Source organism: Streptomyces sp. NPDC049837, assembly GCF_040674455.1.
In the GTDB taxonomy this organism is placed as follows: domain Bacteria; phylum Actinomycetota; class Actinomycetes; order Streptomycetales; family Streptomycetaceae; genus Streptomyces.
Window position 1 is genome coordinate 1 of record NZ_JBFAMP010000018.1, and the last position, 57,671, is coordinate 57,671.

Annotated in this window: 22 protein-coding genes (1 of these 22 running past the window's edge); 12 read left to right on the forward strand and 10 right to left on the reverse strand. The window is 74.6% G+C overall.

From position 1 onward, the window contains the following. The first annotated feature begins 251 nt into the window (after nt 1-251). The 3 genes from AB0J57_RS33155 to abc-f all read left to right on the forward strand — a co-directional run bounded on the left by AB0J57_RS33155 (nt 252) and on the right by abc-f (nt 3,446). Nucleotides 252-1,415, forward strand: coding sequence for an acyltransferase domain-containing protein (locus tag AB0J57_RS33155; protein WP_366132107.1), 1,164 nt, complete (start codon nt 252-254; stop codon nt 1,413-1,415). Further along, nucleotides 1,412-1,666, forward strand: coding sequence for a phosphopantetheine-binding protein (locus AB0J57_RS33160; protein WP_366132108.1), 255 nt, complete (start codon nt 1,412-1,414; stop codon nt 1,664-1,666). Before AB0J57_RS33155 ends, AB0J57_RS33160 begins: the two co-directional genes overlap by 4 nt. Nucleotides 1,667-1,811: 145 nt before the next feature. After that, a complete protein-coding gene (gene abc-f / locus AB0J57_RS33165) occupies nt 1,812-3,446 on the forward strand; it encodes a ribosomal protection-like ABC-F family protein (RefSeq protein ID WP_366132109.1) in 1,635 nt (544 codons plus the stop codon). On the opposite strand, the gene AB0J57_RS33170 is transcribed toward abc-f, so the two are convergent. The 10 genes from AB0J57_RS33170 to AB0J57_RS33215 form a co-directional block, all read right to left on the reverse strand. Then, entirely contained in the window at nt 3,436-4,407 is a 972-nt protein-coding gene (locus AB0J57_RS33170) for a Gfo/Idh/MocA family oxidoreductase (RefSeq protein ID WP_366132110.1), read from the reverse strand. The two genes, abc-f and AB0J57_RS33170, sit on opposite strands and share 11 nt — an antisense overlap. Further along, the gene (locus AB0J57_RS33175; protein ID WP_366132111.1) at nt 4,407-5,861 is read right to left on the reverse strand and encodes an NDP-hexose 2,3-dehydratase family protein; all 1,455 of its coding nucleotides are present in this window, start codon (nt 5,859-5,861) and stop codon (nt 4,407-4,409) included. Before AB0J57_RS33175 ends, AB0J57_RS33170 begins: the two co-directional genes overlap by 1 nt. After that, on the reverse strand, nt 5,851-6,636 hold the full coding sequence (locus tag AB0J57_RS33180) for an alpha/beta fold hydrolase (RefSeq protein ID WP_366132112.1): 786 nt from the start codon (nt 6,634-6,636) through the stop codon (nt 5,851-5,853). The genes AB0J57_RS33175 and AB0J57_RS33180 overlap by 11 nt, the downstream gene beginning before the upstream one ends. A gap of 7 nt (nt 6,637-6,643) precedes the next feature. Continuing rightward, nucleotides 6,644-7,243 (reverse strand): dTDP-4-dehydrorhamnose 3,5-epimerase family protein, encoded by a 600-nt coding sequence (locus tag AB0J57_RS33185; protein ID WP_366132114.1) that lies wholly within the window; start codon nt 7,241-7,243, stop codon nt 6,644-6,646. Next, nucleotides 7,230-8,222 carry a dTDP-glucose 4,6-dehydratase gene (gene rfbB / locus AB0J57_RS33190; protein ID WP_366132115.1) on the reverse strand — a complete coding sequence of 331 codons (993 nt, stop codon included), beginning with the start codon at nt 8,220-8,222 and terminating at the stop codon, nt 7,230-7,232. The genes AB0J57_RS33185 and rfbB overlap by 14 nt, the downstream gene beginning before the upstream one ends. A gap of 34 nt (nt 8,223-8,256) precedes the next feature. Continuing rightward, nucleotides 8,257-9,150, reverse strand: a complete 894-nt coding sequence (gene rfbA / locus AB0J57_RS33195; protein WP_366132147.1) for a glucose-1-phosphate thymidylyltransferase RfbA — start codon at nt 9,148-9,150, stop codon at nt 8,257-8,259. 44 nt (nt 9,151-9,194) lie between these two features. Beyond that, complete coding sequence (locus AB0J57_RS33200) at nt 9,195-10,346, reverse strand: DegT/DnrJ/EryC1/StrS family aminotransferase (protein WP_366132116.1); 1,152 nt, start codon at nt 10,344-10,346, stop codon at nt 9,195-9,197. Continuing rightward, complete coding sequence (locus tag AB0J57_RS33205; RefSeq protein ID WP_366132117.1) at nt 10,343-10,798, reverse strand: FdtA/QdtA family cupin domain-containing protein; 456 nt, start codon at nt 10,796-10,798, stop codon at nt 10,343-10,345. Before AB0J57_RS33205 ends, AB0J57_RS33200 begins: the two co-directional genes overlap by 4 nt. A 9-nt stretch (nt 10,799-10,807) precedes the next feature. Continuing rightward, nucleotides 10,808-12,073 (reverse strand): cytochrome P450, encoded by a 1,266-nt coding sequence (locus AB0J57_RS33210; protein ID WP_366132118.1) that lies wholly within the window; start codon nt 12,071-12,073, stop codon nt 10,808-10,810. A gap of 417 nt (nt 12,074-12,490) precedes the next feature. After that, entirely contained in the window at nt 12,491-13,711 is a 1,221-nt protein-coding gene (locus AB0J57_RS33215) for a macrolide family glycosyltransferase (RefSeq protein ID WP_366132119.1), read from the reverse strand. A 219-nt stretch (nt 13,712-13,930) separates the two neighbouring features. Between AB0J57_RS33215 and AB0J57_RS33220 the strand changes: the two genes are divergently transcribed. From AB0J57_RS33220 to AB0J57_RS33260, 9 genes are all read left to right on the forward strand, one after another. Next, nucleotides 13,931-15,136, forward strand: coding sequence for a cytochrome P450 (locus AB0J57_RS33220; RefSeq protein ID WP_366132120.1), 1,206 nt, complete (start codon nt 13,931-13,933; stop codon nt 15,134-15,136). Between the two features lie 71 nt (nt 15,137-15,207). Further along, nucleotides 15,208-27,918 carry an SDR family NAD(P)-dependent oxidoreductase gene (locus tag AB0J57_RS33225; protein WP_366132121.1) on the forward strand — a complete coding sequence of 4,237 codons (12,711 nt, stop codon included), beginning with the start codon at nt 15,208-15,210 and terminating at the stop codon, nt 27,916-27,918. Beyond that, on the forward strand, nt 27,915-33,305 hold the full coding sequence (locus AB0J57_RS33230; protein ID WP_366132122.1) for a type I polyketide synthase: 5,391 nt from the start codon (nt 27,915-27,917) through the stop codon (nt 33,303-33,305). The genes AB0J57_RS33225 and AB0J57_RS33230 overlap by 4 nt, the downstream gene beginning before the upstream one ends. 37 nt (nt 33,306-33,342) lie before the next feature. After that, nucleotides 33,343-44,481, forward strand: coding sequence for an SDR family NAD(P)-dependent oxidoreductase (locus AB0J57_RS33235; RefSeq protein ID WP_366132123.1), 11,139 nt, complete (start codon nt 33,343-33,345; stop codon nt 44,479-44,481). 1 nt (nt 44,482) lies between these two features. Next, on the forward strand, nt 44,483-49,144 hold the full coding sequence (locus AB0J57_RS33240) for a type I polyketide synthase (protein WP_366132124.1): 4,662 nt from the start codon (nt 44,483-44,485) through the stop codon (nt 49,142-49,144). Nucleotides 49,145-49,179: 35 nt separating this feature from the next. Then, a complete protein-coding gene (locus AB0J57_RS33245; RefSeq protein ID WP_366132148.1) occupies nt 49,180-54,843 on the forward strand; it encodes a type I polyketide synthase in 5,664 nt (1,887 codons plus the stop codon). 20 nt (nt 54,844-54,863) lie between these two features. Next, nucleotides 54,864-56,066, forward strand: coding sequence for a cytochrome P450 (locus AB0J57_RS33250; RefSeq protein WP_366132125.1), 1,203 nt, complete (start codon nt 54,864-54,866; stop codon nt 56,064-56,066). Further along, on the forward strand, nt 56,054-57,367 hold the full coding sequence (locus AB0J57_RS33255) for an activator-dependent family glycosyltransferase (protein WP_366132126.1): 1,314 nt from the start codon (nt 56,054-56,056) through the stop codon (nt 57,365-57,367). The genes AB0J57_RS33250 and AB0J57_RS33255 overlap by 13 nt, the downstream gene beginning before the upstream one ends. Further along, a protein-coding gene (locus AB0J57_RS33260; protein ID WP_366132127.1) for a class I SAM-dependent methyltransferase crosses the window boundary here: on the forward strand, nt 57,364-57,671 show its beginning. 439 nt of this gene lie beyond the right edge of the window; only the first 308 of its 747 coding nucleotides appear in the window; the start codon lies at nt 57,364-57,366; its stop codon lies beyond the right edge, outside the window. The genes AB0J57_RS33255 and AB0J57_RS33260 overlap by 4 nt, the downstream gene beginning before the upstream one ends.

Sequence of the window (57,671 nt, forward strand, 5' to 3'; positions counted from 1 at the left end):
GAAAACATCACACGCATCCTCGGCCAGGACGCCACCCTCGAACACGCCCGCCGCTACATACGCCAAGCACTCGGCCGCAACTCCACCACCACCCTGGAACTGGCCAAACGCCACGCCGAGTCGGCGATCCGCATGCTGTGACCCGGGGCGGCCGCCAGGGCTCCGGCACCGCTCCGCCACGGCTCCAGGGGTGGCCGTCAGCCTGGGCGGACGACGCCCCTGTGCGGCCGGCCGAGATTGCGAGGAGCGGCATGAGCGCGACGACCATCACCGCCCGGGACAGCGGGACAGCGGGGCTCGGCGCCTCCGGGCCGGTCCTGTGGCACCTGAGCCTGTTCGAGGCGGGCGACCGCCCGTCCGCCGAAGCCCGGATGGCGGCCCTGACGACGCACTTGACCGGCGCCTTCGGCCAGGAGGACGTCCCCGTGCGCATCCGCGCCCTCGGTGCGGATGGCCGGTACCGGGGAGCCGTGGTGGCCGGCGGCGGCCGCGCGAGAGGACTCGCTGTCGCCCGTGTGCCCGCCGGTGGCCCGGTGCCGGTCGCCTTCTTCTTCCCCGGCCCCGGCGGCCACCACCCCGACATGGGCCGCGACCTGTACCGCGACTTCCCGGTCTTCCGCGCCGCGCTCGACCGGTGTGCGCGGCTGCTCGCACCCGAACTGGGCCTGGACATCAGGGAGGTCGTCTTCCCCGACCCGGAGCCCGGGCGGCGCGGGCGCGGCGAGCGCCCGCTCGGCACCACCGGGCTCGCCCACCCGGCGCTGTTCGTCGTCGAGTACGCCCTGGCCCGGCTCTGGCAGTCGTGGGGGGCCCGGCCCTCCGCCATGACCGGACACGGCACCGGCGAGTACGTCGCGGCCACCCTCGCCGGGGTGCTGTCCCTGCCGGACGCCCTGGCCCTGGTCGCCCGTGGCGCCCCGCCGCGCGGCGCCACGCCCGCCGTCCCCGACCCGGCGCACCTGCTGCTGGAGGCCGGCCCCGGCCGGGCCCCGGGCGGCGCGGCCGGCACCGTCGTCGCCACCATGCGCCCGCCGCACCGGAGCGGCTCCGACTCGGCCGCGGCCCTGGAGGCGCTGGGCCGGCTGTGGCTCGCGGGCGCCGACATCGACTGGGCCCGCTTCCCCGCCGCCGCACCGGACCCCGGCCCCCGGGGCGCCGGCGAGCCCGCCACCCCCACCGAACGCGCGCTGCACGTCCTGTGGGCGGAGCTGCTGAGGATCGAGCGGCTGCCCCGCGACGCCGGCTTCTTCGGCGCCGGCGGCGACTCGCTGCTCGCCACCCGGCTGATCCGGCGGGTGGAGGAGACCTTCGGCGTCGGGATGACACTGCGCCAGGTGTACGAGTGGCCCACCATCGCGCGCATGGCGGAGGCCATCGACACCCGCCGGGCCGCCGGGGACGGAGCGACCCGGTGAACCCGCAGACCAGGGCGAGGACCGCGGCGTACCTGTCCCGCTTCTTCCCGGTGACGGACCTGAAGGACGACGACGACCTCTTCGCGCTCGGGTTCGTCAGCTCGATGTTCGCGATGCAGCTCGTCTCCTTCGTGGAGCACGAGTTCGGCGTCACCGTCGAGGAGGAGGACCTGGAACTCGATCACTTCCAGTCCATCGCGGCCATCGACGCCTTCGTCGCGCGCAAGCTCTCCGCGCCCGCCGCGCGCTAGCGGCGCGGCGGTCCAGGGACGCTCGAAAACCGGTCGAGGACAACTCACGGGCGTCCGCGCGGACTTGCCTTTCGCCGCCGGGCGACGTGAAGGTGCGTACACAGATGCGTACACAGACTGTGCCGTGCCACATCCAGGAGGCTCCATGACCACCCCCCACTCCCAGCTCGCCCTGGACGAGGTCACCAAGCACTACGGCGAGCACATGGTCCTGGAACGGGTGTCCTTCACCGTCCGGCCGGGGGAGAAGGCGGGGGTGATCGGCGACAACGGCTCCGGCAAGTCGACACTGCTGCGGCTCATCGCCGGTCTGGAGAAGCCCGACAACGGCGAGCTGACGGTGCGCGCGCCCGGCGGCACCGGCTACCTCGCCCAGCGGCTGGACCTGCCGTCGGACGGCACCGTGCGCGACGTGCTCGACCGGGCCTTCGCGGACCTGCGGGACCTGGAGCGGCGGATGAGGGCCGCGGAGGCCGCCCTGACCGACGCGTCCGGCGCCGGGGAGCTCGGCGAGTACGGTGACCTGCTGGCCGAGTTCGAGGAGCGCGGCGGCTACCAGGCCGACGCGCGCACCGACGCCTCCCTGCACGGTCTGGGCCTGCCCGGCCTGGACCGCGACCGGCGCCTGGACACCCTCTCCGGCGGCGAACTGTCCCGGCTGGCGCTCGCCGCGACCCTCGCCGCGTCGCCGGAGCTGCTGCTGCTGGACGAGCCGACGAACGACCTGGACGACGCGGCCGTGGACTGGCTGGAGAAGCGGCTGCGCGACCACCGGGGCACCGTCGTCGTCATCACCCACGACCGGGCCTTCCTGGAGGCGGTGACCTCGACGATCCTGGAGGTCGACCCCGACCGCCGCACCGTCAACCGGTACGGCAACGGCTACCAGGGCTACCTCGACGCCAAGGCCGCCGCCCGGGCCCGCTGGGAGCGCGAGTACGAGGAGCACCTCGCCGAGATCGCCCGCCAGGAGAAGCTCGCCGAGAACGCCGGGCGCATGCTCGACACCATCTCCCGCAAGGGCCCCTGGGCCTTCAGCGGCAACGGCCACCACCGGGCGCGCTCCTCGTCCACCGCCACCTCCGGCCGGGCCCGCAACGCCAACGAGCGGCTGCGCAGGCTCCGCGAGAACCCGGTGCCGAGGCCCCCCGAGCCGCTGCGCTTCACCGCCTCCATCGAGGCCGGCACCGCACCCGGGGGCGAGCCCCTGACCGAGCTGCGCGGCGTCCGCGTCGGCACCCGCCTGCACCTGGACGCCCTGCGCATCGCCCCAGGCGAGCGCCTCCTGGTCACCGGCCCCAACGGGGCGGGGAAGTCGACCCTGCTGCGGGTCCTCGCCGGCGAGCTGGCACCCGACGACGGAACCGTCCGGCGCGCCGAGCGCATCGGGTTCCTCCGCCAGGACGAGACCGTGGAGCACCCCCGGCGCACCGTACTCGCCGAGTTCGCCGCCGGGCGGCCCGGCCACCCCGACGAGTACGCCGAGCAGCTCCTGGCGCTCGGGCTGTTCCGGGAGAACCAGCTCCACCTGCCCGTCGGCGAGCTGTCCGTCGGGCAGCGCCGCCGCATCGAACTGGCGCGCCTGGTGACCCGCCCCGCCGACCTGCTGCTGCTCGACGAACCGACGAACCACCTCTCCCCGCTGCTCGTCGAGGAGCTGGAGGCGGCGCTCGACGGGTACGCGGGCGCCGTGGCGATCGTCACCCACGACCGGCGCATCCGCCGCGCCTTCGAGGGCTCCCGGCTGCACCTGGAAGCAGGCGCCCCGGTCAGCGCGTGACCGTGACGGCCCGGGCGCGGATCTCGTCGAGGAGCCGCGCCTGGGCCAGTGACTCCCGCTCCAGCACGGGCAGATCGGCGCCCAGGACACCGTCCCGGAAGGAGCCGAGGGCCGCGACGAAGTGGTCCTCGGCCGGGACACGGATCTCCGAGTCGTCCTGCCCCACCGACAGCCTCAGCAGCGGCTCGTGCCCGGGGGCCGTCGTGAAGACGTGGTCGGTGGCGAGCGTCCCCGCACTGCCCTGGATCTCGTACCACGACCGGTAGTGGTGCTCCATGCCGAAGCGGAGCTGCGCGCTCGTCCCGTCCGGCGTCATGAGCAGGACCGCTCCCGACACGTCGACGCCGTACCGCTCGTCGGTGCGCAGCACGGCGCCGGCGACGGTCAGGTCGGTGCCGAGGAACCGCAGGGCCGCGCGCAGCGGGTAGACGCCGTTGTCGAACAGGGCCCCGCCGCCGAGGGCGGGGTCGTAGCGGTTGTCCCCGTCGGGCCGGGGCGGGATGGTGAAGGCGGCGGACAGGGCCCGCACCCGGCCCAGTACGCCGGACCCGAGCAGACCGGCCTCGCGCCGGTGCCGGGCGTGGTGCAGGAACATGAAGTTCTCCCGCAGCACCAGCCCCCGTTCCCGTGCGAGCGCGAACAGCCGCCGCGCGTCGTCCTCGCACGTCGCCAGCGGCTTCTCGACCAGGACGTGCAGCCCCGCCCGCAGCGCCTTTCCGGCCCAGTGGGCGTGCAGCAGCGTCGGCAGGCACACATAGACCGCGTCCACGTCGGTGCGCGCCAGCAGCTCGTCGTACGAGCCGAGGGGCACCCCGCCGAAGCGGGCCGCGAAGTCCTCCGCCCGCTCCCGGCTGCGGCTGGCCACACAGGCGAGCCGCAGGCCGGGAGTGCGGGCCAGCGCGGGCAGGGTGCGGCGCGCCGCGATGTCGCCGCAGCCGAGGACGCCGATGCGCACGTCCATCAGTACAGCGTGTGGGCGCACACCAGGAGCGTGCGCAGCTCGACGTTGACGTAGTTGCTGTGCGCCAGGAGGTCGGTGAGCTGGGCCAGCGTCAGCCACATGTAGTCCTCGGGGGTCTGCTCGGGGAAGCCGTCGGGGACGCGGACGATGGTGTACCGGTTCTGCGCGTGGTAGAAGCGGCCTCCCTCCTCCGACTGCATCGCGTCGTACAGCACCCGCCCGGCGGGCGCGTCGAGCGCGTCGGCGAAGTACGGCGGCGCGGGCTCGGCCTCCGGCCCGATGTGGTCGGCGGGGCGGCAGTGCACCGTCGGCGCGAGCTCGGCGACGTTGAGCGTCCCGACGTCGACCCGCGCCTGGACCAGGGCGTGCAGCGTGCCGCCGATCCGCTTGACCAGCAGGGCCATCAGGCCGGGCACCTGCGGCTGGATCAGCGGCTGGGACCAGGAGGCCACCTCGCGGTTGCTGGCGGTGATGTCGGCGCCCATGACCCGGAAGCGGCGGCCGCTGCCGTGCGCGATCTCCTCGTCCGTGCGCCGCCAGCCGTCGGCGGCGACCTCGTCCAGCGGCACCCGGCGCCGCACCAGCTCGCGCAGCGCCCGCACTCCGGTGAACCAGCTCCCGAACTCGGAGGGGGAGTGCAGCGGCAGCGCGTGCGGATCGTAGAAGGAACGCATCACGTCACCGGCGAGCGGCCCGGGCTCCGCGCCCGCCGTCGGCAGGCAGGCGAGGATCGAACGCGAGTCCATGTTCACGACGTTGTCCTGCGACAGCAGGGCCCGGAGCTGGCCGAAGGTGAGCCACCGGAAGTCCTCGCCGGTCTCGATGTCGTCGTCCGGGTCGATCTCCACGATCATGTTGCGGTTGCGCTTGGACAGGAACCAGTCGGCCTGCTCGGACTGGAGCACGTCCACGAGCACCCGGGAGCGGCCGCGGTCCAGGAACAGGTCGAGGTACGGTATCGGGCGCCCGCGGTGCACGCCGGTGAAGTTGGAGCGGGTGGCCTGCACGGTGGGCGAGAGCTGCATCGTGTTGATGTTGCCGGGCTCCATCTTGGCCTGCATCAGGAAGTGCAGTACGCCGTCGATCTCCCGGGCCACGATGCCGAGCAGCCCGATCTCCGGCTGCACGATGATCGGCTGGCGCCAGCCGTCGCCGCCGGTGTGGTCGGTCCGTACGTGCAGCCCCTCCACGGAGAAGAACCGGCCCGACTCGTGGCGCAGGTTGCCGTCCTCGCGGTCGAAGTACCAGCCGCGCAGGTCCGCGAACGGCACCGGACGCACCTGGAAGCGTCCCACGCGGGCGCGTTCGGCGAGCCAGGGCACGACCCGGTCCAGCGGCATCGCCGTGCTGTCGGGGGTCCGGGCGGAGGCGAGCAGCCGGCGGGCGGTCGGGACGCGGTCGGCCGCGGGCCGCGCCCCGGTCCCGGCGGCCGGTGCGACGGTGTCAACGAGCATGGCCGAGCGCCTCCTCCACGATGCGGCACACGGCGTCCTGCTGGTCGTTGAGGTAGAAGTGGCCGCCGGGCAGGACGTGCAGCGCGGTGGGGCCGTGGGCGACCGCCTGCCAGGCGTGCGCGTCGCCGACCGGCACGTTCGGGTCGCTGTCACCGGTGATCACGGTCAGCGGGACGGTGAGCGCGGGCCCGGCCAGGTGCCGGTAGCGCCCGGCCACCCGGTAGTCGTTGCGCAGCGGCGGCAGGACCATGCGCAGCAGCTCCTCGTCCTGGAGCAGGCCGGCGTCGGTGCCCTGGAGCCGCGCGACCTCGGCGAGCAGCCCGGCGTCGTCGAGGAGGTGGACCGTGTCCCGGCGCGGGACGGTCGGGGAGCGGCGGCCGGAGACGAACAGGTGCGCCGGCGGCTCGGTGCCCTCCGCGACCAGCCGGCGGGCCGTCTCGTAGGCGAGGGTGGCGCCCATGCTGTGCCCGAACAGCGCGTAGGGCCGGCCGGTCCACTCGCGCAACACCGGCACCACCGCGTCGACCAGCTCCTCGACGGACTCCAGGAACGGCTCGTGGCGGCGGTCCTGGCGGCCCGGGTACTGCACCGCGACCACCTCCACCGAGGGGCCGAACCGGCGGGCGAAGGGCAGGTACGCGGTGGCCGAGCCGCCCGCGTGCGGGAAGCAGAACAGGCGGACGGCGGCGCTGTCGTCGGGCCGGTAGCGGCGCAGCCAGGCGGCTGCTTCGGCCTCGGCCGTATCGGGTGCGCGCGTCTGGGTGGAGGCGGTCACGGTCGGTTCAGCTCCTTGCGAGGTGAGGAACGGCGGGCACCGCGGGGTGGCGGGGCAGACGGCCCGAGGCGAGGGCCTCGGCGAGGGACGGTGCGGCCTCGTCCTTCGCGGAGCGCAGCACCGGTCCGGCCGGCTCCCACGGCAGCGCCAGGTCCGGGTCGAACGCGTCGACGTCGACCATCGCGCCGGGTACGTACTCGGCGGACAGCAGGTAGTTGACGCAGGTCCCGTCCTCCAGGGCCAGGAACGCGTGGCCGATGCTGCCCGGCATGTACAGCGCGATGCCCGAGGAGGCGTCCAGCCGGGTCATGGCGTACCGGCCGAACGTCGGCGAGCCCACCCGCAGGTCGACCATGAAGTCGAGGATCGAGCCGCGCACGCACGTCACCAGCTTGCTGCCGTCGCCGGGGACGTCGTTGCAGTGCACACCGCGCAGGGTGCCCCGCCGGGAGACGGAGTTGTTGACCTGGCGGACGGTGAACTCCAGGCCGGTGGCCGCGGTCAGCTCGGAGTACCTGGCGGCCTCGTAGAAGTGGCCCCGGTCGTCGGCCAGTTTGTCGGGCACCACGCGGAAGGTGCCGGGCAGGTTCGTCTCATCGACGCGCATCGGCGCCCACCGCCTTCAGCGGCTCCCACCACGCGCGGTTGTCGCGGTACCACCGCACGGTCTCGGCGAGCCCCTCCTCGAAGGGGACGAGCGGCTCGTAGCCGAGTTCGGCACGGATCTTGCCGATGTCCACCGAGTAGCGCCGGTCGTGGGCGGCACGGTCGGCCGCCGGCCGCACCCAGCCGGCGTCCCGGCCGGTCAGCTCCAGCAGCCTGTCGGTCAGCTCCCGGTTGGTCAGCTCGGTGCCGCCGCCGATGTTGTACACCTCGCCGGCCCGGCCCTTGACGGCGACCAGCGCGATGCCCCGGCAGTGGTCGTCCACGTGCAGCCAGTCGCGGCTGTTGCCGCCGTCCCCGTACAGGGGTACCGGTATCCCGTCGATCAGGTTCGTGGTGAAGAGCGGGATCACCTTCTCCGGGTACTGGTAGGGGCCGTAGTTGTTGGAGCAGCGCGTCACCCGCACGTCCAGGCCGTGGGTGCGGTGGAAGGCCAGCGCCAGCAGGTCGGAGGACGCCTTGGACGCCGAGTACGGCGAGTTGGGCCGAAGCGGGTGGTCCTCCGGCCAGGAGCCCTCCTCGATCGACCCGTACACCTCGTCTGTCGACACGTGCACGAAGCGGTCCACGCCGGCCGCCGCCGCCGCGTGCAGCAGCGTCTGCGTACCGAGCACATTGGTGCGTACGAAGGCGGAGGCGTCCTCGATGGAACGGTCGACGTGCGACTCCGCGGCGAAGTGGACGACCAGGTCCGCGCCCCGCGTCAGGCGCGCCACCAGCGGCGCGTCGCAGATGTCGCCGTGCACGAACTCGAGCCGTGGATCGTGCGCCACGGGCGCCAGGTTGGCCCGGTTGCCCGCGTAGGTGAGCTTGTCCAGCACCACCGTGCGGGCACCGGCCAGATCGGGGTACGCACCGGTCAGCAACTGTCGGACGAAGTGGGAGCCGATGAAGCCCGCACCTCCGGTCACCAGCACGCGCATTGTGACGAGGCCCTTCTTCGAGAGGTGGGGGTGGCTAGGCGGCGGGGGAGGCGAGGGCCGGCGCGCGCCGGGCCATGTCCATCACGTACTGGCCGTAGCTGGACGAGCCGAGCTCGGCACCGAGCGCGTACGCCTGGTCGGGCGTGATGAACCCCATGCGCAGCGCGATCTCCTCCACGCACGCGATCCGCTCGCCCTGGCGCTGCTCCAGGAGCTGGACGTACTGCCCGGCCTGGAGGAGCGAGTCGTGGGTGCCCATGTCCAGCCAGGCGAAGCCGCGGCCCAGCTCGTTGAGCCTGGCCCGGCCCTGGGCCAGGTAGGCGTTGTTGATGTCGGTGATCTCCAGCTCGCCGCGCGCCGACGGGGTCAGGCCGCGGGCGATCTCCACCACGTCGCTGTCGTACATGTACAGGCCCGTGACGGCGAGGTTGGAACGCGGCCGGCGGGGCTTCTCCGCCAGCGACACCAGACGGCCGGACGCGTCGATCTCGGCCACCCCGTAGCGCTGCGGGTCCTGCACCGGGTAGCCGAACAGCTCGCAGCCGTCCAGCCGGTCCATGGCCGTGGCGAGGAGGGTGGAGAAGCCGGGGCCGTGGAAGACGTTGTCGCCGAGGATCAGGGTCACCGGGCCGTCGCCGATGTGCTCCTCGCCGATCAGGAACGCCTCCGCGATGCCGCGGGGTTCGTCCTGCTCGGCGTAGTCCAGGCTGATGCCGAGCCGTGAACCGTCGCCCAGCAGGGAACGGAACATCTCCAGGTGGTCCTTGGCGGCGATGAGCTGGATATCCCGGATGCCCGCCAGCATCAGCACCGACAGCGGGTAGTAGATCATGGGCTTGTCGTAGACGGGCAGGATCTGCTTGGACAGCGTGCCCGTCAGCGGACGCAGCCGGGTGCCGCTGCCGCCCGCCAGGACGATGCCCTTCATCGGCCGCCGCGGGGGCCTGGCCGGCGCGAGGGGCGTGGGCTGGTTCATCGGGTGGCCTCCAAAGCGTCACGGACCGCGGCGATGACACTCGCCACGTCGTCGTCGGACAACTGCGGCCCCATCGGCAGGCTCAGGACCTCCGCCGCCAGCCGCTCGCACTGCGGCAGGGCCCCGTCGTGGGTGCCCGCGTACGCGGGGGAGCGGTGCACCGGGACCGGGTAGTGCACCAGGGTCTCGACCCCGGCGGCGGCCAGCGCCCGCTGGAGCGCGTCCCGGTCGCCGGCCCGGACCACGTACTGGTGCCACACCGGCCGCGCCCACGTCTCGACGGCCGGCAGGGTCAGGCCGGGCAGCCCGGCCAGCTCCTCGGTGTAGCGGCGGGCGACCCGCGCGCGGCGGGCGTTCCAGGCGTCGAGCAGCGGCAGCTTGACGGCGAGGACCGCGGCCTGCATCTCGGCGAGCCGGGAGTTGGTGCCCAGCTCCTCGTGCTCGTACTTCCGGCGTGAGCCGTAGTTGCCCAGCAGCCGGATACGGGCGGCGAGTTCGGGGTCGTTGGTGACGACGGCGCCGCCGTCGCCGAGCGCCCCGAGGTTCTTGCCCGGGTAGAAGCTGAACGCCGCCGCGTACCCGGATCCGATCCTCCGGCCCCGGTAGCGGGCGCCGTGCGCCTGCGCCGCGTCCTCCACGACGTACAGGCCCCGCCGGGCGGCGACCTCCGTCACGGCGTCCAGGTCGACCGGGTGGCCGTAGGTGTGCACCGGCATGATCGCCCTGGTGCGCGGGGTGCAGGCCGCGTCGATCCGGTCCGGGTCGATCAGGAACGTCCCGGGGGCCGGCTCCACCGGCACGGGCCGGGCGCCGACCGCGGAGACGGCCAGCCACGTCGCGATGAACGTGTGGCCGGGCACCACGACCTCGTCGCCCGGGCCGACCCCGAGCGCCCGCAGCGTCAGCTCCAGGGCGGCCAGCCCGGTGCCGGTGCCCACGCAGTGCGAGGCGCCGCAGTAGGCGGCGAACGCCGCCTCGAACGCTTCGAGTTCGGGTCCCAGCAGGTAGCGGCCGGAGGCGGCGACCCGCAGCAGCGCGGCCTCGACGTCGTGGCGCACCTCGTCCGCCGCGTGCAGGTCGCGCAGGTCGTGGAAGGCGACGCGGGAGGGGACGCGGGGCGCGGCGTGGGGGGCCGTGGCGGTGCTCACAGCAGGCCCTCCGCGTCACGCAGGAACGAGTCGTAGTCGCGGTAGTAGTCGCTCTCGTCGTAGTGGCAGGACGCCAGGACCAGTCCGACCGCGCCGGCGGAGAAGTCGCTCAGGTTCCGCCAGACCATCGGCCCCACGTACAGCCCGGTGCCCGGACGGTCCAGCCGGATGGCCTGACGCGTCCGGCCGTCGTCGATCGTCAGCGTGAAGCTGCCGTGCACGGCGATGATGAGCTGCTCCAGCTCGCGGTGGGCGTGCGCGCCGCGCGAGGAGCCGACGTCGAGGTCGTGCAGGTAGTAGACGCGCTCGATCTTGAATCCGGCGGTCCACTCCGACTCGACGACGGACAGGCTCCCCCGCTCGTCCTTGTGCTGTTCCAGATCGATCAGGCGGCAGGGCTTGATCCGGCCCACTGCCGTCGCGGTCGTCCCGGTGGTGGTCGCTGTTGACATGACGGTCCTTCAGCTACGCACGACGCGCACGGGCAGGTGGCGGGCCGTGAGCTGGTCGGCCTCGTAGAACTCCACCTTGTCGTGGTGGATCTCGTACGACGCGAAGCGGTCCAGGGCGAGGTTCAGGAAGACCTTCGCCTCCATCCGGGCCAGGAACGCGCCGAGGCAGTGGTGGATGCCGTGGCCGAACGCCATGTGCTTGTTCGCCTCGCGCCGGATGTCGAAGACGTCCGGGTCGGGGAACTGCTCGGCGTCGCGGTTGGCCGACTGGCTCCAGGCGATGACCATCTGGCCGGCCTTCATGGGGTGGCCGAGGATCTCCGTGTCCTCCTTGACCAGCCGGAAGATGTTGTTGAACGGGCTGCGGTAGCGCAGCGTCTCCTCGATCGCGCCCGGGATCAGCGAACGGTCCGCCCGCAGGTCCGCGAGGGCCCGCGGGTTCTCGTCCAGGACGAGGAAGAGGTTGCTCAGCAGGGTGGCGCTGGAGATGTGGCCCGCCGTCAGCAGCAGCGCGACGATGTTGACGATCTCCTCGTCGGTGAGCCTGCGGCCCTCCACCTCCGACTCGATCAGGCCGCTCATCAGGTCGTCGGCCGGCTTCTCGCGCTTCTCGGCGATCTTCGCGTACAGGTAGGCCGCCCACTCCTTGATGGCCGGGCCCATCGTCTCCGCGAAGTCGTCGGGGAGGTTCGGGTACTCCATGCCCTCGTTGTTGAGGATCACGTCGACCCACTCGCGGAACAGGTCCTGGTCCTCGGCCGGCACTCCGAGCAGCTCGGCGATCATCGTCACCGGCAGCGGGTACGCCAGGTCCTTGACGACGTCGATCTCGGTCCGGTCGCCCAGGGCGTCCAGCAGGTCGCGGGTGATCTCCTCGATGCGCGGCTCCAGCTTCTGCATGCGGCGCGGCGTGAACGCCTGGCTGACCAGCTTGCGCAGCGGGCCGTGCCGGGGCGGGTCGATCCCGCCGAAGGTGCCCGGCCCCATCAGCAGCTTCAGCTCCTCCGGAACCGGGAAGACCGGCGAGAAGTCGGAGGAGAAGAGCTGGGGGTTGGTGGAGACGGTCAGGTAGTCCTCGTAGCGGAACACCTGCCAGGCGAACCGCGTCGAGTCGTAGAACACCGGAGCTTCGGCGCGCGCCCGGGCGAACCACTCCAGCAGCTCCCGGGCACCGGCGCCCTCGGGCTGCGCCAGCGGGTGCGGCGGCGTCTCGTCCTGGACGGGCTCGGCGGCGGCTTCGGCGGCCTCGGCGGCTTCGACGGTCTGTGTCGTCATCTCGGCTTCCTTCGGGAGCGGGAGGAGGAGGGCTGGTGGCTGGTGCGTGGGGCCGGGGTGTCGCCTCGGGGCGCCCCGGGGGCGCCGTGCCGGGACGCGGCGGGTGCCGCGCCGGCGGCCCGGGGCCGAGGAGCGCGAGGTCCGCGGGGCGTTACGGCCCGAGAGCCGCGACGCCTCTGGACGCGAGGGCCGTTGCCGCCCCCGGGTGGCTCCGGGTGGTGCCCGGTGGCCCCGGGTGGCCCCGGGCGGCCCCGGGTGGTGCCCGGTGGCTCCGGGTGGTGCCCGGTGGCCTTGGGCGCCCCGGTGGTCCGGAGACCTGGGTGGCCCTGGCTCCGGTGGCCCCCGGCGGCCTGGCTGCCCCGGAGGCCCGAGGCCCCCGAACGCCTCGGAGCGTGCCGGGCGCGATGGGCGTCCTTGCTACGGGGCGACGGGCGTGAGCAGGGCCTCGACCGCATCCGCGGCGGCCGCCGGACCGCCCGCGGCCTCGATCTCACGGCGCAGTCGCGCCACACCGGCCCGGATCGCGTCGTCGGCGACGACCGACAGGGCGGTCTCGCGGATCAGCTCGGGCGAGATGTCCTTGCGCAGGATCTTGGCGCCCACGCCCAGCTCGACCGCCCGGTTGGCGGTGGCGTGCAGCTCCGCCATCTGCGGCACACAGATCACCGGCACGTTCTCGGAGACGCACTGGAGGACCGTGCTCGTACCACCGTGGTTGATCATCAGCGCGGCGTGCGGCAGCACCGCGCCCTGCGGGACGAACCTGTGCACCTGGATGTGCGGCGGGACCTCGCCGAGCTCGCCCTCGGTGACACCGCCCGCGTGCGCGATCACCACGTCCCACTCGACGTCCGCGAACGCCTCGACACAGGCACGGAAGAACTCCGGCTGCTTGTTGTAGAGCGTGCCCAGGGTGATCAGCACCAGGGGACGGCCGCTCGCCGGCGCCTCCCAGTCACCGTGGAAGCTGTTCGCGCTCGTGCACGGCCCGACGAAGTTGACCTCCTCGCCGAACGTGTCCCCCGCGTACTGGAACGCCCTCGGCAGGTACACCAGCGCCGGGCCCGAGTGCACCTCGGCCGCGAAGTCGCCGATGCTCTTGTCCACGCCCTGCGCCGCCATCAGCTCGGAGATCCGTCCGAACAGGGCCCCCGTCTCCGGGTCCTCGGCCTGCTCCTCGGCCGGGTCGACCGGCGGGTGCAGCGACCAGTGCTCGTTGGCGACGTACGTCGGAGTTGAACGGATGACCGGTATGCCCCACTTCGCCGCCAGGATGTGCCCGCTCCAGAACGACGACGGGTCGCACACGAACACGTCCGGGCGGTGCTCGTCGAAGTGCCGCTCGAATTCCGGCAGCGTCTGCTCGGTGAGATCGAGCATCCACTTCATCATGTTCACGAACTCGTCCTGGTCCGTGTACGCGTCGGAATCCTGCTGCGGCACCATGGTGGCCAGGAACCGGTCCTCGTCCAGCGGATACGGAAGCAGCTCCGCACCCGTCGCGAGCACCCGCTCGGCATAATTGTCCGACAGCGCGTAGGTCACCCGGTGCCCGCGCGCGACGAGCTCCCGCGCCACGGACAGCGTCGGATTCACATGCCCTGCCGCGGGAAGAATGAAGAAGGCGATATGCGCCATCGAGGCAGCCTTTCGGGGCGAGCTTTTCGGGGCGGACAAACGGAAATTACGAGCCACCGACAGGTCGGCGCAAGGGGCGACCTGACATAGTCTCCGCGGCCGCATCGCACACCAATTCCCGGGCACCGCCGCGACTTGACACACTCACCGGAAATTTCGGGGCAGGGTGCCGGACCCTCGTGTTGGCTGGCAAGGTCCGCGCACAGAGGAGATTCAGCCATGCCCTGCCCCCATGGTGAGGAACCGCGCACCTTCCCGTTCAGCGACCGGATCGACCTCGGGATCGACCCCGAATTCGCCGCCCTGCGCGCCCACGAGCCGGTCGTGCGCGTCACCATGCCGTACGGCGGCCAGGCCTGGCTCCTCACCCGGCACGCCGACGTCAAGAAGGCGTCCACCGACCCCCGCCTGAGCATGCACGCCGCCGCCGACTGGGACGTGCCGCGCGCCGCCCCCCGGGCCCTCGACTCCGTCGGCCTCATGGGCATGCCGCCCGAAGCCCACGCCAGGCTGCGCCGCATGGTGTCGCGCGCCTTCACCGCCCGCCGCGTCGCCGCCCTGCGCCCCCGCATCGCCGAGATCACCCACGGCCTGATCGACGAACTCGTCGCCCACGGCGGCCCCGCAGACCTCGTCGACAAGCTCGCCCTGCCCCTGCCGACCGCCGTCATCTGCGAGATGCTCGGCATCCCGCACTCCGACCGGCACGTCTTCCGGGCCTTCACCGAAGCCCTGATGTCCGCCACCCGCTACACCGAGGAGCAGGTGGCCCAGGCGTGCGAGGAGTACGCCGACTACCTGCGGGGCTACGTCGCCAAGCGCCGCGAGCAGCCGGAGGACGACCTGCTCAGCGCCCTCGTCCAGGCCCACGACGACGGCGAGCGGCTCAGCGAGAACGAACTGCTGATGCTCACCGGCGGCATGCTCATCGGCGGCCACGAGACCACCGCCAGCCAGCTCGCCGGCCACGTCACCGTCCTCCTGTCCGAGCGCAGCCGCTACGAGCTGCTCGTCGCCCGGCCCGAACTCATTCCCGCGGCGGTGGAGGAACTGCTGCGTTACGTGCCCCTGTGGGCCAGCGTCGGGCCCAGCCGGGTCGCCACCGAGGACATCGAGATCGGCGGCGTCACCATCCGCGCGGGAGAGGCCGTCGTCTATTCACTCGCCTCCGCCAACCGCGACGAGACCGTATTCGAGCGCGCCGACGAGGTGGTGCTCGACCGGGCCACCAACCCGCACATCGCCTTCGGTCAAGGACCGCATTTCTGCCTCGGCGCACCACTCGCTCGAGCGGAACTCCAGTGCGCACTCGAGGCACTGACGAGCAGACTGCCCGGACTGCGCCTTGCCGTACCCGAGGAGAAACTCACCTGGCACGGCGAGATGCTCGTCCGCGGACTCGTCGAACTTCCCGTTGAGTGGTGAATCACTGAGCCGCCACAGGCGGCGCTTTCCCCTTCTGTCTTCCCGCTCGTTCTCTTGGTAATGGAGATTCCATGATCGACAACGGCAATGGCATCGGTTCCGACAATGACATCGCCGTCGTCGGAATGTCGTGCCGACTCCCCGGAGCCGCCACGGTCGAGGAATTCTGGCAACTCCTGCGCCACGGCCGGAACACCGTTTCCCGGCAGGAGAACGGACACTGGAGGGCGGCCCTCACCGACCACGGCTCGTTCGACGCCGAATTCTTCGGCATGACCGCCCGGCAGGCCGCCGCGACCGACCCCCAGCAGCGCCTCGTCCTCGAACTCGGCTGGGAGGCCCTCGAACACGCCGCCATCGTCCCCGCCCGGCTGGCCGGCACCCGCACCGGCGTCTTCGTCGGCGTCGCCTCCGACGACTGGGCCGCCCTCACCGGCGCCGCCTCCACCGAGCCCGACGGCCACACCGCCGCCGGCCGCCACCGGGCCATGACCGCCAACCGGCTCTCCCACCACCTCGGGCTGCGCGGCCCCAGCATCGCCGTCGACAGCGCCCAGTCGTCCTCCCTCGTCGCCGTCCACCTGGCCTGCGAAAGCCTGCGGCGCGGCGAGAGCGACCTGGCCCTCGCCGCCGGCGTCAACCTGATCCTCAGCGACGACAGCACCATCGTCATGGACCGCATGGGCGCCCTCTCGCCCGACGGCCGCTGCTACACCTTCGACGCCCGCGCCAACGGATACGTCCGCGGCGAGGGCGCCGCCGTCGTCGTCCTCAAACCGCTGCGCCGCGCCCTCGCCGACGGCGACCGCGTGCACGCCGTCATCAAGGGCTCCGCCGTCAACAACGACGGCGGCGGCCCCAGCCTCACCACCCCGGACCGCGACGCCCAGGAGGCCGTGCTCCGCCAGGCGCACGAAGCCGCCGGGCTGACGCCCGACCACATCGGGTACGTCGAACTCCACGGCACCGGCACGCGCGCCGGCGACCCCGTCGAGGCCGCCGCGCTCGGCGCCGCCCTGGCCACCCGCCGCACCCCCGGCACCCCGCCCCTCAGCGTCGGCTCCGCCAAGACCAACGTCGGTCACCTCGAAGCGGCCGCGGGCATCGTCGGCCTGCTGAAGACCGTGCTCTCCGTACGCGAAGGGGAACTGCCCCCGACCCTGAACCACCGCTCGGCCCACCCCGGCATACCGCTCGACGAGCTGAACCTGAAGGTCCAGACGCAGCTCGCCCCGTGGACCGAACCCGAGGGCCGCCGGCGCGCCGCCGGCGTCTCGTCGTTCGGCATGGGCGGCACGAACGCACACGTGGTGGTCGAGCAGGCGCCGGCGGTGGAGGACGTCCCGGCGGGGGATGTGGTGCTTCCGGTGGTGCCGTTGGTGGTGTCGGCGAAGTCGTCGGTGGCGTTGCGTGAGCAGGCTGAGCGGGTGCGTGCTGTGCGTGGGCCTCGGCCGTTGGATGTGGGGTTCAGTCTGGCGGCGGGGCGTTCGGTGTTCGAGCACCGGAAGGTGTTCGTGGGGGACGTCGAGGTCGAGGGTGTCGCGTCCCCGGTCGGCCGGACGGTGTTGGTGTTTCCGGGTCAGGGGACGCAGTGGGTGGGTATGGGTGCCCGGCTGCTGGTGGAGTCTCCGGTGTTCGCTGCTCGGTTGGAGGAGTGTGGGCGGGCTTTGGCGCCGTTCGTGGACTTCGACCTGGTGGAGCTGGTGCGTGAGGGCGGTGCCCTGGACCGGGTGGATGTCATCCAGCCCGTCACCTGGGCTGTGATGGTGTCCCTCGCGGAGTTGTGGCGGTCGTTGGGGGTCGTTCCCGATGCGGTGATCGGTCACTCGCAGGGTGAGATCGCCGCGGCGGCTGTCGCTGGGGCGCTTTCGTTGGAGGACGCGGCTCGGGTGGTGGCTCTGCGGGCGCAGGTCATTGGGCGTGAGCTGGCGGGGCTTGGGGGTATGGCGTCGATTCCGCTGCCGCGTACGGAGGTGGAAGCGCGCCTGGGCGCGTGGGCCGGTCGGCTGGACGTCGCGGCCGTCAACGGCCCGAAGTCCACGGTGGTCTCCGGTGACGCGGACGCGATTGTCGAGTTTGTCGCCGCGTGCCAGGCGGAGGACATCCGGGCCCGCCAGGTCCCCGTCGACTACGCCTCGCACTCCGCGCACGTGGAGCGCATTGAGGCGGAACTGCTGGACGTCCTGGCCCCGATCACGCCCCGGTCTTCTGATGTCCCGTTCTATTCGACGGTCGAGGGCGGCCTGATCGACACGGCCACGGTCGACGCCTCGTACTGGTACCGCAACCTCCGTCAGACGGTCCGCTTCGAGGACACCGTCCGCGTCCTGCTGAACGAGGGCTTCTCGACCTTCGTCGAATCCAGCGCCCATCCCGTGCTGACCATCGGTATCCAGGAGACCGCCGATGTGGTGGCCGTGGGCTCCCTCAAGCGCGAAGACGGGGGTCTGGACCGGTTCCTGACCTCGGCGGCCGAGCTGTTCGTGGCCGGGGTGGGCGTCGACTGGGCCGCGCTGTTCACCGGTACCGGTGCCCGGCACGTGGACCTGCCCACGTATGCCTTCCAGCGCTCCCACTACTGGCTCGACACCGTCACGGACGCGCCGAGTGCCGCCACGGGGCCGACCGTGAGCGCCGAGCTGCGCGACGAGGGCCACGTCCTCGATCTCGTACGGCAGCACACCGCCGCGCTCGTGGGCCTGACGGCCGGCAGCGTGGACGTGGACGCCACCTACAAGTCCCTGGGCTACGAGTCGGTCACGGGCGTCGAGCTGCGCAACCGGCTCCGGGCGGCCACCGGGCTCCCGGTCCCGACCACGCTCATCTACGACTGCCCGACGCCCCGCGCCGTCGCGCGCCTCGTCCTCGACCTCGCCCAGGAGAACACGGGCGCCCAGCCGCAGCCCGCCGCCGCTCCGGCCGCCGTTCCCGTCGCCCCGGCGGCCGACGAGGACGACGCCGTGGCGATCGTCGGCATGGCGTGCCGCTTCCCCGGCGGGGTGGACTCGCCCGAGGCGCTGTGGGAGCTGGTCTCGTCCGGCACGGACGCGGTGTCGCCGTTCCCCGCCGACCGGGGCTGGGACATCGAGGGGCTGTACGACGAGGACCCGGACGCCCCGGGCCGCACCTACGTACGCGAGGGCGGTTTCCTGCACGACGCGGCCGAGTTCGACGCCGAGTTCTTCGGCATCTCGCCGCGCGAGGCGCTCGCGATGGACCCGCAGCAGCGGCTGCTGCTGGAGACCAGTTGGGAGGCGCTGGAGCGGGCCGGCATCGACCCGCGCACCCTGCACGGGACACAGGCCGGCGTCTTCGTCGGCGCGATGACCCAGGAGTACGGCCCACGCCTGTACGAGCACGCCCAGGGCTCCGAGGGCTACCTGCTCACCGGCCAGACGGCCAGCGTCATGTCCGGACGCATCGCCTACACCCTCGGAATCGAGGGCCCGGCCGTCACCGTCGACACCGCGTGCTCGTCGTCGCTGGTCGCCCTGCACCTGGCCGCCCAGTCGCTGCGCGCGGGCGAGTGCGACCTCGCGCTCGCCGGCGGGGCGGCCGTGATGGCGAGCCCCGGCATGTTCGTGGAGTTCTCGCGGCAGCGCGGACTGGCGACCGACGGGCGCAGCAAGGCGTTCGCGGACGGTGCCGACGGCACCAGTTGGGCGGAGGGCGTCGGCATGCTCCTGGTGGAGCGGCTTTCCGACGCACGGCGCCGAGGCCACAAGGTCCTCGCCGTGCTGCGCGGCTCGGCCGTCAACCAGGACGGTGCGAGCAACGGCCTCACCGCCCCCAACGGTCCCTCCCAGCAGCGGGTCATCCGGTCGGCCCTCACCGGCGCCGGGCTCACCCCGGCAGACGTGGACGCGGTCGAGGCGCACGGCACCGGCACCCGGCTCGGCGACCCCATCGAGGCGCAGGCGCTGCTCGCCACCTACGGCAAGGGACGTGACGCCGAGCGGCCGTTGTGGCTGGGCTCGCTGAAGTCGAACATCGGGCACGCGCAGGCGGCGGCCGGTGTCGGCGGTGTCATCAAGATGGTCAAGGCCATGGAGCACGGGGTGCTCCCGCAGACCCTGCACGTCGATGCCCCCTCGTCCCGTGTCGACTGGGACGCGGGTGCCGTGTCGCTGCTCACGGAGCGCCGGGACTGGCCCGAGGTGGGCCGGCCGAGGCGGGCGGCGGTGTCGTCGTTCGGTGTGAGCGGTACCAACGCGCACGTGATCCTGGAACAGGCGCCGGCGGTGGAGGACGTCCCGGCCGGGGATGTGGTGCTTCCGGTCGTTCCGTTGGTGGTTTCCGGGCGTTCCGATGCCGCTCTGCGGGCGCAGACGGCCCGGCTGCGGGCACACCTGGAGGCGGCTCCGGGCCTGCGGACGCTGGACGTGGGGTTCAGCCTGGTGGCCGGGCGTTCGGTGTTCGAGCACCGGAAGGTGTTCGTGGGGGACGTCGAGGTCGAGGGTGTCGCGTCCCCGGTCGGCCGGACGGTGTTGGTGTTTCCGGGTCAGGGGACGCAGTGGGTGGGTATGGGTGCCCGGCTGCTGGTGGAGGCTCCGGTGTTCGCGGCTCGGTTGGAGGAGTGCGGGCGGGCTTTGGCGCCGTTGGTGGACTTCGACCTGGTGGAGCTGGTGCGTGAGGGCGGTGCTCTGGACCGGGTGGATGTGATCCAGCCGGTGACGTGGGCTGTGATGGTGTCCCTTGCCGAACTGTGGCGGTCGCTGGGGGTGGTGCCGGATGCGGTGATCGGTCACTCGCAGGGTGAGATCGCCGCGGCGGCTGTCGCTGGCGCGCTGTCGTTGGAGGATGCCGCTCGGGTGGTGGCTCTGCGGGCTCAGGTCATTGGGCGTGAGCTGGCGGGGCTGGGTGGGATGGCGTCGATTCCGCTGCCGCGTACGGAGGTGAAAGCGCGCCTGGGCGCGTGGGCCGGTCGGCTGGACGTCGCGGCCGTCAACGGCCCGAAGTCCACGGTGGTTTCCGGTGACGCGGACGCGATCGTGGAGTTTGTCGCCGCGTGCCAGGCGGAGGACATCCGGGCTCGTCAGGTCCCGGTCGACTACGCCTCGCACTCCGCGCACGTGGAGCGGATCGAGGCGGAACTCCTCGACGTCCTCGCCCCGATCACGCCCCGAAGCGCCGCCATCCCGTTCTACTCGACGGTCGAGGGCGGCCTGATCGACACCTCCGCTGTCGACGCCTCGTACTGGTACCGCAACCTCCGTCAGACGGTCCGTTTCGAGGACACCGTCCGAACTCTCCTCGACCAGGGCTTCACCACCTTCGTCGAGTCCAGCGCCCATCCCGTGCTGACCATCGGCATCCAGGAAACCGCCGATGTCGTTGCCGTGGGCTCCCTCAAGCGCGAAGACGGCGGCCTGGAGCGGTTCCTGACCTCGGCGGCCGAGCTGTTCGTGGCCGGGGTGAACGTCGACTGGGCCGCGCTGTTCACCGGTACCGGCGCCCGGCACGTGGACCTGCCCACGTATGCCTTCCAGCGTTCCCACTACTGGCTGGAGCCCTCCGCACCCGCGCCCGCCACCGCCCCTGGTGACAGCGCCTCCATCGACTCCTGGCGTTACCGCGTCACGTGGAAGAACCTGGGCCGGGCCGACGCGCCCGTGCTCACCGGCCGCTGGCTGGTCGTCGCCCCCGAGGGTGCGGCAACGGACGACGTGCAGGCCGCCCTCGTCCGTCACGGAGCCGGGGTGGACGTCCTGGGCGTCGACCCCGCCTCCGTACGGCGCGAGGAGCTTGCCGCCCACCTCGCGGGCGGGACGTGGGACGGCATCCTGTCGCTCCTCGGCCTGGCGCCCGGGCCCCGGGCGCTCACGTCCTCGCTCGCCCTGGTGCAGGCGGTGGCCGACTCCGGGGGCGAGGCGCGGCTGTGGTCCGTCACCCGAGGTGCCGTGGCCGTCGCGCCGGGCGAGGTGCCCGAGGACACGGGCGCCCAGCTCTGGGCGTTCGGCCGGGTCGCCGCACTCGAACTGCCCTCCCTGTGGGGCGGGTCGGTCGACCTGCCCGCCGAGGCCGGTGCCGCCGCCCTCGACCGGCTCGTGGCGGCCCTCGCCGGTACCGAGGACCAGGTCGCGGTGCGGGCATCGGGGACGTACGGCCGGAGGGTCGTGCGCGCCGACGGTGGCCGGGCCCGGCGCGCGTACACCCCGCGCGGCACCGTCCTGGTCACCGGCGGCACCGGCGCCCTCGGCGCCCACGTCGCCCGCTGGCTCGTGGACAACGGGGCCGAGCACGTCGTGCTGACGAGCCGCCGAGGTGCCGAGGCGCCCGGCGCGCGGGAACTCGCCGACGAACTGCGCCGGTCCGGCGCCGAGGTCACCCTCGCGGCCTGTGACGTCTCCGACCGGGACGCGCTGGCCGCCCTCGTCGAGGCCCACCCGCCGACCGCCGTGTTCCACACCGCCGGCGTCCTCGCCGATGGACTCCTCGCCACCCTGGACGCCGGCTCCTTCGCCACCGTACGCGGACCCAAGGCCGACGCCGCACGGCACCTCGACGAGTTGACCCGTGGCCTGGACCTGGACGCGTTCGTGCTCTTCTCGTCCGTCACCGGCACCTGGGGCAACGGCGGACAGGCCGCCTACGCGGCCGCGAACGCCTCGCTGGACGTCCTCGCGGAGCAGCGCCGTGCCGACGGTCTGCCCGCCACCTCCGTGGCCTGGGGCCTGTGGGGCGGCGGCGGTATGGCCGAGGGCGCGGGCGAGGAGAGCCTCGGCCGGCGCGGTATCGGCGCGATGGAGCCCGACGACGGCATCGAGGCGCTGCGCCGTGCCCTCGACCGGGACGACACGTGCGTCACGGTGGTGGACGTCGACTGGGCGCAGTTCGCGCCGCGCACGGCCGCCCTGCGCACCGTCTCGCTCTTCGACACGGTTCCGGAGGCCAGGCGGGCGCTGGAGGCCGGGCAGCGGGCGGTGTCCCCGTCCGGGAGCAGCGAGCTGCGCGACCGCGTCGAGTCGCTGCCCGAGGCCGAGCGCACCCGGGTGCTCCTGGAGCTGGTCCGCTCGGAGGCGGCCGCCGTCCTGCGGCACCCCACCACCGACGCCCTGCGGCCCGAACGTGCCTTCAAGGACGCCGGCTTCGACTCGCTGACCTCGCTCGAACTGCGCAACCGCCTCAACGCCGCGACGGGGCTCAAGATGCCCGCGACCGTCGTCTTCGACCACCCGAACCCGGCCGCGCTGGCCGCCTTCGTCCGCGACGGCCTCTTCCGCGACAGCGCCGTCGGCGCCGCACCCGCCACCGCCCGGGCCGTGGCCGAGGCGGGGTCCGCCGACGCCGACGACCCGGTCGTGATCGTCGGCATGGCGTGCCGCTTCCCCGGCGGTGCCGACACCCCCGAGGCGCTGTGGGACCTGCTGGTCGCGGAGCGCGACGTCATCGGCGAACCACCCACCGACCGGGGCTGGGACTTCGACGAGATCTACGACGACGACCCCGAGTCGGGCCGGCGCGGCACCACCTACGTACGGCAGGGCGGCTTCCTGCACGAGGCGGCCGAGTTCGACGCGGAGTTCTTCGGGATCTCGCCGCGCGAGGCCGTCGTCATGGACCCGCAGCAGCGGCTCCTGCTGGAGACGAGCTGGGAGGCGCTGGAACGGGCGGGCATCGACCCCCTCACACTGCGGGGCAGCCGCACCGGCGTCTACGCCGGGCTGACCCACCAGGAGTACGCGTCCCGGCTGCACGAGGCCCCCGAGGAGCACGAGGGCTACCTGCTCACCGGCAAGTCCGCGAGCGTCGTCTCCGGCCGTATCTCGTACGTGCTCGGCCTGGAAGGCCCCTCCGTCTCCGTCGACACGGCGTGCTCGTCGTCGCTGGTCGCCCTGCACCTGGCCGCACAGGCGGTACGTGCGGGGGAGTGCGACCTGGCGCTCGCCGGCGGGGTCACGGTCATGGCGGCGCCCGGCCTGTTCGTGGAGTTCTCGCGGCAGCGCGGACTGGCGGCCGACGGGCGCAGCAAGGCCTTCGCCGACTCCGCCGACGGCACGAGCTGGGCCGAGGGCGCGGGCATGGTGCTGGTCGAGCGGCTTTCCGACGCACGGCGCCGGGGCCACAAGGTGCTCGCCGTCATCCGTGGCGACGCGGTCAACCAGGACGGTGCGAGCAACGGCCTGACCGCGCCGAACGGGCCCTCGCAGGAACGCGTCATCGCCCAGGCCCTCGCCAACGCCGGGCTCGGCGTCGAGGACGTGGACGTGGTCGAGGCGCACGGCACCGGCACCACGCTCGGCGATCCGATCGAGGCGCAGGCGCTGCTCGCCACCTACGGGCAGCGCACCGGTGCGGCGGAACCGCTGTGGCTGGGCTCGCTGAAGTCGAACATCGGCCATCCGCAGGCGGCGGCCGGTGTTGGCGGTGTCATCAAGATGGTCAAGGCCATGGAGCACGGGGTGCTCCCCAAGACCCTGCACGTCGATGCCCCGTCGTCCCGTGTCGACTGGTCGACGGGTTCGGTGGAACTGCTCACCGAGCGCCGCGACTGGCCCGAGGCGGGCCGTGTGCGCCGCGCGGGTGTCTCGGCCTTCGGCGTGAGCGGCACCAACGCGCACGTGATCCTGGAGGAGCCCCCGGCGGCGCCCGCACCGGACGCCCCCGAACGGCGGCTGCCCGTGGTGCCGGTCGTCGTGTCCGGCAAGTCGGGAGCCGCCCTGCACAAGCAGGCCGAAAGGCTCAGTGCCCACGTTGAGCACACCCCCGGGCTCGACCTGCTCGACATCGGCTTCACCCTCGCCGCGTCGCGCTCGGTGTTCGACCACCGTGCCGTCGTCCTGGCCTCCGGTACGGACGAGATGCTCGCCCGGCTGGAGCGGTCCGCCGTGCACGGCGCCGCGTCCCCGCTCGGCCGGACGGTGCTGGTCTTCCCGGGTCAGGGGACGCAGTGGGTGGGCATGGGTGCCCGGCTGTTGGAAGAGTCCCCGGTGTTCGCGGCTCGGTTGGAGGAGTGTGGGCGGGCTTTGGCGCCGTTCGTGGACTTCGACCTGGTGGAGCTGGTCCGTGAGGGCGGTGCCCTGGACCGGGTGGACGTGATCCAGCCCGTCACCTGGGCGGTGATGGTGTCCCTTGCCGAACTGTGGCGGTCGCTGGGGGTCGTTCCCGATGCGGTGGTCGGTCACTCGCAGGGTGAGATCGCCGCGGCGGCTGTCGCTGGCGCGCTGTCGTTGGAGGACGCCGCTCGGGTCGTCGCCCTGCGGGCTCAGGTCATCGGGCGTGAGCTGGCCGGGCTGGGCGGTATGGCGTCGATTCCGCTGCCTCTCGTCGAGGTGGCGTCCCGGCTCACGGAGTGGGCCGGCCGCCTGGACATCGCGGCGGTCAACGGCCCGAACAGCACGGTCATCTCCGGTGACGCGGACGCGATCGTCGAGTTCGTGACGCTGTGCCAGGCCGAGGACGTCCGGGCCCGCCAGGTGCCGGTGGACTACGCCTCGCACTCGGCGCATGTGGAGCGGATCGAGGCCGAACTCCTGGACGTCCTGGCCCCCATTAATCCCCGAAGCGCCGCCATCCCGTTCTTCTCGACGGTCGACGGTGGCCTGATCGACACGGCCACGGTCGACGCCTCGTACTGGTACCGCAACCTCCGCCAGACCGTCCGCTTCGAGGACACCGTCCGCACTCTCCTCGACCAGGGCTTCACCACCTTCGTCGAGTCCAGCGCCCACCCGGTCCTGACCATCGGTATCCAGGAGACCGCCGATGTGGTGGCCGTGGGCTCGCTCAAGCGCGAAGACGGCGGCCTGGAGCGGTTCCTGACGTCGGCCGCCGAGCTGTTCGTGTCCGGGGTGGACGTCGACTGGGCCGCGCTCTTCGAGGGCACCGGTGCCCGGCACGTCGACCTGCCCACGTACGCCTTCCAGCGCTCCCACTACTGGGCACCCACCTCGCCCGCCGGGACCGGCGACGCCGCGGCCGCCCGGTTCGGCATGGTGTGGGAGGACCACCCGCTGCTCGGCGGGGCGCTGCCGCTCGCCGCGTCGGGCGAGACGGTGCTGGCCGGGCGCATCTCGCTCTCCGCCCATCCGTGGATCGCCGACCACGCCCTGTCCGGCCGCACGCTGCTGCCCGGCACGGCGTTCGTCGAACTCGCCCTGCACGCGGCGTCGATCACCGGCTGCTCCGGAATCGACGAACTCGGCATCGAAGCGCCCCTCACCCTGCCCGAGCGCGGCTGGGCCCAGATCCAGATCCGCGTCGGGGAACCGGACGCCGACGGGCGGCGCACGCTGGACCTGTACGCCCGGGAGGACCGTACCGGGACCGCCGAGTGGGTCCGCCACTGCACGGCCGTGCTGGCCCCCGCCGGCTCGGGCCGCCCGGCCGCCCCGGCGCCCTGGGCCACGGGCGCGGCCTGGCCGCCCGCCGAGGCGGAACGCGTCGCCGCGGACGAGGTGTACGCGAGGTTCGCCGAACTCGGCTACGAGTACGGGCACACGTTCGCCGGGGTGGAGGCCGTGTGGCGGCGCGACGGCGAGGTGTTCGCCGACGTACGGCTGCCCGCCGCGGCCCGGCCCGGTGCCGCCTCCTACGGCATCCACCCGGCGCTCCTGGACGCGGCACTCCAGCCGTGGCTGGCCGGTGGCCTGCTTGACGTGCCCGACGAGTCGGTACTGCTGCCGTTCGCCTGGCAGGGCATCACGCTCCACGCCTCCGGCGCGACCACGCTGCGCGTCCGGCTCGCCCGCACCGGCGACGACGCGTTCTCCCTCCGGGCCGCCGACCCGGCCGGCAACGAGGTGCTGAGCCTCGACGCCCTCCTCATGCGGCCGCTGACCCGCGCCGGGCTCGACACCCTGCTGGGCGCGCCGAACACCGCTCTGCCGCTGTACCGGGTCGAGTGGACGCGCCACGACTCCGAGGACTGCGCCCCGACCGGGCACATCGCCGTCATCGGCCGTCCCGTACCCGGCACCGACTGGGACCGTCACCCCGGCCTCGCCGCCCTGGGCGACGCCGTCGACGCCGGTGCTCCCGTGCCGGACGTCGTCATCGCCCTCGTCCAGGAACCGTCGCCGGAAACGGGGGAACCGGCGCGAGAGCCGTCCACCGCACCGGCGCCCGAGCGGGTACGGCGGACCACCGCACGGGTGCTGACCCTGATGCGGGAGTGGCTCGCCGACGAGCGGTTCGCCGGTTCCCGGCTGGCGCTGGTGACCGAGGCCGCCGTCGACGCCGGGCCGGGCGAGGGCGTCGAGGGTCTCGACGGCGCCGCCGTGTGGGGCCTGGTGCGGTCCGCGCAGAGCGAGCACCCCGGCCGCTTCGTGCTGGTCGACGTCGACGCCGACGCGGTCTCCTTCGCCGCCCTGCCCGCCGCCCTCGACACGGGCGAGCCGCAGTTGGCCGTGCGCCACGGCGAGCTGCGCACCCCCGCGCTCGCCCGCCGCACCGACGGCGGCCGCACCGACGGCGGCGCCCACTTCGGCGACGGCACCGTCCTGGTCACCGGCGCCACCGGCACCCTCGGCGGGCTGGTCGCCCGCCACCTGGTCGCCGCGCACGGGGTCCGCGACCTGCTGCTCGTCAGCCGCAGCGGCCCCGCCGCGCCCGGCGCCGGCGCACTCGTACGCGACCTGGAGGAGGCGGGCGCCCAGGTGGTGCTGGCCGCCTGCGACACCGCCGACCGGGACGCGCTCGCCGAACTGCTCGCGCGGCACCGGCTGTCGGCCGTCGTGCACGCGGCCGGCGTACTCGACGACGGGGCGCTGACCGCCCTGGACGCCGAGCGCCTGGCCGCCGTGCTGCGGCCCAAGGCCGACGCGGCCTGGAACCTGCACGAACTGACCCGCGAGGCCGACCTGTCCGCGTTCGTGCTGTTCTCCGGCGCCGCCGGGCTGCTCGGCCGCCCCGGCCAGGCCAACTACGCCGCCGCCAACACCTATGTGGACGCGCTCGCCGCGCACCGCCGCGCCCTCGGGCTGCCCGCGCTGTCGCTGGCCTGGGGCCTGTGGGGCGAGGCGACCGGCATGACCGGCCACCTCTCCGAGACGGACCTGCGCCGGATGCGGCGCTCCGGCATCGCCCCCATGAGCAACGAGCAGGGCCTGGCGCTGTTCGACCGGGCCGTCGCCGTCGCCGGACAGGGCGCCGACCCGCTGCTCGTACCCCTGCGGCTCGACACGGCCGCGCTCGGCCGTGAGCGCTCCGCACGCGGCGTCGAGGCGGTGCCCGCCCTGCTCCGCCCGCTGGCACCGGCCGCACCGGCCGCCGCGCCGCGCGCCGCCGCCGAGGCCACACCGCCGCAGGACACGGGCACCGGCCTGCGGGACCGGCTGGCCGCGCTGGAAGGCCCGGCCCGCGGCCGTGAACTGCTGACGCTCGTACGGACCGAGGTCGCCCACGTCCTCGGCCACAGCGGACCCGACGCGGTCGAGGCCACCCGCCCCTTCCGGGAGGCCGGCTTCGACTCGCTCACCGCGGTCGAACTGCGCAACCGGCTCAACGCGGCCACCGGACTGCGCCTGTCCGCCGCCGTCGTCTTCGACCACCCCACGCCGCAGGCCCTCGCCGACCACGTGGGCGCCGAACTGGGTGCCGGGGCGACGGATCCCGAGGCCGCCGTACAGGCCGTGCTCGACGGCCTCGACGCCCTGGAGGACGCGGTCGCCGCCCTGGCCGACGACGCCCGCCGCGAGGCCGTGCACCGCAGGCTGACGGCGCTGCTCGCCGCCGTGGGCCCGGCGGAACGCATCCCGGCCGGGCTCGACGAGCGGTTCGACGAGCGGTTCGACTCGGCAGACGACGACGACCTTTTCGCCTTCATCGAGGAGCAGTTGTGACGGACGCGGACACCGGGAAGCTCCGGGACTACCTCAAGCGGGTCACCGCCGAGCTCGTCGCCCTGCGCGGCCGGCTGAACGAACCCATCGCCATCGTCGCCATGAGCTGCCGGCTGCCCGGCGGCGTCACCGGCCCCGAGGCCCTGTGGGACCTGGTGGCCTCCGGCACCGACGCCGTCTCCGGCCTGCCCGAGGACCGGGGCTGGGACCTGGATGCCCTCTACGACCCGGACCCCGGCGCGCAGGGCACCAGCTACGCCCGCGAAGGCGGGTTCCTCTACGACGCCGCCGACTTCGACCCCGAGTTCTTCGGCATCTCGCCCCGCGAGGCGCTCGCCATGGACCCGCAGCAGCGGCTGCTGCTGGAAACGACCTGGGAGGCGTTCGAGCGGGCCGGACTGGACCCGTCGGAACTCCGCGACAGCCGCACCGGCGTCTACACCGGCGTGATGTACGGGGACTACGGCGCCCGCGTCCCGCACACCCCGGGCCGTCCGGTGCCCGAGGGCCTGGAGGGCTACCTCGTCAACGGCAGCGCCGGCAGCGTCGCCTCCGGCCGCATCTCGTACACCTTCGGCCTGCGCGGACCCGCCATCACCGTCGACACCGCGTGCTCCTCCTCGCTCGTCGCCGTCCACCTCGCGGTCCAGGCGCTGCGCGCCGGTGAATGCGACCTGGCCGTCGCCGGGGGAGCCACCGTCCTCGCGACCCCCACCATGTTCATCGACTTCTCCCGCCAGCGCGGCCTCGCACCCGACGGCCGCTGCAAGGCGTTCGCGGACGGTGCCGACGGCACCGGCTTCGGCGAGGGCGTCGGAATGCTGCTGCTCCAGCGGCTGTCCGACGCCAAGCGCGACGGCCGCCGCGTCCTGGCGGTCATCCGTGGCTCCGCCGTCAACCAGGACGGCACCGGGGCGGGGCTCACCGCGCCCAACGGGCCCGCCCAGCAGCGCGTCATCCGGGCGGCCCTCACCGCCGCGGGGCTCACCCCCGGCCAGGTCGACGCCGTCGAGGCGCACGGCACCGGCACCCGGCTCGGCGACCCCATCGAGGCGGAGGCCCTCCTCGCCGTCTACGGCAAGGACCGGCCCGCCGACCGGCCCCTGTGGCTGGGCTCGCTGAAGTCGAACATCGGCCACGCCCAGGCCGCCGCCGGAGTCGCCGGCGTCATCAAGACCGTCCAGGCCATGCGCAACGGCCTGCTGCCCAGGACGCTGCACGTGGACGCCCCCTCCAGCCGGATCGACTGGTCGGCGGGCGCGGTCTGCCTGCTCACCGAGGCGACGCCGTGGCCCGAGCGGGACGGTGAGCCGCGCCGCGCCGGCGTCTCCGCGTTCGGCGCCAGCGGCACCAACGCCCACGTCGTCCTGGAGTACGACCCGGACGTGTACGCCCCGGACGCCGACGCCCCCCGCCGGGACGGGCCCGAGACCACCCCCGACGTCCGGGCCGGCGGACCGGTCCTGTGGAGCGTGACCGCCCGCGACCCGGGCGCGCTCGCCGACCGGGCCCGGCAGTTGCACGACCACCTGGCCGCCCGGCCCGGCACGGACCCCGCCGCCGTCGCCGCCGCCCTCGCCCACCGGCGCACCGCCTTCGCCGAGCGCGCCGTCGTCAGCGGCACCGACACCGGCACCCTGCTGGCCGGGCTGCGCGCCCTGGCCGCGGGCGAGCCCGGCCCGGTCACCGGCCGTGCCTCCGCCGACCGCCGCGTCGCGGTCCTCTTCACCGGCCAGGGCAGCCAGCGCCCCGGCACGGGCAGGGAACTGTACGCGTCCTACCCCGCGTTCGCCGCCGCCCTCGACGAGGTGTGCGACGCCTTCGGGCCGTACCTGCCCAAGCCGCTGAAGAGCGTCATGTTCGCCGACGCGGGCACCGACGACGCCGCCCTGCTGGACGACACCCGCTGGACCCAGCCCGCCCTGTTCGCCCTGGAGACGGCGCTGTACCGGCTGGTGACCGGCTGGGGCGTCGAACCGGAGGCCCTCATGGGGCACTCCGTGGGCGAACTCGTCGCCGCGCACGTCTCCGGAGCCCTCCGCCTCGACGACGCGGCACGCCTGGTCGCCGAACGCGGCCGCCTCATGGCGCGGCTCCCCGAGGGCGGTGCGATGGCGGCCCTCCAGGCGAGCGAGGAAGAAGTGCGGGAGCGGCTCGCGGGCCGCGAGCACGCAGTGGGCATCGCCGCCGTCAACGGGCCGCAGTCCGTCGTCGTCGCGGGCGACGAGGACGCCGTCATGGACCTGGTGGCGGCGCTGCGGAAGGACGGCCGCGTCACCAAGCGGCTGAAGGTGAGCCACGCCTTCCACTCGCACCGCATGGACGGCATGTTGACACAGTTCGCGGAGGTTGCTCGCGGCCTGGACGTCCGCGAGCCCAGGATTCCTGTCATGTCGAACCTGACCGGAGAGTTCGCCACGGGCGGCGTCCTGTGCACCCCAGAGCACTGGGTCGGGCACGCGCGCGGCACGGTGCGGTTCGCCGACGGGATACGCGCCCTGCGCGCCGCGGGTTTCGACACCTTCCTGGAGGTCGGCCCCGACGGCGTCCTCACCGCCATGACGCGCACCTGCCTGGACGCCGAGGAGCGGCCGGACGGACAGCAGCGGCCGGACGGACGGGAACGCGACGTACTCACCGTGCCCGTGCTGCGCCGGGGCAGGAGCGAGGTGACGGCACTCACCCACGCCATGGCCACGCTCCACGCGGGCGGCGCGGCGGTCGCACCGGCCGCACCGCGCGCCGACGACACGGCCCTCGCCGCCGACCTGCCGACCTACCCCTTCCAGCGCTCCCGTTACTGGCTCGACGCACCCGGCCCCGGGCACCCGGGCGACGACCTTCCCGGCACCGCCGGCGACGGCACCGTCCACACGGTGACCCTGTCCACCGCCACCGCCCCCTGGCTCGCCGACCACACCATCGGCGGTGCCGTGGTGGTGCCCGGCACCGTGCTGCTCGACGCGGCGCTCGCCGCCGCCGGTGGCGACCGGATCGCCGAACTGACCTTCTCCGCCCCCCTGGTGCTCGACGGTGACCGGCCGGTCCGGCTGCGCGTACACGTCGGTGCCGCCGACGCCACGGACGGCACCCGCGGCCTGGAGATCCAGTCCGACTCGGGCGCCGGGGGGCGCTGGACCACGCACGCCACCGGCAGCGTCGCCCCCGCCGACTCCCCGGCGGCCTGCCCGGCCACCGAACCCCCCGCGGGCGCCGAACCCCTTTCCCTGGACGGCCAGTACGAGCGGTTCGCGGCGGCCGGTGTCGGATACGGGCCCGCCTTCCGCGGCCTCACGGCCGCCTGGCGGCACGGCGACGACCTGTACGCCGAGGTGGCACTGCCCGAGGGCCTCACCGCCCACGGCTCCGCCGTGCACCCCGCGCTCCTGGACGCCGCCCTGCACGTCATCGCCGTCGGCCGCGACGGCTCCCACGGCCTGCTGCCCTTCTCGTGGACCGACACCGTGCCGCACGGGCGGCGCGCGGCCGGTGCCCTGCGGGTGCGGATCGGCCCCGCCGGCGGCGACGCCGTCACCGTCACCGTCACGGACACCGAAGGACGCCCCGTCCTCACCGCCGGCGCGCTCGCGCTGCGCCCCGCCGCCGCCCCCGCCGGCACGGCCGGGCTCCCGCTGCTCCACCTGGCGTGGACACCGGTCACCGGCCACCCGGGCGGGCCGGACGACGACGCCATCGTCATCGACGTACGGGGTGAGGACGATCCGCACGCGGTCGGCCACCGTGTCCTCGGCCTCGCCCAGGACCTGCTGTCCGGCAGCAGCGGCGGCACGGGCGACGACCGGCGCCTGACCGTCGTCACCCACGGCGCACAGGACACCGGCACCGGCGTCACCGACCCGGCCGCCGCCGTCGCCTGGGGCCTGCTGCGCAGCGCGGCCACCGAGCACCCCGGCCGCTTCGCGCTCATCGACACCGACGACACGCCCGCATCGGCCGCCGCCCTGGCCACAGCGGTGCGCATGGGCGGCCAACTCGCCCTCCGCGACGGCCGTATCCTCGCGCCCACCCTCACCCGGACGGCACCGGAGACCGGGCAGGCCACCACCACCCCATGGACGCCCGCCTCCCGCGTGCTCGTCACCGGCGGCACCGGAAGCCTGGGCGCCGCCGTCGCCCGCCACCTCGCCCACCACCACAAGGTGCGCAAACTGGTCCTGGTCAGCAGGCGCGGAACCCAGGCCCCCGGGGCCGCCGGGCTCGTCGCCGAACTGGAAGGCGCGGGCACCGAGGTGGTCGTCGCCGCCTGCGACGCCGCCGACCGGGCGGCGATCACCGCCCTCGTCGCCGAGCACCCCGTCGACGCCGTCGTGCACACCGCCGGGATCGTGGACGACGGTGTCCTCACCGCCCAGGACCCCGCCCGCCTCGACGCCGTGCTGCGCCCCAAGACGGACGCCGCGCTCGCGCTGCACGAGGCCACCCGCCACCTCGCACTCGACGCGTTCGTGCTGTTCTCCTCCGCGGCCGGAATCCTCGGCAGCGCCGGACAGTCCGCGTACGCGGCCGCCAACGCCCACCTCGACGCGTTCGCCGCCTGGCGCCGCGCCCAGGGCCTGCCCGCCCACGCGCTCGCCTTCGGCCCCTGGGCCGGCGGCGGCATGGCCGCCCACCTCGACGGGGCCGACGCCGCCCGGCTCGGCCGCACCGGCATCGCCGCCCTGCGCCCCGAGGAGGCCCTCGAACTCCTCGACCGGGCAGTGGCCGGCGAACACCCCGCCGTGGCCCTGATGCGCACGGTGCCCGCCACCGAACCCGGCACCGTGCCCGGCGTGCTGCGCCCGCTCGTCACCACCCGTGGCGAGGAGGCCCCGGCGACCACGGCCGCGACGGCCACCGAGACGGCCGCGCGGCCCACGCTCGCAGAGCGGGTGCGGGACCTGCCCCGCACCGAACGGTTCGCCGCCGTCCTCGAAGCCGTACGCACCGAGGTCGCAGCCGTCCTCGGCCACGGCGCACCCTCCGCCGTCGCCCCGGGCCGCAGCTTCAAGGAAGCGGGCTTCGACTCCCTCACCGCCGTCGAACTGCGCAACCGCCTCACCGCCGAGACGGGACTGCGCCTGACCGCCACCCTGGTCTTCGACCACCCGACCCCGATCGCCCTCGCCGAGCACCTGGAGGGCGAACTGCCGGGAGCCGAGGAGGCCGTGCACGGCCTGGTGGACCGGCTCCGCGAGGCGGCCGGGGCGGACGAGCTGCGCGACACCGTCGTCGACACGATCCGCGAGCTGCTCGCCGAACTCACCGGCCGGGAGACAGACACAGCGACAGAGACCGAGAACGCCGGCGGCACCGTCAACGACCGCCTTCAGTCAGCCTCCGACGAGGAGCTCTTCGAGCTGCTCGACAGCGGGTTCCGCACCGCCTGAGGCACCTTCAGTACCGACACCGCCAGGGGGAAAAGCCGTGCCCGCCAACGACGCCACCGTCACCAGCAACGAGGAGAAACTCCGCGACTACCTCCGCCGCGCGATGGCGGAGCTCCAGGAGACCCGCGAACAGCTCAGCGCGGCCACGTCGCGGGCGCACGAGCCCGTGGCGATCGTCGGCATGGCGTGCCGCTTCCCCGGCGGGGTCGACTCGCCGGAGGCACTGTGGGAGCTGGTGTCCTCCGGCACGGACGCGGTGTCCCCGTTCCCCACCGACCGGGGCTGGGACCTGGAGCGGCTGTACGACCCCGACCCGGACGCGGTCGGCCACTCGTACGTCCGCGAGGGCGGCTTCCTGCACGACGCGGCCGAGTTCGACGCCGGGTTCTTCGGCATCTCGCCGCGCGAGGCCGTCGCCATGGACCCGCAGCAGCGGCTCCTGCTGGAGACCGGCTGGGAGGCCCTGGAGCGGGCCGGCATAGCGCCGTCCGCCCTGCGCGGCAGCCGCACCGGCGTCTTCGCGGGCGTCATGTACCACGACTACGGCACCGGCCGCTCCGGTGGCGACGACGAGGCCGGCGGCTACCTCGGCACCGGCACCTCCGGCAGCGTCGTCTCCGGCCGCGTCTCCTTCGCCCTCGGCCTGGAGGGCCCGGCGGTCACGATCGACACGGCGTGCTCCTCGTCGCTGGTCGCCCTGCACCTGGCCGCCCAGTCGCTGCGCGCGGGCGAGTGCGACCTCGCGCTCGCCGGCGGCGTCACCGTCATGGCGAACCCGACGGCGTTCGTGGAGTTCTCCCGCCAGCGCGGCCTCGCCACCGACGGCCGCTGCAAGGCGTACGCGGACGGTGCCGACGGCACGGGCTGGGCCGAAGGCGCGGGCATGCTCCTGGTGGAGCGGCTCTCCGATGCCGTACGCAACGGACACCGCGTCCTCGCCGTGCTGCGCGGCTCGGCCGTCAACCAGGACGGCGCGAGCAACGGCCTCACCGCCCCCAACGGCCCCTCCCAGCAGAGGGTCATCCGCGACGCGCTCGCCGCCGCGGGTCTGGGCGTCACCGACGTCGACGCGGTCGAGGGCCACGGCACCGGCACCCGGCTCGGCGACCCCATCGAGGCGCAGGCGCTGCTCGCCACCTACGGGCAGCGCACCGGTGCGGCGGAACCGCTGTGGCTGGGCTCGCTGAAGTCGAACATCGGGCACGCGCAGGCGGCGGCCGGTGTCGGCGGTGTCATCAAGATGGTCAAGGCCATGGAGCACGGGGTGCTCCCGCAGACCCTGCACGTCGACGCCCCGTCGAGCGAGGTCGACTGGGAGTCGGGCAAGGTCTCCCTGCTGAGCGAGCGCCGGAACTGGCCCGAGGTGGGCCGCCCGAGGCGGGCGGCGGTGTCCGCGTTCGGTGTGAGCGGTACCAACGCGCACGTGGTCCTGGAGCAGGCTCCGGCGGTGGAGGACCGGGCGGCCGGTGACGCGGTGCTCCCCGTGGTTCCGGTCGTGGTCTCCGCGCGTTCCGACGCGGCTCTGCGTGCCCAGACGACCCGACTGCGGGCCCGGCTGGAGGCGGCTCCCGAGCTGGACACGCACGACGTGGCGTGGACGCTAGCGACGGGGCGTTCGGCGCACGAGCACCGGTCCGTCGTCCTGGCCGGTGGGCGCGAGGAACTGCTGCACCGGCTCGGCGGCGAGGCCGTGGCCGGAGTCGTCGAGGGCGTCGCCTCCGACGACACGGGCCGGACGGTGCTGGTGTTTCCGGGTCAGGGGACGCAGTGGGTGGGTATGGGTGCCCGGCTGCTGGTGGAGTCTCCGGTGTTCGCTGCTCGGTTGGAGGAGTGTGGGCGGGCTTTGGCGCCGTTCGTGGACTTCGACCTGGTGGAGCTGGTGCGTGAGGGCGGTGCCCTGGACCGGGTGGACGTCATCCAGCCCGTCACCTGGGCGGTGATGGTGTCCCTCGCGGAGCTGTGGCGGTCGCTGGGGGTGGTGCCGGATGCGGTGATCGGTCACTCGCAGGGTGAGATCGCCGCGGCGGCTGTCGCTGGCGCGCTGTCGTTGGAGGATGCCGCTCGGGTGGTGGCTCTGCGGGCTCAGGTCATTGGGCGTGAGCTGGCGGGGCTTGGGGGTATGGCGTCGATTCCGCTGCCGCGTACGGAGGTGGAAGCGCGCCTGGGCGCGTGGGCCGGTCGGCTGGACGTCGCGGCCGTCAACGGCCCGAAGTCCACGGTGGTTTCCGGTGACGCGGACGCGATCGTGGAGTTTGTCGCCGCGTGCCAGGCGGAGGACATCCGGGCCCGCCAGGTCCCGGTCGACTACGCCTCGCACTCCGCGCACGTGGAGCGGATCGAGGCGGAACTCCTCGACGTCCTGGCCCCGATCACGCCCCGGTCTTCTGATGTCCCGTTCTACTCGACGGTCGAGGGCGGCCTGATCGACACGGCCACGGTCGACGCCTCGTACTGGTACCGCAACCTCCGCCAGACGGTCCGCTTCGAGGACACCGTCCGTACCCTCCTCGACCAGGGCTTCACCACCTTCGTCGAGTCCAGCGCCCACCCCGTGCTGACCATCGGTATCCAGGAGACCGCCGATGTGGTGGCCGTGGGCTCGCTCAAGCGCGAAGACGGCGGCCTGGAGCGGTTCCTGACCTCGGCCGCCGAGCTGTTCGTGGCCGGGGTGGACGTCGACTGGGCCGCGCTGTTCACCGGTACCGGCGCCCGGCACGTCGATCTGCCCACGTATGCCTTCCAGCGCTCCCACTACTGGCTCGACACCGTCACCGACACGCCCGTTGCCGCCGCCCGCGACGGCCTCTCCTACCGCGTCACCTGGAAGAACCTGACCGCCGCCTCCCGCGACGACGAGCGGCTCACCGGCCGCTGGCTGGTCGTCGCCCCCGAGGACGCGCCCGACGCGGCCGCCGCGATCCGCGAGGCCCTGGCCGCGCGCGGCGCGACGACGGAGACCCTGCTCGTCGACCCGGCCACGGTCGACCGTTCACGGCTCGGGGCCGCCCTCGCCGGGGCCGCCGAGCGGGACGGCGCCGCGCCCCTCGAAGGCGTCCTGTCGCTGCTCTCCCTCGCCCGGGGCGCGCACGCCGACCACCCGGAACTGCCGCTGTCCCTCGCCGCGACCCTGGCCCTCGTCCAGGCGGCCGGGGACACGGGCACCGAGGCCAGGCTGTGGGCCGTCACCTCGGGTGCCGTGGCCGTGGCGCCCGGCGAGACGCCTTCCCCCGCCCAGGCCCAGATCTGGGGCTTCGGCCGGGTCGCGGGCCTGGAACTGCCCCGCTGCTGGGGCGGGTTGGTCGACCTCCCGGCCGGCACCGCCGGTACCGCCGATGCCCGGGTCCTGGCCCGGCTCACGGCGCACCTCGCCGCGCCCGGTGCGGAGGACCAGGTCGCCGTGCGGCTCTCGGGCACGTACGGGCGCAGGCTCGTCCCGGCCGACGGCGCCGCCCCCGCACGCACGTACACCCCGCGCGGCACGGTCCTCGTGCTCGGTGAACTCGGCACCGTCGCCGCCCCGCTGGCGCGGCGGCTGCTCGACGGCGGCGCCGACCGGGTCGTCCTCGCCGGGAACGTCGACGCGCGGGCGGTGCACGACGCCCTCGGCGGGCTCGCCGGCCGGGTCACCGTCGCCGACTGCGACCCGGCTGACACGGGCCGGCTGCGTGACCTGATCGCCACGCACGGCCCCACCGCCGTGCACGTCGCCCCGCCGACCGCGCCGCTCGCCACCGTCGCCGAGACGACCGTGGAGTCCCTGGCCACGGCGCTGGCCGTCAAGACCGGCCTCACCACCCGGATCGAGGGCCTTCTCGACGGGCTTCTCCAAGACGCCGATCTGGTGGTGTTCTCGTCGGTCTCCGGCACCTGGGGCGGCGCGGGGCAGGCCGGGTACGCCGCCGGTACCGCGCACCTGGACGCTCTCGTGGAGTGCCGCCGCGCCCGGGGCCTCGCCGCCACCTCCGTCGCCTGGACCCCCTGGCAGGGCCCGGCGGCCGGACCGGCGGCCGGGGAACAGTTGCGGCGCACCGGACTGACGCCCCTCGATCCGGAACGGGCCCTCGACGCCCTGGAGCGGGCGCTCGCCGACCGCAGCGGCACCGTCGCCGTCGCCGACGTCGACTGGCAGAGGTTCGCCGCCGCGTACACCGCTGTCCGCCCCACCGCGTTCCTCGACGAACTGCCGCAGGTCAAGGCCGCCCGCGCGGCCGAGGCCGAGGACCGGTCCCAGGCACCGGGAACGGGCCTGGCCGCGTCCCTCGCCGGGCTCTCCGACCAGGAGCGCACCCGCCACCTGCTGCGCCTGGTCCGGTCGCACGTCGCCGCCGTCCTCGGCCACGAGTCGCCCGACGGCATCGCGCCCGACCGGGCGTTCCGTGACCTCGGGTTCAACTCGGTGACGGCGGTGGAACTGCGCAACCGGCTGGCCCGCGCCACCGGGCTCACCCTCGCCGCCTCCCTGGTGTTCGACCACCCCAGCACCGAGGCCGTCGCCCGCCACCTCCAGGAACTTGTCGCGGGTGACGACGAGACCGCCCCGGACGCCTTCGCCGCCCCGCCGCAGCAGCCGGCCTCCGAGGACGACGCCGTGGCCGTCGTGGGCATGGCGTGCCGTTTCCCCGGCGGCGTCACCACGCCCGAGGAGCTGTGGCAACTGCTGGTCGCCGGCGGCGACGCCATCACCGGCCTGCCCCGCGACCGTGGCTGGAACCTGAGCGAGCTGTTCGACGACGACCCGGACGCCAAGGGCCGCACGTACGTCCGCGAAGGCGGCTTCCTGCACCAGGCGCCCGACTTCGACCCGGAGTTCTTCGGGATCTCCCCGCGCGAGGCGCTGGCGATGGACCCGCAGCAGCGGCTTCTGCTGGAGACCGCGTGGGAGGCGTGCGAGCGCGCCGGGCTCGACCCGAAACTGCTGCGCGGCAGCCGCACCGGCGTGTTCGTCGGCACCAACGGGCAGCACTACATGCCGCTGCTCCAGAGCGGCGACGAGGACTTCGACGGCTACCTCGGCACCGGCAACTCCGCCAGCGTCATGTCGGGCCGGCTCAGCTACGTCTTCGGCCTCGAAGGCCCCGCCGTGACCGTCGACACCGCCTGCTCGGCCTCCCTGGTCGCCCTGCACCTGGCCGTCCAGGCGCTGCGGCGCGGCGAGTGCGGCATGGCCCTCGTCGGCGGCGCGACCGTGATGTCGACGCCCGACATGCTGATCGAGTTCTCCCGCCAGCGCGTCATGTCGCCCAGCGGCCGCTCCCGCGCCTTCGCGGCGGGCGCCGACGGCGTCGCCCTCGGCGAGGGCGCCGGCATGCTGCTCGTCGAGCGGCTCTCGGACGCGCGGCGCAACGGCCACCCCGTCCTCGCCGTCATCCGGGGCTCGGCGGTCAACCAGGACGGCGCCAGCAACGGCCTGACCGCCCCCAACGGCCCCTCCCAGCAGCGCGTCATCCGCCAGGCCCTCGCCGACGCGGGCCTGGCCCCCGGCGACGTCGACGCGGTCGAGGCGCACGGCACCGGTACCGAACTGGGCGACCCCATCGAGGCGCAGGCCCTGCTCGCCACCTACGGCAAGGAGCGTCCCGGCGGGCAGCCGCTGTGGCTCGGCTCGGTCAAGTCCAACATCGGCCACGCGCAGGCCGCCGCCGGTGTCGCCGGCGTCATCAAGATGGTGCTGGCGCTGCGCGAGGGCGTCCTGCCGCGCACCCTGCACGTCGACGCCCCCACCGAGCGGGTCGACTGGGAGTCCGGCCAGGTCGCCCTCCTCACCGACACCGTCGCATGGGCCGAGCGGGACACCCCGCGCCGCGCGGGCGTCTCCGCGTTCGGCATCAGCGGCACCAACGCGCACGTCATCGTCGAGGAACCGCCGCGCACCGAACCCGCCCCGGCCGCCGCAGCGGCCGACGGCGACCCGTGGGCCGACGTCACCGTCCCGCTGCTGCTCTCCGCGCGCTCGGAAGCCGCCCTGCGCGCCCAGGCCGCCCGGCTGCGCGCCGACCTCGTCGAGCGCCCCGCCCTGCACCCGGCCGACGCGGGCTACACCCTGATCACCTCGCGCTCCCGGTTCGACCGGCGGGCCGCCGTCATCGGGGAGAGCCGCGAGGAACTGCTCGACGCGCTCGGCGCGCTCGCGCAGGACCGTACGCACCCCGCCGTCGTGCGCGGCACCGCGGGCCCCGGCGACCGCATCGTGTTCGTCTTCCCCGGCCAGGGCTCCCAGTGGGCCGCCATGGCCGAAGGGCTGCTGGAGCGCTCCCCGGCGTTCGCCGAATCCGCCCGGGCCTGCGACGAGGCGCTGCGCGCCTACCTCGACTGGTCGGTGCTGGACGTGCTGCGCCAGGAGCCGGGCGCGCCCTCGCTCGCCCGGGTCGACGTGGTCCAGCCGGTCCTGTTCACCATGATGGTCTCCCTCGCGGCGGCCTGGCGTTCCCTCGGCGTCCACCCGGCCGCCGTCGTCGGCCACTCCCAGGGCGAGATCGCCGCCGCCTACGTGGCGGGCGGACTCACCCTCGACGACGCGGCCCGCATCGTCGCCCTCCGCAGCCAGGCGTGGCTGACCCTGGCCGGCAAGGGCGGCATGATCGCCGTATCCCTCCCGGCCGGTGAACTGCGCGCCCGCCTGGAGCGGTTCGGCGACCTGCTGTCCGTCGCCGCCGTCAACAGCCCGGGCACCGCGGCCGTCGCGGGAGACCCGGACGCGCTGCGGGAACTCCTCGACGAGCTGACCGCGGAAGGCGTCCACGCCCGCGCCATCCCCGGCGTGGACACCGCCGGTCACTCGGCGCAGGTCGACGCGCTCAAGGACCACCTCATGGAGGTCCTCGCCCCCGTCGCGCCGCGCTCCGGCGACATCCCGTTCTACTCGACCGTCACCGGCGGCCTCCTCGACACGGCCGCGCTCGACGACACGTACTGGTACCGCAACATGCGCGAACCCGTCGAGTTCGAGCAGGCCACCCGTGCCCTCGTCGCCGACGGCCACGACGTGTTCATCGAGTCCAGCCCCCACCCGATGCTCGCCCTCTCCCTCCAGGAGACCATCGCCGACTGCGGCAGCGCCGCCGCCGTGCTCGGCACCCTGCGCCGGGACAAGGGCGGGCCCCGCTCCTTCGGCGCGGCGCTCGGCGCCGCCCACGTCCACGGTGTGGAGATCGACGGCGAGGCCCTGTTCGGCAGCGACTCACGCCGCGTCGACCTGCCGACGTACCCGTTCCAGCGCGAGCGCTACTGGTACCACCCGGCCGACCGGCGCGGCGACGTGTCCGCCCTCGGCCTCGAAGAGGCCGGGCACCCGCTGCTCGGCGGCGGCGTCGAACTCCCCGAGTCCGGGTCCGTCGTGTACACCGCCCGCATCGGCGCCGACTCGCGGCCCTGGCTCACCGACCACACCCTCATGGGAACGGTCCTGCTGCCCGGCGCGGCCCTGATCGACCTCGCCCTGTGGGCGGGCCGCAACTCCGGCTGCCCGCACCTGGACGAGCTCGCCCTCCAGGCGCCCCTCGCCCTCCCCGACGAGGGCGCCCTCGAACTGCGTGTCCTGGTCGGCGCCGCGGGCACCGACGGGGCCCGCACCCTCACCGTCCACTCCCGTGCGGCGGGCGCCGAACCCGGCACGCCCTGGACCCGGCACGCCGAGGCCACCGTCACCCCCTCGGCCGGCGAGCGGCCCCCGGCGCCGCACACCGTGTGGCCGCCGCGCGGCGCCACGCCCGCCGGGCCCGCCGGACCGGACGAGTTCTACGCCAGGTTCGCCGAGCGCGGCTACGACTACGGGCCGCTCTTCCGGGGCTTCACCGCCGGCTGGCGCGATGGCGTGACCGTCCACGCCGACGTCGCCCTGGACCAGCGCGTCCAGGGCGAGGCGGGCCGCTTCGGCATCCACCCCGTCCTCCTCGACGCCGCCCTCCAGGCCCTCAGCCTCGGCACGTTCTTCCCCGAGGACGGGCAGGCCCGCATGCCGTTCGCGGCGCGCGGCGTCCGCCTCCACGCCACCGGCGCGGACCGGCTCCGCGTCACCGTCGAACCGGCCGGTGACGAAGCGGTGCGCATCCGGTGCGCGGACTCCACCGGCGCGCCCGTCCTCGACATCGACGAACTCGTCGTACGTCCCGTCTCCGCCGCGCAGTTGGCGGCCGGCGCGGGCGGCACCGGGCGCAACGGCTCCCTGTACGAGGTGCGCTGGCAGCCGGTGACCGCCCCGGCGACCGTGCCGCCGCGCCGCTGGGCCGTCGTCGGCGAGGACCACGCCAAGCTCGTCGCCGCCTTGGATGCCGCCGGCACCGGTGCCGACTGGTACCCGGACCTGGCCGCCCTCGTGGCCGCCGCGGGCACCGGCGGCGCGCCCGACGTCGTCGCCGTGTCGCTGCCGCAGGCCGCCGTGCCCGACGCGGCCACCGTGCACACGGTGGCGCACCGGGCGCTGGACCTGGCCCAGGGCTGGCTGGCGGCGGGCCCCGCGCTCGCCTCCGCGACGCTCGCCCTCGTCACCCGGGGCGCCGTCGCCACCGGGCCCGACGAGCAGCTCACCGACCCGGCGGCGGCCGCCGCGTGGGGCCTGTTCCGCTCCGCCCAGTCCGAGGAACCGGACCGCATGGTCCTGCTCGACGTGGCCGCCGACGCCGTCGACGGCACCGCCCTCGCCGTGGCCCTCGCCACCGGTGAACCCCAGCTCGCCGTGCGCGGCGACGGCGTGCGCGTCCCCCGGCTCGCCCGGACCGGCGACGGCGGCGGCACCGGCGGCGACAACGGCGGCGACCGGCTCGCCGCCCCGGCCGGCACCCCGGCCTGGCGGCTCGCCACATCCGGCAACGGCACCCTCGAAGGGCTGGCGCTCGTCCCGGCGCCCGACACCCGGGCCGCCCTCGCCCCCGGACAGGTGCGCATCGCCGTCAAGGCCGCCGGGCTCAACTTCCGCGACACCCTCATCGCCCTCGGCATGTACCCGGGCGAGGGAGTCATGGGCGCCGAAGGCGCGGGCGTCGTCACCGAGACCGGGCCCGACGTCGAAGGGCTCGCCCCCGGCGACCGGGTGTTCGGCATGTGGACCGGTGGCTTCGGCCCGTACGCCGTCGCCGACCGCCGCATGGTCGCGAAGATCCCGCACGGCTGGTCCTACGCCGAGGCGGCCTCCGTCCCGGCCGTCTTCCTCACCGCCCAGTACGCGCTGACCCGCCTCGCCCAGGCCCGGCCCGGCCAGTCCGTGCTCATCCACGCCGCCGCCGGCGGCGTCGGCATGGCCGCCCAGCAGCTCGCCCGCCACCTCGGCCTGACCGTGTACGCCACGGCCAGTACGGGCAAGTGGGATACCCTGCGCCGCCTCGGCCTCGGCGAGGAGGCCATCGCCAACTCGCGCACCACCGAGTTCGCCGACCGGTTCCTCACCGTGACCGGCGGGCAGGGCGTGGACATCGTCCTCAACTCCCTGGCCGGCGAGTTCGTCGACGCGTCCCTGCGGCTCCTGCCGCGCGGCGGCCACTTCCTGGAGCTCGGCAAGGCCGACGTCCGTGACCCCGGCCAGGTCGCCGCCGACCACCCGGGCACCCGCTACCAGGCGTTCGACCTGGTCGGCGCGGGCCCCGACACCGTCGGCGAGATGCTCGGCGAGCTGCTCGCCCTGTTCGAGGCGGGCGCGATCGAACCGCTGCCGCTGACCGCGTACGACATCCGCGACGCCCGCAGCGCGTTCCGCACCCTCAGCCAGGCCAAGCACACCGGCAAGATCGTGCTGACCATGCCCCCCGCGTTCGACGCCCACGGCACCGTCCTGGTCACCGGCGGCACCGGCACCCTCGGCAGCGCCGTCGCCCGCCACCTGGTCACCACCCACGGCGTACGCCACCTCGTGCTCGCCTCACGGCTCGGCCCGGACGCCGAGGGCGCCGGCGCGCTCGCCGCCGAACTGCGGGCATCGGGAGCCGACGTCACCCTCGCCGCCTGCGACGCGGGTGACCGGGACCAGCTCGCCGCACTGCTCGACGGCATCCCGGACGACCACCCGCTGACCGCCGTCGTCCACACGGCCGGCGTCCTCGACGACGCCACCGTGCCCGCGCTCACCCCCGGACAGATCGACCGGGTCATGCACCCCAAGGTCGACGCCGTGCTCAACCTGCACGAACTCACCTCCGGCAAGGACCTGTCGGCGTTCGTCGTCTACTCGTCCTCCTCCGCGCTCTTCGGCAGCCCCGGCCAGGGCGGCTACGCCTCCGCGAACGCCTTCCTCGACGCCTTCGCCGCCTACCGGCGCGGCCTCGGACTGCCCGCCCTTTCCCTGGCCTGGGGCCTGTGGGCCAACAACAGCCGCATGGCCGACCACCTCGACCAGGACGGCATGCACCGCAGGCTCGCCCGTGGCGGCATCCTGCCGCTCACCGACGAGGAGGGCCTGGCGCTCTTCGACGCCGCCCAGACCCTCGACGTCCCGCTCCAGGTCCCGATCCGGCTCAACCAGGGCGTCCTCAGGGCATCCGGCGCCGTCACCCCGTTCCTCAGCGGCCTCGTCGGCGAGGTGCGCACCGCCCCCGGCCGGGCCGCCACCGGCGACAACGGCGACGGCGACACGGCCGGCCTCGCGGGCGTCCTCGCCGCCCTGCCCGCCGACGAGCGGCGCCAGGCCGCCGTGGAGGCGGTACGCGCCCACGCCGCGGCCGTCCTCGGCCACGGCGCGCCCGAATCCGTCCCCGTCGACCGGGCGTTCAAGGACCTGGGCTTCGACTCGCTGACCGCCGTCGAGATGCGCAACAGGCTGGCCGCCGCCACCGGGCTGCGCCTCCCGGCCACCCTGGTCTTCGACCACCCGACGCCCGAGGCGCTCGGCGAGCACCTGTACCGCAAGCTCGCCCCGCAGACCGGCACGGCCGGCGCGCCCGCCGACGACCCGACGGACACGGGCGCCGCCACGGAGGTGTCGGAGGCCGCCGTACTGGCCGGACTGGACCGGCTGGAGCGGCTTTTCGCCGCCCTCGCCGACCGGGCCGCCGACCCGGCCGCCGACGGTTCACCGGCCTCCGGCACGCCTGCCGACGAGGGCGTACGCCAGGAGATCGCGGCCCGCCTCGCCGCCCTCTCCGGCGCATGGAACGGGCTGCACGCCGGGTCCCCCGACGGCACATCGGTGGCCGATGCCATCGAAGCCGCCGACGACGACGAGATCTTCGCATTCATCGACGAACGGTTCTGACATGGCTAACGCGAACGAAGAGAAGCTCCGCGCCTATCTGAAGCGGACCACGACGGAACTGCACCGCACCAGCGAGCGCCTGCGCGAGCTGGAGGAACGCGCCCACGAACCCGTGGCGATCGTCGCGATGGCGTGCCGCTTCCCCGGCGGGGCCGACTCACCCGAGGCCCTGTGGGAACTCGTGTCGTCCGGCACGGACGCGGTGTCCCCCTTCCCCACCGACCGGGGCTGGGACATCGAGGGGCTGTACGACGAGGACCCGGACGCAGCGGGCCGCACCTACGTCCGCGAAGGCGGCTTCGTGTACGACGCGGGCCGCTTCGACGCCGGCTTCTTCGGCATCTCGCCGCGCGAGGCGCTCGCGATGGACCCGCAGCAGCGGCTGCTGCTGGAGACCGGCTGGGAGGCGCTGGAGCGCGGCGGCATCGACCCGCGCACCCTGCGCGGCAGCCGGACCGGCGTCTTCGTCGGCGCCTGGAACAGCGGCTACACCGACCAGGTCCGCGAACCGTCCCCCCAGCTCGAAGGCGACCTCCTCACCGGCGGTGTCGTCAGCTTCAGCTCCGGACGCCTCTCCTACACGCTCGGCCTGGAAGGCCCGGCCGTCACCGTCGACACGGCCTGCTCGTCGTCCCTGGTCGCCCTGCACCTGGCCGCCCAGTCGCTGCGCCGGGGCGAGTGCGACCTGGCCCTCGCCGGCGGCGTCACGGTCATGGCGACCCCGGCCGTCTTCGTCCAGTTCGCCCGGCAGCGCGGCGTCGCCGCCGACGGCCGCTGCAAGGCGTTCGCCGACGCGGCCGACGGCTTCGGCCCCGGCGAGGGCGCGGGCATGCTCCTGGTGGAACGGCTCTCCGACGCCGTACGCAAGGGCCACCGCGTCCTCGCGGTGCTGCGCGGCTCGGCCGTCAACCAGGACGGCGCGAGCAACGGCCTCACCGCGCCCAGCGGCAGCGCGCAGCAGCGCGTCATCCGCCAGGCGCTCGGCGACGCGCAGCTCACCGCCGCCGACGTGGACGCCGTCGAGGCGCACGGCACCGGCACCCGGCTCGGCGACCCCATCGAGGCCCACGCGCTGATGGAGACCTACGGGCAGGGCAGGCCGGCGCAACGGCCGCTGTGGCTGGGCTCGCTGAAGTCGAACATCGGGCACGCGCAGGCGGCGGCCGGTGTCGGCGGTGTCATCAAGATGGTCAAGGCCATGGAGCACGGGGTGCTCCCGCAGACCCTGCACGTCGATGCCCCCTCGTCCCGTGTCGACTGGGACGCGGGTGCCGTGTCGCTGCTCACGGAGCGCCGGGACTGGCCCGAGACGGGCCGGCCGAGGCGGGCGGCGGTGTCGTCGTTCGGTGTGAGCGGTACCAACGCGCACGTGATCCTGGAACAGGCGCCGGCGGTGGAGGACGTCCCGGCGGGGGATGTGGTGCTTCCGGTGGTGCCGTTGGTGGTGTCGGCGAAGTCGTCGTCGGCGTTGCGTGAGCAGGCTGAGCGGGTGCGTGCTGTGCGCGGGCCGCGGTTGCTGGATGTCGGGTTCAGTCTGGCGGCGGGGCGTTCGGTGTTCGAGCACCGGAAGGTGTTCGTGGGGGACGTCGAGGTCGAGGGTGTCGCGTCCCCGGTCGGCCGGACGGTGTTGGTGTTCCCGGGTCAGGGGACGCAGTGGGTGGGTATGGGTACCCGGCTGCTGGCGGAGTCTCCCGTGTTCGCCTCAAAGCTGGCGGAGTGCGGGCGGGCTTTGGCGCCGTTCGTGGACTTCGACCTGGTGGAGCTGGTCCGTGAGGGCGGTGCTCTGGACCGGGTGGATGTCATCCAGCCCGTCACCTGGGCTGTGATGGTGTCCCTCGCGGAGTTGTGGCGGTCGCTGGGGGTGGTGCCGGATGCGGTGATCGGTCACTCGCAGGGTGAGATCGCCGCGGCGGCTGTCGCTGGGGCGCTGTCGTTGGAGGACGCGGCTCGGGTGGTGGCTCTGCGGGCTCAGGTCATTGGGCGTGAGCTGGCGGGGCTGGGTGGGATGGCGTCGATTCCGCTGCCGCGTACGGAGGTGGAAGCGCGCCTGGGCGCGTGGGCCGGTCGGCTGGACGTCGCGGCCGTCAATGGGCCGAACAGCACGGTCATTTCCGGTGACGCGGACGCGATCGTGGAGTTTGTCGCCGCGTGCCAGGCGGAGGACATCCGGGCCCGTCAGGTGCCCGTCGACTACGCCTCGCACTCCGCGCACGTGGAGCGCATTGAGGCGGAACTGCTCGATGTCCTCGCTCCGATCACGCCCCGGTCTTCTGATGTCCCGTTCTACTCGACGGTCGAGGGCGGCCTGATCGACACGGCCACGGTCGACGCCTCGTACTGGTACCGCAACCTCCGCCAGACCGTCCGCTTCGAGGGCACCGTCCGTGGCCTCCTCGGGCGCGGTTTCACCACGTTCGTCGAGTCCAGTGCCCACCCGGTCCTGACCATCGGCATCCAGGAGACCGCCTACGCCGCCGACGCGGCCCTCGTCACCTCCGGGTCGCTCCGCCGTGACGAGGGCGGCCTGGACCGGTTCCTGACGTCGGCCGCCGAGCTGTTCGTGGCCGGGGCGAACGTCGACTGGGCCGCGCTCTTCGAGGGCACCGGCGCCCGGCACGTCGACCTGCCCACGTACGCCTTCCAGCGCTCCCACTACTGGCTGGAGCCCTCCGCCCCCGCGCCCACACCCGGAGCCGCCCCTTCCATCGACTCCTGGCGTTACCGCGTCACGTGGAAGAACCTGGGCCGGGCCGACGCGCCCGTGCTCACCGGCCGCTGGCTGGTCGTCGCCCCCGAGGGCGTGGCCACGGACGACGTGCAGGCCGCGCTCGCCCGTCACGGAGCCGGGGTGGACGTGCTGAACGTCGACCCCGCCTCCGTACAGCGCGAGGACTTCGCCGCGCACCTCGCGGGCGGGACGTGGGACGGCATCCTGTCGCTGCTCGGGACCGACGGGCGGGCGCACCCCGACCACCCGGGCCTGGCCCTGTCCGCGCTCGCCACCACGGCGCTCGCCCAGGCCGCCGCGGCCACCGCCCCGGCCGGGGCGCGGCTGTGGAACGTGACCACGGGCGCCGTGGCCGTGGCCCCGGGCGAGCGGCCGGACGCGGCCGGCGCCCAGGTGTGGGGTCTCGGGCGCACCGTGGCCCTCGAACTGCCCTCCCTGTGGGGCGGGTCGGTCGACCTGCCCGCCCAGGCCGGTGCCGCCGCCCTCGACCGGCTCGTGGCGGCCCTCGCGGGTACCGAGGACCAGGTCGCGGTGCGGGCATCGGGGACGTACGGGCGCAGGCTCACGCCCGCCGACGGCGGCCGGGCCCGGCGCGCGTACACCCCGCGCGGCACCGTCCTGGTCACCGGCGGCACCGGCGCCCTCGGCGGCCACGTCGCCCGCTGGCTCGCCGCGCACGGCGCCGAGCACCTCGTCCTCACCGGGCGGCGCGGCTCCCGTGCGCCCGGTGCCGCCGAACTGGCGGCCGAGCTGGAGCGGTTGGGAGCCAGGGTGACCCTGGCCGCGTGTGACGTGTCCGACCGGGACGCCCTGGCCGCCCTCGTCGAGGCGCATCCGCCGACCGCCGTGTTCCACACCGCCGGCGTGCCGCACTCGCTGGACCTGCTCTCCTCGGACCTCCGGTCGTTCACCGACGTGTACGCGGGCAAGGTCGCGGGCGCGCTCCACCTGCACGAGCTCACCAAGGGCCTGGAGCTGGACGCGTTCGTGCTGTACGCGTCCGGCGCGGGCGTGTGGGGCAGCGGCGGGCAGAGCGTCTACGGCGCCGCGAACGCCGCCCTGGACGCCCTCGCCGAGCAGCGCCGTGCGGACGGCCTGCCCGCCACCTCCGTCGCCTGGGGCCTGTGGGGCGGCGGTGGCATGGGCGAAGGCGCGGGCGAGGAGTTCCTCACCAGCCGGGGGCTGCGGGCCATGGACCCGGCCGACGCCGTCGACGCGCTGGCCAGGGCTCTGGACCGTGACGACACCTGTGTGACGCTCGCCGACATGGACTGGCCGCTGTTCGCCAAGGGGTTCACGGCGCTGCGGCCCAGCCCCCTGATCTCCGGGCTGCCGGGTGTGCGGGAGGCCCTGGAGCCGCACGCCGGCCAGGACGGCGCCGGCCGGGACACGGACGGATCGCTCACCGCCCGGCTCACCGGACTGTCCGGCGCCGAGCGGTACGAGACGGTCCTGGAGGAGGTGCGGCGGCAGGTGGCGGCGGTGCTCGGGCACGCGGGCCCGGACGACGTGGACGCCGACGAGGCCTTCAAGGACCTGGGGTTCAGCTCGCTGACCGCCGGTGAACTCGCCGCCCGGCTCAGCCGCGCCACCGGGGTCAAGCAGCCGCCGACGCTGGTCTTCGACCACCCGACGCCGTCGGCCGTGGCCGACCACCTGTGCTCGCTCGTCCAGGCCACGGACCCGGAGGAGGACCGGGTGCGGGCCGCCCTGGCCGAGCTTCCCCTGGAGCGGCTGCGCGCCGAGGGGCTGCTGGACAGGCTGCTCAAGCTGGCCTCGACCGGGACCGAGAACAGTCCTTCCCAGGCACCGGCCGCCGACCGCCCGCTCGACGCCGACGTGGACGCCGACGTGGACGCCGACCTGGACGCCGCCATCGACGAGCTCGACGGCGACGCCCTGATCGCGCTCGCGCTCGGCGACGCGGCCGCCTGACCCCCGTACGAAGAAGGGACCTCACCCCGATGGCCATGCCGCCCGAGAAGCTGATGGAGGCGCTCCGTACCTCGGTGAAGGAGACGGAGCGGCTCCGCAGGCACAACCGGGAGCTCGAGGCCGCCGCGCACGAGCCGATCGCGATCATCGGCATGGCCTGCCGCTACCCCGGCGGCGTGGACTCCCCCGAGGCCCTGTGGGAGCTGGTCGCCTCCGGCACGGACGCCGTCGCGCCGTTCCCCGCCGACCGGGGCTGGGACGTGGAGGGCATCTACGACCCGGACCCGGACTCCCAGGGCACGACGTACTGCCGCGAAGGGGGGTTCCTGGCCGGGGCCGGGGACTTCGACGCCGCCTTCTTCGGCATCTCACCGCGCGAGGCCGTCGTCATGGACCCGCAGCAGCGGCTGCTGCTGGAGGTGTCCTGGGAGGCGCTGGAGCGGTCCGCGCTCGACCCGCGCTCGCTGCGCGGCGGCGACACCGGGGTGTACGTGGGGGCGGCGCACGGCGAGTACGCGAGCGATCCGGAGCGTATCCCGGCCGGCTCGGAGGGCTACCTGCTGACGGGCAGCGCGGACGCCGTCCTGTCGGGGCGGGTGAGTTACGCCCTCGGGCTCGAAGGCCCGTCCATGACGGTGGAGACCGCCTGCTCGTCGTCCCTGGTGGCGCTGCACCTGGCGGTGTCCGCGCTGCGGCGCGGCGAGTGCTCGCTCGCCCTGGCCGGGGGAGTGGCGGTCATGCCGGACGCGTCCGCGTTCGTGGAGTTCTCCCGCCAGAAGGGGCTCGCCCGCGACGGGCGCTGCAAGGCGTTCTCCGCGGACGCGGACGGCACCGGCTGGGCGGAGGGCGTGGGCGTCCTCGTCCTGGAACGGCTCGGTGACGCGGTGCGCCGCGGGCACCGGGTCCTGGCGGTCGTCCGGGGCTCGGCCGTCAACCAGGACGGTGCCAGCAACGGGCTCACCGCGCCCAACGGCCCCTCCCAGCAGCGGGTCGTACGGGCCGCGCTCGCCGACGCGCAACTGACGCCCGATCAGGTCGACGCCGTCGAGGCGCACGGCACCGGCACGACCCTGGGCGACCCGATCGAGGCGCAGGCCCTGATCGCCTCCTACGGCCGGGGCCGTTCGCCCGAACGGCCGCTGTGGCTGGGCTCGCTGAAGTCCAACATCGGGCACTCCCAGGCGGCCGCCGGGGTCGGCGGCGTCATCAAGACCGTCCAGGCCATGCGCAACGGCCTGCTGCCCGCCACACTCCACGCGGACCGCCCGTCCCCGCACGTCGACTGGTCGGCGGGCACCGTCCGCCTGCTGACCCGGCCCCGGCCCTGGATACGCGAGGACTCCCCGCGCCGGGCCGGCGTCTCCGCCTTCGGCGTGGGCGGCACCAACGCCCACGTCATCCTGGAGGAAGCCCCGGCACCCGCCCCCGCACCGGACCCGGCACCGGCCGCCGACCCCGTGCCCCCGGCACCGGCAACGGCCGGTCCGGCCACGCCGGTCGCCGAGCCCGCGCCCCGGGCTCGGGACGCGGCGGACGACCCTGCGCCCCCGGCCTCGTACGCGTCCGCCGACCCCACGTCTCCGGAACCGGCCGGTCCGGCCGCCGACCCCGTGCCCCCGGCCACGGCCCCGGACGCGGCGGCGTCCGTCACGCCGCCCTGGTTCCTCTCCGGCCGCACCGCCGACGCCCTGCGCGCCCAGGCCGCCCGCCTGCGCGACCACCTCCGTGCGCGGGGGCACGGCGGCGGCGACGCGGACCGCCTCTACGCCACCGGGCGCGCCCTCGCCGTGACCCGCAGCGCCTTCGAGCACCGTGCCGCGGTGCTCGGCTCCTCGTACCCGGAGATGGTGCGCGCCCTGGACGCCCTCGCCGGCGGCGAGGACCACCCGGCGCTCGTCACCGGCGTCGAACGGCGCAAGGCGAAGACCGCGTTCCTCTTCACCGGTCAGGGCAGCCAGCGCCCCGGCATGGGGCGCGAACTGTACGCCGCCCACCCGGTGTTCGCCGCCGCCTGGGACGCGGCCGCCGCCCGCCTCGACGCGCACCTGGACCGCCCGCTGTCCGCCGCGCTCGACGACGCGGCCCTCCTGGACCGCACCCAGTACACGCAGGCCGCGCTGTTCGCCCTGGAAACCGCCCTGTACCGGCTGCTCGAATCGTGGGGCATGCGGCCCGACGTGCTGCTCGGCCACTCCGTCGGGGGCATCGCCGCCGCGCACGCCGCCGGGGTGCTCGACCTCGACGACGCCTGCACCCTCGTCGCCGCGCGGGGCAGGCTGATGCAGGCGCTGCCCGCCGGCGGCGCCATGGTCTCGGTGCGCGCGGCCGAGGAGGAGGTGCGCGCCCTGCTGACCGGGGACGCGGCGCTCGCCGCCGTGAACGGGCCCACGTCCACCGTCGTCTCCGGCAGCGAGGCCGCCGTCACCGCCGTCGCCGAGGCGCTCGCCGCCCGTGGCCGCCGCACCAAGCGGCTGAACGTCAGCCACGCCTTCCACTCGCCCCTCATGGACGGCATGCTCGACGAGTTCCGCGCCGTCGCCGCCACGCTCACCTACCGCGCCCCCGAGATCCCGGTCGTCTCCGACGTGACGGGCCGCCGGGCCACCCGCGACGAGCTGCGCGGCGCCGACTACTGGGCCGAACACGTCCGCGCCACCGTCCGGTTCGCCGACGGGGTGCGTACCGCCCACGACATGGGGGCGACGACCTTCGTCGAACTGGGGCCCGGCGGCGTGCTGTGCGGCATGGCGGACGAGTGCCTGCCCGGCGGCGTCACCCTGGTGCCCGCCCTGGACAAGGACCGCCCCGAGCCGGCCGGCCTCCTACGGGCCGTGGCCACCGCACAGGTCACCGGCGCCGCGCTGGACCGCGCCCGGCTCTTCGAGCGTCCCGCGCCCGCCGTCGACCTGCCCGTGTACGCCTGGCAGCACCGCCGCTTCTGGATCGAACCCACGCCCCGGCACGGCGCCGCCACCGGCCCGCGCCGCTACCGCGCCCGCTGGGAGCGGCTGGCTCCCGCCGCCCCCGTACGCCCCCTCGGCCACTGGCTGCTGCTCGCCCCGGAGGGCGGCGACAGCGGTGTCGCCGACGCCACCGAGCGGGCCCTGACCGCCGCCGGGGCCACGGTCCGCCGCGTCACCGCCGACGCCCGCCGCGCCACCCGCGACGACTACGCGGAGCTGCTGCGCGCCCAGGGCGACGGCGAAGGTGACACAGCCGTTCCTTTCGACGGGGTCCTGTCCCTCCTCGGCACCGATGATCGGAGACACGGCGGAAACGGCCCGGCCCCGGCCGCGGTCGTGGCGACCCTGCACCTGGCCCAAGCGATGGAGGAGCTGTCGATGCCCGCTCGCCTGTGGTCCCTGACCCGGGGCGCGGTCGCCGCCGCTCCGGGCGAGGTGCCGGGGAGCGCGGGCGCCCAGCTCTGGGGCCTCGGCCGGGTCGCCGCACTCGAACTGCCCTCCCGCTGGGGCGGGCTGGTCGACCTCGCGGACCCGGCCGACGCCGCCGTGCTGCCCGCCCTCCTCGACGGCCCCGAGGACCAGGTCGCCGTGCGCGCGGGCGTCGCGTCCGGCCGGCGGCTCACCGCCGCGCCCGCCGCGCCCGCCGCCCCCTACAGGCCGCGCGGCACCGTCCTGGTCACCGGCGGCACCGGCGCCCTCGGCGGCCACCTCGCCCGGCGCCTCGCCCGCGAGGGCGCCGACCACATCGTGCTCACCGGACGGCGCGGCCCGGCCGCGCCCGGTGCCGCCGCCCTGGAGGCCGAACTGGTCTCACTGGGTGCCAAGGTGACCGTCGCCGCGTGCGACGCGGCCGACCGCGACGCACTCGCCCGCCTCATCGAGGACCACCCGCCGACCGCCGTCTTCCACGCGGCGGGCGTCCCGCAGGTCACCCCGCTCACCGCCACCGACGCCCGCCTCGTCGACGAGGTGTACGCGGGCAAGGTCGCGGGCGCGCTCCACCTGCACGAGCTCACCAAGGGCCTGGAGCTGGACGCGTTCGTGCTGTACGCGTCCGGCGCCGGGGTGTGGGGCAGCGCCGGGCAGAGCGCCTACGCCGCCGCGAACGCCGCCCTCGACGCCCTCGCCGAGCAGCGCCGCGCCGACGGCCTGCCCGCCACCTCCGTCGCCTGGGGCGTGTGGGACGGCGGCGGCATGGGCGACGGGGACGGCGCCGACTACCTGCGCCGCCGCGGGGTGCGCGCCATGGACCCCGACCGGGCGCTGACCGAGCTGTTCCGCGCCATCGCCGCCGACGAGCCGTGCGTCACCGTGACCGACACCGACTGGGCCCGTTTCGCCGAGGCGTTCACCGCGCTGCGGCCCAGCCCGCTCGTCGCCGGCCTCGGCGCCACGCCCCCCTCCGCCCCGGCCGCCCCGGCTCCGGACTCGGCGGGCACCGCCCCGGCGCCCCGGGACGAGCTGCTCGCCCTGGACCCGGCAGGGCGGGCGGAACGCCTCAGCGCGCTCGTCCGCGCCGAGACCGCCGCCGTCCTCGGCTACGGCACGGCGGCCGAGATCGACCCCGACGCCTCGTTCACCGCGCTCGGTTTCGACTCGCTCGCCGTCGGCCGGCTGCGCCGTCGCCTGGTCGCCGCCACCGGTACGGATCTGCCGGCGGCCGCCGTCTTCGACCACAACTCGCCCTCGGCGCTCGCCGCCCACCTGCTCACCCTGCTCGGCGACACGGACGCCGCGTCCACCCCCGTGCGGCCGGAATCCACCCTGGTCGCCCTCTACCGCCGCGCCATCGCCGAAAGCCGCGTCCCCGAAGCCGTCGACGCCTTCGCCGCGCTGGCCCTCCTGCGCCCCACGTTCGACGCCGACTCCGCCCACACCGTCCGCCCGGTCACCCTCACCGGCCCGCCGCCGGGCCGGGCGACCGCCCTGGCGGGGGACGCCCGCGCGGCGGGGGCGACCCGCGCGGCAGCGGAAACCTGCCTGGTGGCGGACAGGGCCACGGCGACCAACCCGGCGGGGACCGTCCGCCCGGCGGGGGCGACCCGCCCGCCCCGGGAAACCGGCGGTGGACCCGCGCCCCTGCTCATCGGCGTGTGCGGCACCTCCGCCGTGTCCGGGCCGGCCGAGTTCGCCGCCTTCGCCGCCGCGCTCAGCGGCGAACGGCCCCTCGCGGTCCTGCCGCAGCCCGGGTTCACCGACGGGGAACCGCTGCCCGCGGACCTCGACGCGCTGTGCGCCGCCCACGCGCGGGCGATCCGCGCCCACACCGGCGGGCGGCCCTACGTGCTGATCGGGCACTCGGCGGGCGCCAACGTCGCCCACGCCCTCACCCGCCACCTCGAAGCACAGGGTGAGGGGCCCGCCGGTCTGGTGCTCGCCGACATCTACACGCCGGCCGACCCCGGCGCCATGGGTGTGTGGCGGGACACCATGCTGCGCTTCGCCGACGAGCGGGCCGTCCTGCCCGTCGACGACACCCGGCTGACCGCCATGGGTGCCTACCACCGGCTGCTGCTCGACTGGACACCCCGGCCGACCCGCGCCCCCGTACTCCACTTGCGGGCCTCCGACCCCATGGGCCCGTGGACCGACCCGGACACCGACTGGCGTTCCGCCTGGCCGGCCCCCGACAGCGCCGCGGACATCCCCGGCAACCACTTCACGATGATGACCGAGCACGCCCCGACCGCCGCCGGCACCGTCGAGTACTGGCTCGACACGCTCGCCGAACGGTGACCCATGACGAGGAGCCGCGTGTGACCACCGACCCCGCCCGCCGCGTCAGACGCCTGCAACTGACCCGCGCCGCCCACTGGTTCGCGGCGGCGCAAGGCGACCCGTACGGAAAGATCCTGCGCGCCACCGACGACGACCCCGACGCCTGCACGGCGTACGAGGAGGAGATCCGCGCCCGGGGCCCGCTGTTCCGCAGCGAACTCCTGGACACCTGGGCGACCGCCCACCGGGCCGTCGCCGACGAACTGGCCGCCCACCCGGACTTCGACGCCCCCGCCGCCCAGGACGCGCCCGTCCCCAGCGCCGCGCTCGCCCTGGACCGCGCCGCGTGCGAACGGCTCCGGCCGCTCACCGCCTTCGGCGGCCCCCTGCTGTGGGCGCCCGACGAGGAGTGCGTGGAGCGCCGCGCCGAACGGTACGCCCGCGAACTGCTCACCACCCTGGGCGACGCCTTCGACGTCGTCGACGACTACGCCGTCCCCGTCGCCGTCCGCACCGTCGCCGAACAGTTCGGCCTGCCCGCCGACGCGTACGAGCCGTTCGCCGGGGCCCTCGCAGGCTGCCGGCACGCGCTGGACGGCCTGTTCGCGCCCCAGCCGTACGACACCGAGCGGGCCGGGCAGCACGCCGAGAGCGAACTGACCCGGCTCCTGGAAACCCACCTGTGCGAGCCGGACGAGGACCGGGTGCGCGCCGCCCGGGCCGTCGCCGTCGCCACGGCCTGCACCGCGCCCGTCCTCGTCGCGGGCGCCGTACGCGTCCTCGGCGACGCACCCGGCCAGTGGGAACTGCTCGCCGGGCGGCCCGACCTCGCCCCGCGCGCCGTCGAGGAGACTTTGCGCCGCACCCCGCCGGTCCGCCTGGAGGCCCGCACCGCGCGCACCGACACGACCCTCGCGGGCGTCGCGCTCCCCGCCGGGGCCCGGGTCGTCGTCCTCGTGGCCGCCGTGGACCGCGACCCGTCGGCACCGCACGGCGCCGTCCACCTCCAACGGGCCCCGCGAGGCGGCGAACCGGCGCCCTTCGCGCTCCCCGGCGACCTGTACTTCGCCCTGGCGGGCCCGCTGGTCCGCAGCACCGCCCGGGGCGCCCTGCGCGCGCTCGCCGAGGCCGCGCCCCGCCTCACCGTCGCGCCCGCGACGGCCGTCCGCCGCCGCTCACCGGTACTGCGCGCACCCGCGGCGATGCCGGCCGTCCGAGGGGAGCTGGTATGCGCGTCCTGATGACCTGCTTCGCGCACAACACGCACTACTACAACCTGGTGCCGCTGGCCTGGGCGCTGCGCGCCGCCGGGCACGAGGTGCGGGTGGCCAGCCAGCCGTCCCTCACCGACGTCATCACCGGCACCGGCCTGACCGCCGTGCCGGTCGGCGACCTGGACTCGATGATGGAGCTGTTCACCGAGATCGGCGGCGACCCCACCCCGTACCAGCAGGGGCTGGACTTCGCCGACACGCGCGAGGCGCCCCTCGGCTGGGAGCACGCCCTCGGGCAGCAGACCATGACGACCGCCATGTCGTACGCGCCGCTCAACGGCGACACCACCATCGACGACCTGACGGCCTTCGCCCGTGCCTGGCGGCCGGACCTGGTCGTGTGGGAGCCGTTCACCTACGCCGGCCCGGTCGCCGCCCACCTCAGCGGCGCGGCCCACGCGCGGCTGCTGTGGGGCCCCGACGTCATCGGCAACGCGCGGCGGCAGTTCACCGCCCTGCGCGACCAGCAGCCCGCCGAGCGGCGCGAGGACCCCATGGCCGAGTGGCTGACGGTGACCCTCGAACGGTTCGGCGAGCGCCCCGACGCCCGCACCGTCGAGGAACTGATCACCGGTCAGTTCACCATCGACCCGGCACCCGCCGCCATCCGCGTCCCGGTGCCGGGCACCGAGGTCCTGCCGATGCGGTTCGTCCCCTACAACGGCCCCTCCGTCATCCCCGACTGGCTGCACCACCCGCCGGCCGGGCGCCGGGTCTGCGTCACCCTCGGCGTCTCGGCGCGGGAGACGTACGGGCGTGACGCCGTACCCTTCGAGGACCTGCTGCGCGCGCTCGGCGACATCGACGCCGAGATCGTGGCCACCCTCGACGCGAGCCAGCTCGCCGACCGGGACGGCCTGCCCGGCAACATCACCGTCGTCGACTTCGTACCGATGGACGCGCTGCTGCCGACCTGTGACGCCATCGTCCACCACGGCGGCGCCGGCACCGGCTACACGGCCATGGTGCACGGCGTCCCGCAGATCATCGTCGGCGCCCTGTGGGACGCGCCCCTCAAGGGCCGTCTCATCGCCGAGGCCGGTGCCGGGATCGACCTGCCGCCCGAGAAGCTCGACGCGGCCACGCTGCGCGAGGCCGTCGCCCGCGCACTGGACGACCCGTCGCTGGCCGCCGGTGCGCGGCGGCTGCGCGACGAGTGCTTCGAGGCCCCGACCCCGGCCGGGCTCGTACCCGAACTGGAACGGCTCGCGGCCCGGCGCCGCGACCGGGCCCACGCCCTCCCTCACCCTGGAGCCACGACACCATGACCACCAGCACCGCGCAGACCACCACGGGCTACGAGGGCGGTATCGCCGCCCTGTACGACCTCATCCACCAGGGCAAGGGCAAGGACTACGCCGAGGAGGCCGCCCAGCTCGCCGCCCTCGTCACCGCCCGCAACCCCGGCGCCCGCACCCTGCTGGACGTCGCCTGCGGAACCGGCGTCCACCTCAGCCACCTCGCCCGTCACTTCAGCGGCGTCGAGGGCGTCGAGCTGTCCGAGGACATGCTGGCCATCGCCCGCCGCCGCAACCCGGGAACGGCCATCCACCACGCGGACATGCGCGACTT

Excerpts from the sequence above, each read along its gene's own strand:
- AB0J57_RS33210 (WP_366132118.1), bottom strand. The coding sequence starts at position 12,073 with ATGACGACACAGACCGTCGAAGCCGCCGAGGCCGCCGAAGCCGCCGCC.
- abc-f (WP_366132109.1), top strand. The coding sequence starts at position 1,812 with ATGACCACCCCCCACTCCCAGCTCGCCCTGGACGAGGTCACCAAGCAC.
- rfbB (WP_366132115.1), bottom strand. The coding sequence starts at position 8,222 with ATGCGCGTGCTGGTGACCGGAGGTGCGGGCTTCATCGGCTCCCACTTC.
- AB0J57_RS33220 (WP_366132120.1), top strand. The coding sequence starts at position 13,931 with ATGCCCTGCCCCCATGGTGAGGAACCGCGCACCTTCCCGTTCAGCGAC.
- AB0J57_RS33240 (WP_366132124.1), top strand. The coding sequence starts at position 44,483 with ATGGCTAACGCGAACGAAGAGAAGCTCCGCGCCTATCTGAAGCGGACC.
- AB0J57_RS33155 (WP_366132107.1), top strand. The coding sequence starts at position 252 with ATGAGCGCGACGACCATCACCGCCCGGGACAGCGGGACAGCGGGGCTC.
- AB0J57_RS33245 (WP_366132148.1), top strand. The coding sequence starts at position 49,180 with ATGCCGCCCGAGAAGCTGATGGAGGCGCTCCGTACCTCGGTGAAGGAG.
- AB0J57_RS33255 (WP_366132126.1), top strand. The coding sequence starts at position 56,054 with ATGCGCGTCCTGATGACCTGCTTCGCGCACAACACGCACTACTACAAC.
- AB0J57_RS33185 (WP_366132114.1), bottom strand. The coding sequence starts at position 7,243 with ATGCGCGTCGATGAGACGAACCTGCCCGGCACCTTCCGCGTGGTGCCC.
- AB0J57_RS33215 (WP_366132119.1), bottom strand. The coding sequence starts at position 13,711 with ATGGCGCATATCGCCTTCTTCATTCTTCCCGCGGCAGGGCATGTGAAT.
- rfbA (WP_366132147.1), bottom strand. The coding sequence starts at position 9,150 with ATGAAGGGCATCGTCCTGGCGGGCGGCAGCGGCACCCGGCTGCGTCCG.
- AB0J57_RS33170 (WP_366132110.1), bottom strand. The coding sequence starts at position 4,407 with ATGGACGTGCGCATCGGCGTCCTCGGCTGCGGCGACATCGCGGCGCGC.
- AB0J57_RS33175 (WP_366132111.1), bottom strand. The coding sequence starts at position 5,861 with ATGCTCGTTGACACCGTCGCACCGGCCGCCGGGACCGGGGCGCGGCCC.
- AB0J57_RS33225 (WP_366132121.1), top strand. The coding sequence starts at position 15,208 with ATGATCGACAACGGCAATGGCATCGGTTCCGACAATGACATCGCCGTC.
- AB0J57_RS33205 (WP_366132117.1), bottom strand. The coding sequence starts at position 10,798 with ATGTCAACAGCGACCACCACCGGGACGACCGCGACGGCAGTGGGCCGG.